The following is a 55353-nucleotide window of genomic DNA, read 5'->3' as shown; positions in this document are numbered from 1 at the left end:
TGTCATCTCGGCCGCCAAGCTCAACGGAGACAGCGAACCGATGCTTCGGATCGGGAACACGGATGTGCAGCTGTCCAAGGTCATGGAAGTCCTCTCGACGGCCCCGGCGACCGGTTCGACCGGTCCGGCGGCCCCGCAGTCGGAAAAGCCAACGACGGTGAAGCCGGCTTCCGGTCCCGCGACCACCTGACACCGTGTTCCCTACCCGCGAAGGAAACAAGTAAATGCTGCGCTCTCTCTACTCCGGCATCAGTGGCCTGCACGCCCACCAGCAGATGATGGACGTCACCGGCAACAACATCGCGAACGTCAACACCGTCGGCTACAAGGCCAGTGTCGTCCAGTTCCAGGACACGCTCAGCCAGATGATCGGCGCGGCCGGCGCCCCGCAGAACGGTCAGGGCGGCACGAACCCGGCGCAGGTCGGCCTCGGTGTGCGCAACGCCGGCATCCTGTCCAACTGGTCGCAGGGCTCCCAGGAGACCACCGGCCGGGCCGGCGACATGATGATCCAGGGGGACGGCTTCTTCATCGCCCGCAGCGGTAACGAGGACCTCTACACCCGGGCCGGCTCCTTCTCGTTCGACGCGAACGGCAAGCTGGTCACCGCGACCGGCGAGGCGGTGCAGGGCTGGACGGCCGCCAACGGCGTGGTCAACGCGGCGGGCAAGCCGGGCGACATCATCATGCCGCTGGGCGCCACTATCTCCCCCAAGGGAACCTCGGCCATCACGCTCAAGGGCAACCTGAGCAGCGACGACGTCCCGGACCCGCTGAACCCGACGAACTCCGGGCCGAGCGCCACCAACACCGGCAACTACGTCACCACCATCCCGGTCAAGGTGTACGACCCGCAGGGCTCCACCCACACGGTCCTGGCGAAGTTCACCCGGACGGCGAACGACAACATCGCCAACACGTCGACCTGGACCGTGGACTTCAGCAAGGACGACCCGGCCAACCCCGGCCAGACGATCGCCGTCGGCACCCAGCAGACGCTGCATTTCGAGAACGGCAAGTCCACCGACGGCGCCGGGACCGCGGTCACCAAGCTCACCGGGATCGGCACCGCGCCGGACGGACCGTACGACGTCGACGTCACCGACATCACGTCGTTCTCCGGTCTCTCCGACGCCCGGGTGTTCGACACCGACGGGCAGACGGCCGGCGCGCTGACCTCGCTGTCGTACACGGTCTCGGACACCGGCCAGATCATCGGCGTCTACAGCAACGGCCTGAAGGAGGTCCTCGGGCAGGTCGCGATGGCCACCTTCAAGAACGTGAACGGCCTCGAGAAGACCGGCGACTCGATGTACCGCTCAACGGTCAACTCGGGTTACGCCCAGGTCGGCCAGCCGGGCAGCGCCGGCATGGGCCAGGTGATCAGCGGCGCCCTGGAGATGTCGAACGTCGACCTCGCCCAGGAGTTCACCAACCTGGTCATCGCGCAGCGCGGCTTCCAGGCCAACTCCCGCGTCATCACCACCTCCGACGAGATCCTCCAGGAGCTCGTCAGCATGAAGCGTTAGTAGTTATTCAGTCCGGCCGCTGCCTTTTGACCGATCGGCTGCACCCGTAAGGCGACCGGGCGGATCTCATCCGCAACTGTCAAGCGGTCGATGGTTTCAGTGACGGGCCAGGGACGGCCCACCAGCCCAGGACCACACCACCACCCAAGGACGGATGTAAGTGATCCTCGTTACCCGCATCAACGGTGCCGTGTTCGCCCTGAACCCGGACCTGGTCGAGCGTGTGGAGTGCACGCCCGACACGGTCGTCACGCTGGTGGACGGCACCAAGTACGTCATCGCCGAATCCGTGCCGGAGTTCATCGACTCGGTGCGCCACTACCGCGCTTCGCTGATCGCCCAGGCGAGCCGCATGGAGGCCGAGCCCACGGCCATCGCCCAGTCTTCCGATGAAGACGACCACGACGCCAAGGTGCTCCCGCTGCACCGGAAGGAACGCTGATGGACATCTCAACCATCGTCGGTGTGGTCGCCTCCCTGGCGATCGTCTTCACCGTCCAGATCCTGGAGGGTGGCTCGCCGGCCTCCATCCTGCTGATCCCGTCGATGCTGCTGGTGTTCGGCGGCGCGTTCATGGCCGGTATGGCCGGCGGCGTGCTCAAGGACGCGACCGGCATCGGCAAGCAGATGCAGAAGGCGTTCCTCGCCAAGGTGACGCCGCCGACCAAGCTCGTCGACAACATCGTCAAGCTGGCCGAGCGGGCCCGCCGCGAGGGCCTGCTGGCCCTCGAGGACGCGGTCAAGACGGTCGAGCACCCGTTCCTCAAGCGCGGCCTGCAGCTGGCGATCGACGGCACCGACCCGGAGGAGCTGCACGACATCCTGCACGCCGAGATCGCGGCCAAGAAGAAGGCCGACAAGGCGGGCTCGAAGCTCTTCGAGAACATGGGCGGTTACGCCCCGACGATCGGCATCATCGGCACCGTCATGGGCCTGGTGCACGTGCTGGCGAACCTGTCCAAGCCGGCCGGCCTCGGCGAGTCCATCTCCGCGGCGTTCGTCGCGACCCTCTGGGGCGTGCTCACCGCCAACCTGATCTGGCTGCCCATCGCGTCCCGCCTGAGCCGCCTGAGTGCGGTCGAGGCGGAGGAGATGGAGCTGGTGGTCGACGGCGTGCTCGCGATCCAGGCCGGCTCCAACCCGCGTCTGGTCGCCCAGAAGCTCCGCAGCCTCCTCCCGCCGGACGAGGCCAAGAAGGCCGAGGCGGCCGCGAACACCAAGAAGGCGGCGTAACCGATGAGCTCAGGCGGTGGGGGCGCCCGGCGCAGGAAAGCCGCCCACGAGGAACACGAGGAGCACGTCAACCACGAGCGCTGGCTCGTGTCGTACGCCGACATGCTCACCCTGCTGTTCGTGCTCTTCGTGGTGCTGTACTCGATGTCCGACGTCAACATGAAGAAGTTCGCCGAGCTCGCGTCCGGTCTGTCCTCGGGGTTCGGCGCGCAGAGCGCGGCGTTCTCCGGGCAGGTCTCGACGCTCGACGGCGCCGGCCAGTCGTCCGAGATCGTGAAGATCGACCCGGGCGCCAACCCGGGTGACGGCAAGACCGGCACCGAAAACATGACCGAGAAGGAGAAGGCGGCGGTCGAGGCCGCCGTCCAGGCCCAGGACCGGTCGAAGGCCTCCAAGAGCGCCCAGGCGGCGGCCAAGGAGGCGGCGAACCTCAAGAAGCTCGAGAACAAGCTGTCCGACGCGCTGGCCAAGGCGAAGCTGCTCAACGCGGTGCAGTTCACCATCGACCGGCGCGGCCTGGTGGTCACCATCGTCACCAACGAGGTGGTGTTCGACGGCAACCGGGCCGACCTGCAGCCGGGCGGCAAGAAGATCCTCGACGCGCTGGCGCCGACGCTGGCGAAGCTCAAGAACAACATCGAGGTCGACGGCAACACCAACCAGCTCAAGGCCGTGACCACCTACTACCCGAGCGGCTGGGAGCTGTCCGCGGCCCGGGCCTCGACCACGGTCCGGTACCTGACCGGGCACGGCATCGCCAAGAACCGGCTCAGCGCGGTCGGCTTCTCCGACACCAAGCCGCTGATCGACCCGGCCGACCCGCGGTCGATCACGATGAACCGCCGGGTGGACGTCGTCGTCCTCACCACGCTCCCGGCCGACCAGGCGGCGCTGCTGCCGGCCGCGGCCGGCTCCGACGCCAAGCTGCACACCGGTCAGACCACGGCCCAGGCCGAGGCGATCGAGAAGGCGGCGGCCGCGGCGAACAGCGCCGGCACCACCAGCACGTCCACTTCCACCACCGCTACCACGACCACGACCGACTGACGGGGGCATCCGATGGCTGACGAGAAAGAGGGCGCTGCCGAGGCGCCGAAGAAGTCGAACAAGATGATGCTGATCATCATCGTGGCGGCGGTCGTGCTGCTCGGTGGTGGCGGCGGGGCGTTCTTCATGATGCGGGGCGACTCGGCCTCGGCGGCGAAGACCCCGGACAAGGGTTCGATCACCGCGATCGAGAACGCGCTGACCATCAACCTGGCCGACTCGCACTACCTGAAGCTCCAGTTCTCGCTCCAGCAGACCGCGGACGCCGGCTCGGAGACGCTGGACACCAGCGAGGCGATCGAGCTGGCGATCGACGAGTACACCGGCCGGACCGTCGCCGAGCTGTCCACCGAGAAGGGCCGCGCGGCGATCAAGGAGGACCTCGTCGCCAAGGTCGTGAAGGCGTACACGGAGAACAAGAAGGAGATGGTCATGGACATCTACTACACGGCGTTCGTGACCCAGTAATCCGGACAACACGGATGGGCGGGTTCACTCCGGTGAATCCGCCCATTCGCCGATCTTCGCCGGAAAACGGCCCTCCCGCTCAGCGCCACCGGAAATGAGCCGATGGGGACGTCGTGACCTCCGCAACACGATCCCCGGGCAAGATGTCACGTCGCGGCCAAGGCGGAGGGCCGGCGCCGTACGACTTCCGCCGCCCGATCAAGCTCTCCCGGGAACACGTCCGCACGCTGCAGATCGCGTTCGAGACGTACGCGCGCAGCTGCGGCACCCTGCTGACCACCCGGCTGCGCGTGGTCAGCAGCGTCACGCTCGCCTCGATCGAGCAGCTCAACTACGACGAGTACGTCGCCTCGCTGGCGAACCCCACGGTGATCGGCGTGGTGCATCTCGACCCGCTGCCCGGCACGGCCTTGATGGAGATGTCGTCCTCGGCCGTGATGACCGCTATCGACCACATGCTCGGCGGCCCCGGCGGACCCCAGCCGGAGCGTCCGCTGACCGAGGTCGAGATGCCGCTGCTGCGCGGCCTGATGGAGCGGATGCTGGGCGAACTGCGGTACGGCTTCGAGCAACTGGTGGACATGTCGCCGAAGCTCAAGGAGATCGAGTACAACGCCCAGTTCCTCCGCGCGCACGCGCCCGGCGACGCCTGCGTGGTAGCCACCTTCGACATGAAGATCGGTGCCGAGGAGTGCCTGGCCAGCCTCTGCATGCCGTTCAACATGATCCTTCCGGTGCTGTCCCGCACCGAGACGGTGGTGCTCAGCGACAAGGAGCGGGCCACCCGCGACCTCTCCCTGCGCAACCTCACGGCCGGACTTTTCGCGGCTCCGATCGACGTTGCGGTGCGATTCCAGCCCATTCGCATGCGTACCGATGACATCGTGGACCTGCGTCCCGGTGACGTCGTGCCGCTGGCTCACGCGACCACCCGGCCGCTCGAGGTGACCGTCAACGAGACCGTTTTCGCTCACGCAGTTCCCGGTAATCAGGGCGCCCGGCTCGCCTGCCTCGTGGTGCCGTCGCCCCCGGAGTCGTCCAAGGAGTCAGGCCGCCCATGACCGCGCCCACCATCACCGCACCGCAGCTGGCGCTCGCCCGGAACGCCGCCCAGGCCGCGCTCGCCGTCCTGCCCACCAGCCGGGAGCTCGCCGTCGCCGCGCCGGTCGCCGCGTTCGCGGACGCCCTGCCCGAGGGCCAGGCGGTCACGGCCAGGTTCAGCGGGGCGGCCACCGGCGAGGTCGTCGTGGTGGTCGGCCAGGATCTCGCGGACGCGCTCAAGGAGAGCCCGCTCGGCGAGCTGGACCTGACCGCCGCCGTGCGGCCGGCCCTGGAGGCGGCGGCCCGGGTCTTCGGGCCGGTGGTGCTCGACCCCGGGGTGGTCATGGAGCCCGGCGTCGCGCTGAGCGCGCTCGCCGCCAAGGACGACGCCGTGGTGATCCCGCTGGTCGAGGGCGAGGAGGTACGGGCGGTGCTCGCCCTCGCGCTCAGCCCGTGGCCGAGCGACGAGCCCGGCCAGCTCGACGTGGCCACGCCGAGCGTCGCGCCGGCCGTGCTCCGCGGCGGCCTCGACATGCTGCACGACGTCGAGATGGAAGTCTCCGCCGAGCTCGGCCGCACCCGGATGAGCGTGCGGGAGCTCCTCTCGCTCAACCCCGGCGCAATCGTCGAGCTGGACCGGGCCGCCGGCAGCCCGGCCGACCTGCTGGTCAACGGCCGGCTGATCGCCCGCGGCGAGGTGGTCGTGGTGGACGAGAACTTCGGCATCCGGATCACCGAGATCGTCACGCCGGGCGCCGAAGGGTAACGGCCTTGTTCGAGCTCGTCCTGCGGATCGGCTTCTCGCTGTTCGTCGTCCTGGGCCTGATGTGGGCGCTGGCGCGAGTGGTACGCCGGCCGCTGGGCGGCGGCCGGGCGCACGGCCAGCTCGCGGTGCTGAACCGGCAGCAGCTGACCCGCGGGGCCGCGGTCACCGTGGTGAAGGTCGCCGACCGGGCGATGATCCTCGGGATCACCGAGCAGCAGGTCAGCTTCCTCGGCGAGGCCGAGCTGACCCACTTCGAGCCGCAGCCGGAGCGGCGGGACATCGACCTGCCGAGGGCGCACCCGGAGGCCACGGCCGGCCGGCTCGACAAGACTCTCGATTTTCTTCGCGACCGGACATCGAGGCAATGAAGATGCGACGCGCGATCCTTCTCCTGCTGGCGACCGCCGGGCTGGCGCTCGTTCTGTTACCGGGCGCGGCCTCGGCCGAGCCGCGGCCGGCGCCGGCTGTGGTAGCCGTGGCCTTGCCGGATCGCGTCCCGAAGCCGACGCCGCCGGTGAAGCCGACCCAGCCGAGCATCAACCTCAACGTGAACGGCACCAACCCGGACGGCAGCAAGCCGGCCACCTCGCTGGTCATCATGATGGGCCTGACCGTGCTCTCGGTGGCCCCGGCCCTGCTGCTGCTCTGCACGTCGTTCACCAAGATCTTCATGGTCCTCGGGATCACCCGCAACGCGCTCGGCCTGACCAGCATGCCGCCCAACCAGGTGCTGGCCGGGCTGGCGCTGTTCCTGAGCCTGTTCATCATGGGCCCGACCGTCTCGGCCATGAACCAGCAGGGCGTCCAGCCGTACCTGAAGGGCGACAAGACCCAGTCGGCGGCCTTCCACGACGGCGTCCAGCCGCTGCGCGACTTCATGTGGAAGACCACCCGCGAGGACGAGGTCGGCCTGATGATCAAGCTGTCCGGCCAGCCGAAGCCGAAGAACAAGGACGCGGTCCAGCTGACCACGCTGATCCCGGCGTTCATCCTGTCCGAGCTGCGGGCCGCGTTCATCATCGGCTTCGTCATCTTCATCCCGTTCCTGCTGATCGACATGGTGGTCTCGGCGTCCCTCATGTCGCTGGGCATGATGATGCTGCCCCCGGTGACCGTCTCGCTGCCGTTCAAGCTGCTGCTCTTCGTGCTGGTCAACGGTTGGGGGTTGATCCTCACGGCGCTGGTGGCGTCGTACCGATGAACTGGAACGTGCCCATCGCCGAGCTGATCGCCGTCATGCTCGGCGCGGCCCGGACCGGGGCGTGGATGATGATCGCCCCGCCGTTCAGTTCGCGGAACATCCCGGGCACGGTCAAGGCGCTGCTGTCGGTCGGGCTCACCCTGCCGATGGCGCCGTACCTGCGCGGGACCGTCCCGTCGCTGCGGACCGCGGACATCATCGCCAGTGCGGTGCTGCAGATCTTCGTGGGCGCCGCGCTCGGCTTCATCACCGCGTTGCTGTTCGCGGCGTTGCAGGCGGCCGGCGACCTGCTCGACCTGTTCGGCGGCTTCACCCTGGCGATGGCGTACGACCCGCTGTCGCAGAACCAGAGCTCGGTGTTCGGCCGGTTCTACAACCTGGTCGCGGTCACCATCCTGTTCGCCACCGACGGTCACATGGTGATCCTGCGCGGGTTCCTCCAGTCGTTCCGGACGATGCCGCTGAACGTCACCTTCGACCTGGCCACCTTCAGCCAGTTGCTGCTGCGGGGCATGGGCGAGATGTTCCTGGCCGCGCTGCAGATCGCCGGCCCGCTGGTGGTCGTGCTGTTCCTCACCGACGTGGCGTTCGGCCTGCTCAACCGGGTCGCGCCCGCGCTCAACGCGTTCCAGCTCGGGTTCCCCGCCAAGATCTTCCTGCTGCTGGTCCTCTCCGGGATCGCCATCAGCACCCTGCCGCCGGTGATCGAGTCACTGGTCGACCGGTCGGTCACCGCCGTACTCAAGCTGACCGGCGGCTAGCGGAGGAGGTGGGATGGCCGGCGAGAAGACCGAACAACCGACTCAACAACGGCTGAAGAAGGCCAAGCGGGAAGGCCAGATCGGCCGCAGCCAGGACATCGGCGCCTGGTTCGGGATGCTGGCAGCGAGCATCATGCTGCCCAAGACGATGAGCGCCGCGATCGACCACGCCCGCGAGCTGATGGCGAAGGTCCCCGAGATCATCCAGAACCCCGATCCCACCCTGGCGATGCACCTGCTCAAGGACGCCGGGATGAGCGCGGCCTGGGCGGTGCTGCCGCTGGCCGGGACGCTGATGGCGGTCGGCATCGCGGCGGCCGGTGCGCAGGGCGGCATCCGGGTGGCCACCAAGCTGTTCATCCCGAAGTTCAACCGGCTCAACCCGCTGCCCGGGATCAAGAAGATGTTCGGGCCGCAGGCGCTCTGGGAGGCGACCAAGGCGCTGGTCAAGACCTCGGTGCTGGCCGCCGTCCTGTACAGCACGACCAAGGGCGTCATACCCACCCTGATGACGGCCGGCCAGTTGCCGCTGGCGGCGCTGCTGGCCACGGTCAAGGACGCCGCGATCGGGCTGATCCGGGCGGCCTCGGTGGCCGGCATCGTGATGGCCGCGGCCGACTACTTCGTGGTGCGCCGGCGTACCAACAAGCAGCTGCGGATGACCAAGGAGGAGGTCAAGCAGGAGAACAAGAACGCCGAGGGCGACCCGCTGGTCAAGGCCCAGATCCGGGCCCGGCAGATGGCGATGGCCCGCAACCGGCAGATGGCCGACGTGCCGACCGCCGACGTGGTGCTGGTCAACCCGACGCACGTGGCGGTGGCGCTGCGGTACGAGCCGACCAAGGGCGCGCCCCGGGTGGTGGCCAAGGGGCAGGGCCCGGTGGCCACCAAGATCCGCGAGTTGGCGGCCGAGCACCGGGTGCCGATGGTGCAGGACGTGCCGCTGGCCCGGGCCCTGCACGGCGGCTGCGACGTGGGCGCCGAGATCCCCGCCGAGTTCTATGCGGCGGTGGCAAAGGTGCTGGCGTTCGTGATGAGTCTTAAAGCGCGTGGCTCTGCTGCTGGTCTGCACCGCAACCCACACTCCGCCCCAACAGCCGCATAACCGAAAATTTAGGAGATTTCCTCACATGCGTCCCTCCAACGAGGGAGGATCGGGCTGATGGGTGAGCCACACCCTGCACTCGGGAAGGTGTCGTGAAGAACCGCAACGTCAGCCGGCTTGCCGTCCCCGTCGGGGTCATCGGCATCATCATCATGATGGTCGTACCATTGCCGACCTTCCTGCTGGACCTGCTGCTCGCGCTCAACATCACCGGCGCCCTGCTCATCCTGCTGACCAGCATGTTCGTACAGCGTCCGCTGGATTTTTCGGTCTTTCCCGCGCTGCTGCTGGTGGCCACCCTGTTCCGGCTCGCGCTCAACATCAGCGCCACCCGGCTGGTGCTGCGCGACGGCGACGCCGGCAAGGTGATCCACGCGTTCGGCAGCTTCGTGGTCGGAGGCAACCTGGTCATCGGCCTGGTGATCTTCCTGATCCTGGTGATCGTCCAGATGGTCGTGGTCACCAAGGGTGCCGAGCGGGTCGCCGAGGTCGGCGCCCGGTTCACCCTCGACGCGATGCCCGGCAAGCAGATGGCGATCGACGCCGACCTCAACGCGGGCCTGATCGACGAGGCCGAGGCCAAGAAGCGCCGCGCCGAGGTGGCCGCCGAGGCCGACTTCTACGGCGCCATGGACGGTGGCTCCAAGTTCGTCAAGGGCGACGCGATCGCGGCCGTCATCATCACGCTGATCAACCTGGTCGGCGGCTTCGCGGTCGGCCTCCTGCAGCAGGGCATGTCGGCCACCGACGCGATGAACCAGTACAGCCTGCTCAGCGTCGGCGACGGCCTGGTCTCCCAGGTGCCCGCGCTGCTGCTGTCGGTCGCCACCGGTCTGATCGTGACCCGCTCGGCCACCTCCGGCGACATGGGCTCCACGGTCACCGCCCAGCTCAGCCAGAACAAGCTGGCGCTGCGGATCGGCGGCGGCGCCGCGCTCGCGCTCTGCGTGATCCCGGGCCTGCCCAAGATCCCGTTCCTGCTGGTCGGCGCGACCGTCCTGGTGCTCGCGCAGCGGCTCAAGGACCCGGTGCCGGACGCCGAGACCGCGGTCACCGAGGCGGTCGAGATGCCGGCCCCGGACTCCCCGGAACAGCTCCTCGGCGAGATGCGGGTCGACCCGCTCGAACTCGCCCTCTCCCCGGACCTGGTCGACCTGGTCGACGCCAGCAGCGGGGACCTGCTCGACCGGGTACGCGCCCTGCGCCGCAAGATGGCGATGGAGCTCGGCGTGATCATGCCGCCCGTGCGTACCCGCGACGACCTGGACCTGCCGCTCTCCTCGTACGCGATCCGGATCTCGGGGGTGGACGCCGGCACCGGCGAGGCGCCGCCGGGCACGGTGCTCGCGATCGGCGACGGCCTGCAGGGGCTGCCCGGCCGCGCCGGGATCGAACCGGTCTTCGGCCTGCCCGGCAAGTGGGTGCCGGCCGAACTGCACTACCAGGCCGAGCTCTCCGGGGCGACGGTCGTGGACCGGGCCAGTGTGATCATCACGCACCTGGCCGAGGTGGTCCGCAGCAACGCGAGCCGGCTGCTCGGCCGCGAGGACGTCCGGGCGCTGACCGAGGTGGTCAAGCGCACCCATCCGGTCGTCGTGGAGGAACTGACCCCGTCGCTGCTCAGCCTCGGTCAGATCCAGAAGGTATTGCAGGCCATGCTGGACGAGGGCGTGCCCATTCGCGACCTGGTCCGAATCTTCGAGGCGCTCAGCCTGCGAGCGAAGATCTCCGTCGATCACGACGGCCTGGTCGAGGCGGCCCGTGCCGCGCTCGGCCCGGCCATCGCCGCCCAGTACGCGACCGGCGGCAAGCTCACGGTGATCACCCTCGATCCCATGCTCGAGCAACAACTGCTCGAATCGTTACGGCCGAGCGAGACCGGTGCCTTCATGGCGATCGACGGTTTGCGTGCCGAGGCGATCGTCAGCGAGGCCGCTCGCCTTGCCGAGACGGCGGAGCAACAAGGGCTCTCGCCCGTGCTCGCCTGCTCGCCACAGCTGCGGCTGCCACTGATGCGACTGCTGCGCGCCGGCTCACGCCGGGTGCAGGTGCTGTCGTACGGCGAAATCTCTGGTTCCACAGCACAGATCGAGACGATAGGGGTGGTGAACGGTGCCTACGCGGGTGCTGCTTGAGGGACCGGCCATCGAGCCTTTGCTGGCTCAGGTACGCGATGAGTACGGCTCCGGTGTCCGGATCATCTCCGCCGACAAGGTCCGCAGTGGCGGCGTCGGTGGCTTCTTCGCGAAGCAGCATTACGAGCTCTCCGTGGAGGTTCCGGACCCGAACGAGGACAGGAATGACATGGCGAAACGAACGATGACCGGGGAGAACGGCCATACCCTCGAGCGGCTGCTCGAGCGGGCCGAGACCCAGGATCGGATGGACGAGCCGGCCCGCCCGGCCCGTACGGTCACGCCTGCCACCTTCGGCACGGCGCGGCCCGGCGAAACCACGTTCTCCCGCCCGGCGGCTCCGGCCCGGCCGGCCGCCGCGCCCCGGCCGGCCGAGCCACCGCGCGCGGCCGAGCCCCGGCCGGCGGAGGAGGCGATCCCGGATGTCGACCTCAGCCGGGGCGCCGCGGTCCGCGACACCAGCGCGGCGTTCGCCGAGCTGATGGCGGGCCTGGAGACCAACACCGAGCCCGGCTTCGAACGGAACCCGCCGCGGCCGCCGACCTCGACGCCACTGCGCGGCGAGGACACCCCGACGGTCCGCCCGTTCCGTCCCGCCGCGGCCACCGAAACCCCGGTGAACACGCCGCCGAAGGCGAGCATGCCCAGCCTGGCCGAGCGGATCGGCGGGCTGGCCGGGGACGTCGAGGTCGAGGAGGACGCGCCGATCGCCGTGCCGGAGGCCGAGCGGGCGGCGACCACGCCGGCCCCGGCCGCGCCGGCGGTGAAGCCGATGGCCACCTCGCCGGCGCACGCCGCGCCGGCCCCGGACAACGAGCCGGTGGTCCGCAACCTCATGTCGGTCGGCATGCCGGAGCCGATGGCCCGGCAGATCACCGGCGCGGACACGTACGCGGGCGTGCTCAGCGTGCTCGCGGCCCGCCCGTCGGCGCCCGGCATCCCGGACGGCCCGGGCGAGATCCTGGTGCTGGCCGGGGACCTCAGCCTCGGCGTGACCATCGGCCGGCACCTGCTCGACCAGATCGGCGTGCCGGAGAACCACCTGCTGATCGCGGCCGAGTCGACGGCCGGCACCGGCCTGCACTCGTCCCGGCTGATCTCCACCCGCGAGGGGGCCGAGACCCGGGCGGAGAAGCTGCACAACGCCGACCAGGCGTGGATCGTGGTGATGGACGCGCCGGTCGGCGGCACCGACCCGCTGTGGGTCAACGAGATGTGCGACGCGATCGGGGCCACCGCGGTCTGGGCGATCGTGGACGCCACCCGCAAGACCGCCGACACAGCCCGGCACCTGCGGACCCTCGGCGAGGTCGAGGCGCTCGTGGTGCACAGCGTGGACATCACCGCCGACCCGGCCTCGGTGCTCGGGCTCGACCTGCCGATCTACTCGCTGGACGGCAAGGCGGCCACGCCGCACGTCTGGGCCGCGATGCTCTGCGCCCGGATCGCCACCGACGTGATGCCGGTGTCAGCACCGCCGCGGCGGCCGGCCCGCAGCGTACGACAGTGATCCGGCCGTCGGTCCTGCTCTTCGCGTTCGTGATCAGCGCGCCCGCGCTGTACCGCTACGTGCTCGAACAGCTGGACCTCACCCAGGTGCTGCTCCGGTTCATCATCGCGGTGCCGATCGCGGCGCTGCTGCTGGCCGCGCTGCGGTTCGTGACGGCCGGCTACGGCCGGACCGAGGAGGACGGGCCGGAGGCCACCGCCGTCACGCCCACTCCGGTGGACGTGCACGAGGTGGAGAACCCCGCCTGACAAACGACGGAACGCCGGTGGACATGGGGAAGATGTCCACCGGCGTCCGTGCGTTCGTCAGGCGTGTATGTCCAGCCGGCTGCTGCCCGGCGTGCGGCCGAGCGTGCGGCCGGGCTCGACGGTCGCCGGCGCGGCCGGACCGGTCGGCTCGGCGTCGCGGCGGCCCGAGGAGGCGTACCCGGCCTCGGCGAACTGCTGCCGGGCCCGCTCCTGCTGCGCGCTGCCCTGCCGCAGGTCGAGCGTGCAGTTGGCGAAGCCCGCGTCGGCGAGTTCCTGGCGCAGGTCGCCGAGCGCGTCGCGCAGCGCGTCGGTGCCGGCATCGGTGGTGCCGGTCAGCTGCAGGGTGATGTCCCCGTTGCGCACCTCGGCCACTACCTGCACCGGGCCGAGGTCGACCGGGTGCAGGTGCACGGTCAGCCGGTGCACGCCGTCCGGTTCCAGCCGCAGCGGCGCGATCCGCATCGCCATCTGCGCGGCGGGCGGCGGTGCCGGCGAGGCCATCGTGGCGGCGGGGGCCGGTCCGGCCGCGGGCGTGGCCGGGGCGGTGGGTTGCGGTCCGGTGACTCCGGCCAGACCGGCCTGACCGAGTACGCCGGGGGTCGCCGTCCCGTCGGTCGCGACCCCCGGGGTGGCGGCCGGGGCCGGCGGCAGGCCGGTCGGCGGCGGGGTCGTGGCGTCCGGCGTGGCCGGGTGGGCGGCGGCCGGAGCCGGGGCGGGCTGGTCGGCGGCGCCAGTCGCGGCCGTCGCGGCCGTCGCCACCGGCGCGACCGTCGCCACCGGCGCCTGGCCGGCGTCGGGCGTGGCCGGCTTGGCGTCCGGCGCGGCGGGCGTGGTCTTCGGCTGGGCGGCCGGGTCGGTCGCCGGTGTGGTCTTCGCCGGGCCGGGCGTGGTTGCCGCGGCGGCCGGGGCGGGCTTGGTCACCGGCGTGGTGGCCGGCGGCTGCGCGGGCTTCGCCTCGGTGGCCGGCGCCTCGGTCTTGGCCGCTTCCGCCTTGGCCGCTTCGGCCTTGGTCGCCGCCACCGGCTTGCCGGCAGCGTCGCGGGCGACCGGGCCGGTGGGCGCCGCCGTGGCGGCGACCGCGTTCGCGCCCGGGCCGGCCGGAGTGGCGGTGCTCGGAGCGACCGGCTGGCCCGGCGCTGCCGGCGTACCAGCCGTCCCCGGCGTCGCGGCAGCGGGCGCGGTGACCGCAGGGCCGGCCGCCGGCGCCACTCCGGTGATCGACTTGGCTGCCGCTTTCGGGGTCGCTGTCTTCGACGTCTCCGTCTCCGTCTCCGCCTTCGGCTTCTCGGTCGAGGTCGCAGCCGTGGCGGTGGCAACCGGCAACGCCACCGCGGCGGGCTGCCCGGACTGGCCCGGCGTCGCGGTCTCGCCGCCGGTGATCTTGGTGTCCTTCTTGCCGGCCTTCTTCCCGTCCTTGTCGTCCTTGGTCTTGTCCTTGTCCTTGACCTTGCCCTCGGTCGCGTCGGCCGGGCCGGTGTCGTCCTTGGCCTCGGCCGCCTCGGACCGCTCGCGCGCGGCGTCCTTGGCCCGGTCGGCGCGCACCTCGTCGTCCCCCGCCTGGTCGGCGCCGTCCTGGTCGGCGACCCGGCGGCTGTCGGCGGTCGCGCGGTCGTCGTCCTGGGTCTCGTTGGCTCGCGCCTCATCCGCCCGGGCCTCGTCGGCCCGGTCGTCGGCCGCGGCCCGGTCGGCGTCCCGCTGCATCGCGGTGCGGTCGGCGGCGCGGTGCGCAGCGGCCCGGTCGGCGGCGGCTCGATCCGCCGCGACCTTGCTCGCCACCTTCGCGTCGGCGGCCTTCGCGTCGGTGGCCCGGGCATCCGCGGCCCGGGCGTCGGCGGCCCGGGCGTCGGCGGCCCTGGTCGCGGCGGCCGGGTCGTCGTCGCGTCCGGGACGGCTGAGCTCGGCCGAGAGAGCCGAGCCGAAGTCGTCGCCCCCGTCCCCACGCCGGCCGGTGGTCCGGCGCCCGGTGTCGGTTCCGCTCGCCCGGTCCGGTCCCGTCACGGAACTCGGCATCTTCATGCGGATCTCCTGTCAGTCGTGGAGAACGGAGGTCGGTCGTGTTCAGTCTTGGAGAACGGCGGATCAGCCGCCCAGGGCGGCCAGGGCCCGCTGGACCTTCGGCACATACGCCTGCGTCTCGGCGAACGGCGGGATGCCGCCGTACTTCTTCACGGCGCCGCCGCCCGCGTTGTAGGCGGCCAGCGCCAGCGGCAGCGACTTGAACTCGCGCAGGTTGTGGGCGAGCAGCTTGGCCCCGCCGAGGATCGCCTGCTCGGGGTCGAACGCGTCGTCCACCCCGAGGCCCTTGGCGGTCGACGGCATGAGCTGCATCAGGCCGCGGGCGCCGACGCCGCTGACCGCGTGCGGGTCGTAGCCGGACTCGACCTTGGCGACCGCGGCGAGCAGCTTCGGCGAGACGCCGTACTTGGTGCCGGCCTTCACGAACAGATCGCCGTACGGCACGCCGGCCAGCCCACCGGTGCCCTGAAGCACGGCCGGCCGGACCGCTGCCAGGTTCTGGGCGGCGACCGCGGCGGCGTCGGTCACCACCCGGCGGATCGCGGCCGGCTGCTCGTACACCTTCTGGATCTTGACGTGGTCACCGGTGTGCGGCGCCGCGATCATCTGGTTGTCGCCGAGGTAGATCCCGACGTGGTGGACCGGCGAGCCGAAGGCGAGGATGTCGCCCGGCTTCGCGTCGGCCAGGCTCGCCACCGGCTGACCGGCCTTGGCCTGCTCCCACGAGTTGCGCGGCAGCTGGATGCCGAGGTCGGCGTAGGCGCGCTGGACCAGGGACGAGCAGTCCAGGCCCTTGCCGGGGTCGGTGCTGCCGAAGACGTACGGGATGCCGAGGTACTTCTTGGCGTCCGAGACCACGGCGTCGCCGGTGACGCTGCCGTTCGCACCGGTCGTCGACGACGCGCCGCCGTTCGCGTTGTCGAGCAGCGACGCGAAGTCCGAGTCGCCGCCACCGCCGCCGGACATGGTGACCGTGCCGGGGACGACCGTGCTGCCGTCCGGGTTGATCGCGCCGGGGTTGAACTGGCTCTGGATGTCCTGGATCCGGGAGAGCACTCCGGATACGCCCATCAGAGTCACGCGGGACTCCCTTCGGTGAGGCTGCGGGCCATGTTCCGGGCCTTCGAGGTGATCGTCAGTTCGTCGAGGGCGGCCTGGTCGACCTTGAGGTCATGGGCGCGCACCAGTTCCGCGTGCCGCTCGGCCATCAGCTCGACCGCACGCCGGCGCTTGGCCGCGTCGGCCAGCACGGCGAGCCGCTCGCGCTCGACCTCCTCGGCGTCCGCGACCATGCGCTGCGCGCCGAACAGGCTGGCGGCCAGCGACTGCCGGGCGACCAGCGAGGCGACCATGGCCCGGGCGGTGCCCTCGGTCGGCGCCTCGGCGCCGACCAGGTCCAGGTGGCGGCGCTTGGCCAGGGCCCGGGCCTCGACGACGTCGGCGCGTGCTTGGTTCAGCGTGCCCAGGGCGGCGTCCTCCTGCGCTTTGCGGGCGCGGAGCACGGGGCCGAGTCGGAACAGGCGGTTCAAGGTTTTCTGCCTCCTAGCGCGGGCGGGCGGAGCCTTCCCTCACATGACCGGTTCGGCCCCCGCCCCCGATCGCTGAGTCCGCCGAGACACTGCACCCGACCTGCACCGGAGGAGATGTTCAGGTCGCGTTGGCGATGGCGTGCAGGGCGGCCCAGGCCTGTTCCGGGGTGACCCGCTCGTCGAGGTTCTGGCGGAGGAAGGCGGTGATGTGCGGCCAGATGGCGTTGGCGCGGTCGGCGTCCGGGTTGGTGCCAGGGACGTAGGCGCCGATCTCGACCAGCTCGCGTACCTCGCGATGGGCGGCCATCAGGCGGCGCAGCTCGGTCGCGTCCGCCCGCTGCTGGGGCGTGGTGATCCGGTTGGCCACCCGGGAGATCGAGTCGAGCGCCTGCACGGCCGGGAAGTGGCCGGCGGTGGCCAGCTTCCGGTCCAGCACGATGTGGCCGTCGAGGATCGAGCGGGCCGCGTCGGCGATCGGTTCGTTGTGGTCGTCGCCCTCGACCAGCACGGTGTAGAGGCCGGTGATGCTGCCCCGGGCGCCCGGCCCGGCCCGCTCCAGCAGCGAGGCGAGCATGGCGAAGACCGACGGCGGATACCCGCGGGTGGCCGGCGGCTCGCCGACCGACAGGCCGACCTCACGCTGCGCCATGGCCGCCCGGGTCACGCTGTCCATCAGCAGCAGCACGTCGGCGCCCTCGTCCCGGTAGTACTCGGCGATCCGGGTGGCGACCGCGCCGGCCCGCAGCCGGACCAGCGGCGCCGCGTCCGAGGTGGCGATCACCACCACCGAGCGGGCCAGCCCCTCCGGGCCCAGGTCGTGCTCGATGAACTCGCGCACCTCCCGGCCCCGCTCGCCGACCAGGGCGACCACGTTGACCTCGGCCGAGGTGCCTCGGGTGATCATGCTGAGCAGGCTGGACTTGCCGACGCCGGAGCCGGCGAAGATGCCGATCCGCTGGCCCCGGCCGCACGGCACGAGCGTGTCCAGCACCCGTACGCCCAGCGGCATCGGCGCGTCGACCAGCTGCCGCTCCATCGCCGACGGCGGCGCCGCCTCGATGCCGACCTGCTCGCCGCGCAGCGGCGGCCCGCCGTCCATCGGCCGGCCGAGGCCGTCCAGGATCCGGCCGCGCAGGTCCGGGCCGACCGGCACCCGCAGCGGCCCGCCGGTGCTGGTCACCGGGGTGCCGGCGCCGATGCCGGCGAGCGGGCCGAGCGGCAGGCAGGAGAGCTTCTCCCCGTCGATCGCGGCCACCTCGGCGAACACCGCCTCCGGGCCGTCGCCCATCCGCACCAGCTCGCCGACCCGCGCCTCGAGCCCGCTCACGGTCACCCGCAGGCCCACCGCGCCGGTCACCTTGCCGCGCGCGAGCGGCTGCGCCGCTTTCACCGCCGCTTCCATCCGGTGACGGAACAAATCGGTCATAAGCGTAGTGCCTCCCGGGCGCGGGCCACCGCGGCCGCGATCGTGGCGTCCACCGAGGCCATGCCGCTGTCGACGGTCGCGTCGCCCGGGCGCAGCTCGGCGTTCGGGCGCAGGCTGACGTGGCGTCCCTCGTAGTCGAAGTCGTCGGCGCCGTCCGTGCCGACCAGCGTCTGGTAGTCCTCGAGGCTGAGGCTGACCACCAGCGGGCCGGATTCCGGGGCGGCGGCCATGGCCCGGCGCAACGCGTCCGCGGTACGCCGTTGCGGGTCGTCCAGCGACCGTCCGACGATCGCCTCGGCCAGCTCGAAGGCGTGCGCGAGCAGCACCTCCTGCAGCTCGGTGAAGGTCGGCATGAGCTGGCTCTCGAGCGCGGTGACCGCCCGGCCGAGCGCGTTGACCGCCTGCGCGAGCGCGGCCGCCCGGCGCTGGTCGTGGGCCTGCTCGGCGATCCGGGCCCGGGTGGCGGCCTCCTCGGCGGCCACCGCCGACTCCCGCTGGCCCTGGGCCCAGCCCTCGGCGTACCCGGTCGTGCGGGCCTGCTCCAGGGCCCGCTCGAGGTTCTCCGCGGTCTCCGCCGGCGTCTCCGGACCGAGGTTCTTGGCGAAGTTCGCGGCGGCCGCACTCTCCGCGACCGCGCCCCGGATCACCGGGTTGCGCGGGTCAGGCGATGAGCTCATCGGCCTCGCCGCCGCGCTGGACCTCGATCTGGCCGGAGTCCTCGAGCGAGCGGATCACACTGACGATCTTGGCCTGGGCCTCCTCGACCATCTTGACCTTGACCGGGCCGAGCAGGTCGATCTCCTCGAGCAGGTTCTCCCGGCCGCGCTCGGACAGGTTCCGGGTTACCTTGTCGCGTACCGTCTCCGGCACGCCCTTGAGCGCGGTGGCCAGGTCGGCCGGCTCGACCTGCCGCAGCACCAGCTGCACGGCGCGGTCCTCGAGGTTGACGATGTCCTCGAACATGAACATCCGGCGCCGGATCTCCTCGGCCAGCTCGGGGCTGCGGGCGTCCAGGGCCTCCAGGATGAGCCGCTCGGTGGTCCGGTCGGCGCGGTTGATGATCTCCACGAGCGGTTGCAGGCCGCCGACCGTGGAGAGCTCGTCCGGCTGCAGCACGGTGGAGAGCTTGCGCTGCAGCGCGGCCTCGACCTGGCGGATGATCTCCGGCGAGGTGCGGTCCATCACCGCGATCCGGTGCGCGACCTCGGTCTGCACCTCCAGCGACAGGCCGGCCAGGATCGACGAGGCGAGCGCCGCCGGGATGTGCGCGAGGACCAGCGCGATCGTCTGCGGGTGCTCGTACTGCACGTACGAGAGCAGCTGCCGGGGGTCGGCGTGGCTGAGGAAGTTGAACGGGATGTCGTTCATCGAGGCTTCGAGGCGGTCCAGGATCAGCGCCGCGCGCTCCTTGCCGAGGGAGGCCTCGAGCAGCTCGCGGGCGTAGTCCATGCCGCCCGACCCGGCGTACCGGGTGGTGGCCATCGCGTAGAACTCGTCGAGCACGTCGTCGACGACGATCGGGTCGAGCTTGCCCAGCCGCGCGATCTCGGCCGAGATCATCTCGACCTCTTTCTCGGACATGTTGGCCAGAACCTGCGCGGACTGTTCCTTGCCGAACTGCACCAGCATGATCGCTGCCTTGCGCACGCCCGTCATCGACAGCGTGGTGAGTTGCGGTGTGGTCAACGCGTACTCCCTCAGCCCCGGCCTGAACCCATCTTAATCCGCATAACGCAGCAAAACGGGCGGCCGCCAAAAGCCGGCCGCCCGTCCGGGCTCAGTGCGTGGCGTCGGCGGCCAGCCAGCCGCGCAGCAGCACCGCCATTTCGTCAGGCTGATCCTTGACCATCTGCTCGATCTCGCGGACGCGCTCCTCGCGCGCCTCCCCGTCCGAGTACGTGTCCGGCGCGGCCTCGAGCATCTGGGCCGGGATGGCCTCGTTCAGCTCGATCAGGCGCTGCTGCTCCAGGGCCGCCTGCATGTCCTCGAGGTGCTTGCGCTCCTCCGGGGTCAGCCCCTTGCGCTTCTTCGACCGGCGGCTGGCCCGCCAGGCGAGGAAGATCAGCGCCAGCACCACGGCGCCGAGCGCGCCCGTCTTGATCAGCGACATCTGCTTGGCCGACTGGTCGGCCGCCGCGGCCGCGTTCAGGGCCTGCTGGGCCGCCTTCGCCGCGCTGGTGTCGAACGGCATGGCGCTGACCGCGATGGTGTCGCCGCGGGTGGCGTCGATGCCGGCCGCCGCGCTGACCAGCTGCTGCACCTGGGCCGGGTCGATGGTGCCGGCCGTGGTGCTGTCCAGCAGGACGGCGACGTTCATCTTCTTGATGCTGCCCGGCGCGCTCCTGCGGACCTCCTGGGTCTCGTTGATCGCGTTGTTCTTGGTCGACTGGCTGTTCTCGTACTGACCGGTGCCGGTGGTGCCGGTGGTGCAGCCGGGACCGGAGATGTTGTCCGGGCCGAGCACGCCGCCGGCACAGTTGCCGGCCCCGTTGTACGCCTCCCGGCTGTTGCTCTCAGAGAGCGCCGGCAGCGACGGGTCGGCGTTGTAGGTCTTGGTGGTGGTCTGGGTCTGGTCGTAGTCCATGTCGGCGTTCACGGTGACCACCGCATGTCCCGGGCCGACCACGCTGTCCAGCATGTTCTGCAGGGAGGTGTTCATCCGGTTCTGGAACGCGAGAGTCTGCGCCTCATTGCTGTTGTCCCCGCCGGTGCCGACCGCCTCGCCGCCGCCGGTGGACAGGATCTTGCCGTCCGCGCCGGCCACGGTGACCTCGGTCGGGTCGAGCCCCTCGACGCTCGAGGCGACCAGGTGCACGATGGCCTGCACCTGCTGGCCGCTGAGCGGCTGGGTCTCCTTGGAGGCGACCAGCACCGACGCGGTCGGCTTGTCCTGGTCGTCGGCGAAGACGTCCTTCTGCGGGATGACGAGGTGCACGGTGGCCGCCTCGACGCCGTCGATCGACTTGATGGTGTTGGAGAGCTCGCCTTCCAGAGCCCGCTGGTAATTCGTGTGCTGCATGAAGTCGCTGGTGGTGATGCCCTGCTGGTCGAGCAGCGCGTACCCGGTGCCGGCGTCGCCGGGCAGGCCCTGGCCGCTCAGCGACAGTCGCAGGTTGTTGACCTGATCCTGCGGGACCAGGATGGTCTGCCCGTCGTTGGCCAGCTCGTACTTGGTGCCGGACTTCTGCAGCGAGTCGACGATCGCGCTGGCGTCCTTGGTCGACAGGTTGTTGAACAGGATCGAGTACGTCGGCTGCGACGCCCAGGTGGCGAAGAAGTAGGCGCCGATGACGAGAGCGATCACCGCCGCGAACGTGACGGCCTTCTGGCCCGGCGTGAAGGACCGGAAGGTGTCCGTGATGCGGCGGACCGGAGCGGGAAGGCGGTCGGTCATGTCAGGCCTGCATCCTCATGATCTCCTGGAAGGCTTCCACGGCCTTGTTGCGGATGGCGAGCGTGAGCTCCATGCCCAGGGACGCCTCGGTGGCGGCCATCGTGTACTGCGCCGGGTCCTGCAGGGTCCCGTCGGCGACCTGGACCGCGAGGTTGTCGGCCTTGGACTGGGACGCCTGCACGCTCTCCAGGCCCTTGCTGAGCATGTTGCCGAAATCGGCGTTCGGGCCCTGCGTGGCGTCGGTGCCTTGCGGAGCGTCGACGCCCTGGACCGCGTCGATACCGCCGACGCCCGAGAGCCCGCTGATGGCGCTGATGGGAGAGGTCATCTACTCACTTCCCCAGGTTGATCGCGGCGGTGTACGAGTCCTTGGCGCGGTCGACGACCGCGAGGTTTGCCTGGTAGGCGCGCTGGGCCATCATCATCTGGGACATCTGGCCGCCGAGGTCGATGTCCGGCCGGCGTACGTACCCCTTGCTGTCGGCCAGCGGGTTGTCCGGGTCGTAGGTGAGGATGCCCTGGGCGCTGCCGAAGGCGACCCCGCCGACCTCTGCTCCCTTGCCGTCCGCCGCCTCCTGGGCGACCACGTACCGCGCCTGGAAGGCCTTCTGGTTGGTACGGCTGACGTTGTCGATGTTGGCGATGTTGTCGGACACCGCGTCGAGCCACTTGCGGTAGACGGTGACGCCGGTGCTCGCGACCCCGATCGCGTTGAACGTGCTCATCTATCAGGCTCCCTTGATCGCGTCGCGCAGCAGGCCGTACTTGCTGTCCAGGGCACGCATGGTGAGCTGGTAGCGCATCGTGGTGTCGATGTGCGACAACGTCTCCTCGTCGAGGTTCACGTTGCTGCCGTTGAGCCGGGTGGGCTCGAGGGAGGTCTGCGTGCTCGGCGTGACCGAGTCCGGCGAGTCGCCGTGCGCGATCGCACCGCTCAGGGCCTGCTCGAATTCCACCTTACGGGCCCGGTAGCCGGGGGTTTCGATGTTGGCGATGTTGTTGGCGATGGCGCTCTGCCGGGCGGCTAGACCCGCGGCGGCGACGCGCAGGGAGGAGGACGAAATATCGTCGAACACAGCAGCTCCTTGGGTTCGTCAAGGGGCGCCGATCCGTGGCTTTTCCGCTGAGCAATCCGTGCTCGTACCATGCAGTTCGGCCCGAGCCGCGATCCGCTGAGCGCGTATCGGTTGCCGCGAGGTTGCACACAAAAAGGTCCCGGGGGCCCGGGACCTTCTCGTGAGCTACATGGCGCGGTCGACGTAGACCGGCCGCTTGACCGCCTCCCCGGTCTCGATCCGCGCGGTCACCGCCAGCTGCTTGCGGTTGGCGGTGAGCCGGCGGGCGATCTCCTCGGCGGCCCGCAGCTGGCGGGTGAGGATCTCGTCGGCCCGCGGCCTCAGCTCCAGCGGCAGGGCGCCGAGCTCGGTGGGCGGGCGCCAGAGGTCGGCCGGTGGCGTCTCGGCGTTCCGGTGCTCGTCGGCCAGCATGGCCTCGATCTGGGTGACGTCGAGTTCGAGCTCGTCGAGCGCGGCCGTCCAGGCACCGCGCCAGTCGCCGGTCACCGGCTCAGCCGGCGACCGCCGCGGCGGCCGCCTCTCGCCAGGCGTCGCGCAGTGGCTCCACCAAGGCCCGGCAGGCGGCGACCCGGTCGGCGTCCCGGGCGATGTTCGCGCCGATCAGCTCGGTCAGCATCCAGCCGTACAGGTTGGCCAGGGCCGGCGCGCCCGACCAGGCGTCGACGTCCAGGCTGGTGCGCAGCTCGATGACGATCTCCTGGGCGTGGGTGAGCCGCTCGTGCGACTCCTCCCGCTCGCCGGTGCGCAGCGCCTCCTCCCCCTTCATCAGGTCGAGGACCAGCCGGTCGTAGAGCATCAGCAGGAGCTTGCCGGGCGAGGCGGTGTTGATCGAATCCTGGAGGTAGCGGTCGCGCAGGTGCGGGGCGGTCATCGGACTCCTCGGGTCGTTTGTCCTGGGGCGTCAGGGGCCGGGATGGGCGTACGGGTCAGTGGAGGCCGGCAAGCTGGCCGGAGAGCCAGCTGGACTGGTCCTTGAGCTTGCCGAGCGAGACCTCGAGGTCGGCGTACTGCTTCTGCAGCGCCTCCCGCTTGGCCGCGAGGCGGACGTCCCAGTCACTGATCTGGTCGTTGAGGCCGCTGATCTCGTTGTTGCGTCCGGTGATGATCGAGGTGAGGCTGGTCGCCATCGAGTCACCCATGGACTCGACCTGGTCGCCGAACGCGATGCCGGCCTGCTGGATCGAGGTCGGGTTGCTGGCGTACGCGTCGTTGAACTTGGCCCGGTCGAAGGTCAGCTGCCCGGTGCTGTCCAGCTGGATGCCGATCTGCGACAGCGAGCCGAACTTGATCTTGGGTAGCGGGTTGTCCGTGGTCGAGGCCGGGTCGTCGTAGGACAGACCCATGCTGATCGAGCTCAGGATCTTCTGCGACATCTCGCGTACCGAAAAGTCGCCGGTGAGCGGCTGACCGGTCTTGGTGGAGGGGTCGTACGCGGTCTGCTTGCCGATCTCCTGCAGCGCCGCGTTGGCCGCGTCCACCATCGCCTGGAACTGGTCGGCGATCGAGCTGGTGTCGTTGGCGACGTCGACCGTGACGGCGTCCTCCTGCTTGGAGACGGTCAGGGTCACGCCGGCCATCAGGTTGGAGAAGGTGTTGCTGCTGCTGCTGACCGTGTACGTGTTGCCACCGCCGCCGTTGACCTTCAGCTGCGCGTCCTTGGCGCTGGTGGTGGCCGGCGAGTCCCCGCTCAGGCCGGACCCGTCCAGGCCGCCGATCTGGAAGCCGTTGGCCGCGCCGGTCTTGGCGCTGGTCATCTGCAGGACGCCCGCGTTGGGCCCGGTCGTCAGGACGTACGCGGTGACGCCGCAGTTGGCCGCGTTGATCGCCTTTGCGATGCCGCCCGCCGACTTGTCGGCGCTGATGTCGATGGACTTGGCGTCGGCGGAGCCGGTGAACACGCCGTTCTCGTCATACGAGCCGGTGGTGACCGTGATCGTGTCGGGGACCGACAGCGCGGTCGTGCTGTCGTTCTTGCCGTCCCCGTTGGTGTCGACCGGCGTGGTGTCCACCGCCATCGTCGTGTACTGCTTGCTGGCCAGCGAGGTCACATCGAAGGTGAGGCTGCCGGTGGCGGCGTTGATGTTGGTGGAGGTGCTCACCGAGACCGTCGACGAGCTCGACGTCGCCTTGATCGCCCGCCACGTGCTGAGCTGACTGAGCGTGTCGCCGGCGCTCTTCAGCGAGGCCACCTTCGAGTTGACCGACTGGTAGGAGGTCACGGCGGTCTGCGCCGTGTTCACCTTGTTCTTGAGTGCGTCCTGCGGCTGGGCCTCGATCGACATCAGCTGACTGATCATGGAGGAGGTTTGAAGGCCGCTGACGAGTCCGTCAACTGAGCTGGTCACCTTGGCCTGCCTTTCGTAGCAAAAGAAAGCGGGGTAGCCGGCGCCGTCTGCCAGCTACCCCCACCTATTCGGCCGTGAGCGTTGCGTATTCAGTTCGTACCGGTGGTAGCTCGGTTAGCGGAGCAGCGAGAGCACGTTCTGCGCCGACTGGTTCGCCTGCGACAGCATCGAGGTACCGGCCTGGGTCAGGATCTGCGCCCGGGTGTAGGACACCATCTCCTGCGCCATGTCGGTGTCCCGGATGCGCGACTCCGACGCGGACAGGTTCTCCACCGCCACGTTGAGGTTGTTGATGGTGTGGTCGAACCGGTTCTGGTACGCACCGAGCGCGGCCCGCGAGTCGGAGACCGACGTGATCGCCTTGTCGATGGCCGTGATCGCGCTGTCCGGGTCCGAGGTCAGGTCCAGCGACGCGGTGCCCAGGCTCTCCGAGTTCACCGCCCCGATCTGGATGTTGATCTTCTGGTTGGCGTTCGAGCCGACCTGGAACGAGCCGTTGTTGCCGCCGGTGGACGAGAGGTCGGTGGTGGCAATGGTGCCGGCCGCGCCCACGTTGATGCCCAGGCCGCCGGTGTTCAGGTTGGCGCCTACCGCGACCGCCGACGCGGTGGTCAGGACGCTGTCGGTGTCGGTGATGGCGAAGTCGCCGGCGCCGCTCATCGAGAACGTGGTGTTCTTCTGGCTGTCGACCTTGGCCGACATGGTGACCTCGTTGCCCTGGTAGCCGTTCTGCTTGAGCGTGGTCGAGATCGCCGAGTTGACCGCCTTCGCCAGATCCTGTGGCGATGCGTCGGTGGCCACCGCGCCCACCGTCACGGTGAGACCGCCGGCGGGCATCGCCGTGCCGTCCGGCAGTTTGGTCGAGCCGGCGACCTCGGTCAGCTTGAAGGTCCAGCTGCCGGAGCCGGCGGTGGTCGCCTTGTCCGGGAGCTGAGGGACGGCGCCGGGCGGCGTCGCGGTGGGGTCGGTCGCCGCGATCGCGGTGGCCGCGGTCGTCTTGGTCGAGCCGAAGGTGCCGTCGAGCAGCTTCTGCTTGCCGAAGGCGGTGGTGCTGCCGATCCGGTCGAGTTCCGCGTTGAGCTGCGTCATTTCCTTGTTCGCCGCGGCCGCCGCGTCCGAGTCGGTGGCGCCGGCGTTGGAGGCCTGCACCGACAGGTCGCGCATGCGCTGCAGGATCGAGGTGACCTCGTTGAGCGAACCCTCAGCGGTCTGCGCGACGCTGACGCCGTCCTGGGTGTTGCGCACGGCGACCTTCAGGCCGCCGATCTGCGCACGCAGGCCCTCGGAGATCGAGAGGCCGGCCGCGTCGTCGGCCGCCCGGTTGATGCGGAAACCGCTGGACAGCTTCTCCAGCGACTTCGACATCTGGCTGTCGGTGATCGACAGGTTCCGGTAGGCGTTCTGCGCGGCGATGTTCTGGTTGATGCGGAGACCCATGTGGTTTTCCTCCTTGAGGGGTCATTCCGGCCCATCCGTGAGCCGAGGCGATGCGCCGGCTCCGATCGGCGTTACGCCGCCGGTCATGAGCAGTCTCCGAGATTTCTTCGCCCTTTTCCGGCGAACCGGAAGAAAGCCCGGGAACGTCCGATCGGGGGAAAATCCTCAGCGGAGCGGCGGACGTGCCGACCTGTCCGAATGAGCGGGCATGTCGAGGGGGCACGCCCGAGGGTGTAGCGAGACGGAGGACCAGGGTGAGTCTGACCGACCTGGCCAGCGTCCTGTGGCGATCACGTGAGCTGCTGGAGATGCTGCTGTTCAAGCTTGAGGAGGAGCAGCTGCTCCTCGCGTCCAATCGCTCCCGCTGGCTCAGTCACGCCACCCGCGAGGTCGAGGTGGTCCTCGACCAGATCCGGCAGACCGAGGTCATCCGGGCCGCGTACTCGCAGGACGTCGCCGTCGAGCTCGGGCTCAACCCGGAGGCGTCGCTCGGCGAGCTGGCCGACGCCGCGCCGCCACCCTGGGCCGACCTGCTGCACCAGCACCGCAAGGCGTTCCTGATGCTGACCTCCGAGATCAGCGCGCTCGCCGACGTGAACCGGGATCTGCTCACCGCCGGTCAGCGCGCAGCCCGCGAAACCATGCTCGCGTTCGCCGAAACTGTGGAAACGTACGGACCGCAAGGCCAGACCGTTTCCGGCGGCGTGCGCCGCTCCAGCCTGGTGGATGAGGCGATCTGATGGCGAGCACATTCGGCAGCATCAACACGGCGCTCACCTCGCTCTACGCGCAGCGCCGCGGCCTGGACGTCACCGGGCAGAACATCGCGAACGTGAACACCGAGGGCTACACCCGGCAGCGGGTCCGGATGCAGGCGCAGACCGGCAGCCTGAATCCCGGGGTGTACGCCACCACCGATCAGGTCGGCACCGGGGTCACGGTTGCTGAGGTGGAACGCGGACGAAATGTCTACCTCGAGGAGCGCGGCCGCACCGAGCACGGCAACTCGGCCTATCTGGCCAGCCAGAAAGGTGCGTACGACCAGATCGAGAGCGTCCTGGCCGAACCGAGCGACACGGCGCTGCAGGCGCGGCTGCACGACATGTGGGACTCCTGGAACGACGTGGCGAACAACTGGCAGGACCCGTCCACCCGGACCGCGATGCTCGAGCGCAGCAACACCGTGGCGACCACGCTGAACGACACGCACACCGCGCTGGCCAACCAGTTCGCCTCGCAGAACGCCGAGATGGACGCGTACGTGAAACAGGTCAACGCCCTCGGCAGCTCGATCGCCGACGCGAACCACCAGATCGTCATCGCGCAACAGGCCGGCCTGCCCGCCAACGAGCTGCAGGACGAGCGGGACCGCAAGGTGATGCAGCTGTCCGAGCTGGCCGGGGCGAGCGCGCAGGCCACGCCGGACGGCGCGGTCAACGTCTACATCGGAAACACCGCGCTGGTCGAGGGCTTCAACGCACGGTCGATGACGCTGACCGGCCCGACCACGCTCGACGGCATCACCGCGACCGACAAGGTCGCGCTGCAGTGGAACGACTCCAAGACGAACGCCAGCCCCGGCGGCACGATGGGCGCCATGCTCGACACGATGAACACCATCATCCCGGGCATCGTCGGCGACCTGGACGGGGTGGCGAACGCGATCGCCACCACGGTGAACACGGCTCAGGCCAGCGGGTACACGATCGACGGCACCCCGGGCGCCCCCCTCTTCACCGGAACCACGGCCGGCACGATCAAGGTGACGACCACCGACCCGAAGGACGTCGCGTTCTCCAAGGGCAACCCGACGGATCCGAACACTCCCGCCCTCGACCACAACGTCGCCGACCAGCTCTCCGACATCAGCAACTCGACGGACAGCCCGGACGCGACCTATCAGGCCATGATCGGCCGGCTGGGCGTCTCGGCCCAGGCGGTGAGCCGGCGCAGCGAGATCCAGGACGCGGTACGCGACCAGGTGGACACCTCTCGCAACGCCGAGTCCGGGGTCAACCTCGACGAGGAAATGACCAACATGCTGACCTACCAGCGCGGTTACGAGGCGGCGTCGCGGGTGCTCACCACGATCGACTCGATGCTCGACCAGCTGGTCAACCGGACGGGCCTGGTCGGCCGCTAACGGGGGACTGAACCATGACGATTCCCAGCCGGGTCACCGAGACCAACATGGTCGGCCAGGCGCTCGGCGACCTGCAACGCTCCCTCCAGCGTGGACAGAAGCTGCAGTCGCAGATCTCCAGCGGCAAGCTGCTGAGTCGGCCCTCCGACTCGCCCACCGGGACGGTCACCTCGCTGCAGTTGCGGGGCGAGGTACGCGCCACCCAGCAGCACGGGCGCAACGCCGAGGACGGCCTCGGCTGGCTCGGCACCATTCAGGACACTCTCGGCGACGCGTCCAGTTCGATCATCCGGGTACGCGACCTGACCCTGCAGGCGTTGAGCACGAGCAACACCGACCAGTCCCGGCAGGCCCTGGCCGTGGAGATCGACAACATCCGGGACACGCTGGTGACCCAGGCCAACGTCAAGTACATGAATCGGCCCGTCTTCGGCGGCACCACACCGGGTTCGGTGGCGTACGCCGACGACCCGGCCAACCCGGGGCAGGTGAAATACGTCGGCAACACGGACCCGACGACGCGGACGGTGGGCCCGAACGCCAAGGTGCGGATCGAGACCAACGGCCCGGAGGCGTTCGGCCAGCCGGGCAGCAGCACCGAGTTGTTCACCGTGCTGAAGAACCTGTCCGACAGCATTCGCAGCGGCGACGAAGACGCCGTCAACACCGGTCTGCAAAATCTCGATACCGCCCATGAAACTCTGAAATCCGCCCTTTCGGACGTAGGCGCCCGATATAATCGGGTTGAGCAGATGAAGCAGTCCTCCGACGACCATCTGCTGTCCGTGAAGTCGCAGCTGTCCGACATCGAGGATGTCGACCTGCCGAAGGCGATCATGGACTTGCAGATCCAGCAGACCTCGTACCAGGCCGCCCTGGCCGCCACGGCCAAGGTGATCCAGCCCTCGCTCATCGATTTCCTGAGGTGACCATGAGTACTCGCACCGCGTCCCGACCGATTGAGACCACGATGATCGACCCGTCGCTGGGCCTGCCGACCATCACCATGGCGGTACCCATGCCCGGCTTCCCGGCACACCGGGAGTTCGTCCTGGTGCGGCTCAACGACGACGGACTGCTCTACGCCTTCACGTCCATCCAGGACCCGGAGCTGCGCTTCCTGGTGGCCCCGCCGGAGCCGTTCTTCCCGGACTACGCGCCGGAGATCGAGAACGAGGTGTTCGCGTCCCTGAACACCCGGGACACCGACCGGCTGCTGCTGCTGACGGTGATCACCGCCGGCGTCGACGAGACCACCGCCAACCTGCTGGCTCCGATCGTGGTCGACCGGGATTCCATGCGGGCCATGCAGGTGGTGCTGAGCGGCTCCGGGTACCCGGTCCGCGCGATCATGCATCGGGCGTACTGACGTCCACGCCCGATCCACGGATGGAGGAGGGCACCGGACGATGCTTGTGCTGACCCGGCGGGCGGGGGAGAGCGTGATGATCGGCAACGATGTGATCATCACGGTGCTCGAGGCGCGTGGTGACGTCATCCGGCTGGGTATCCAGGCGCCGCGCGACGTGCAGGTCCATCGCGAGGAGGTGTTCCGCGAGTTGCAGGCGGCCAACCGGGAGGCGGCCTCGCCCACCGAGGATGCGGTCCGGGCGGTGACGGAGATGCTGCAGACGCCGGAGGAGTGACTCGCTTCTCCGGCGTTCCGCGTTCCGGCAGGGAAACCGGACTGCACCGGCGACAGACCGGGCCTGTCAACGAACGACCCGCACTCTTGGTCAGGACGGGAAGAGCCCGTCGCCATGAGTCCGGGGAGCTATCAGTGGTCGCAGAGCGGGAATCGGTGATCGATGCGCTGGACCTGACGATCGACGCGCATGTGCACACCGGCTTCGCCGCCGGCCGGGACAGCGTCGGCGTCGTCGTCTCCGCAGCCGACCAGGCCGGGCTCACCGCGCTCACCTTCGCCGACCAGGTCGGCCCGGAGACAACCTGGCTTTCCGCGTACGCCGATGCGGTCCGCCGCGCCCGGCAGCGCACCGAGCTGACCCTGCGGGTGGCCGCCGAGGTCGAGGTCGTGCAGCCGGACGGCTGGCTGGCCTGGCCGGCCGACCTGAGCCACCTCGAGGCGGTGTCGGTGGCGGTCTCCCGGCTGCCGCTGGCCGGCGGCCTCTACGGTCCTCGAGAAGTGCGCGCCATGCTGGCCACCGGCCAGCTCACCGCCGGGCAGGTCGCCGAGGGTCTGGTCGGCGCCACCGTGCGGGGCCTCGAGCGCGCCTCCCGCTACGCGCCCACCCAGCTCGCCCGCCCGCTCAGCCTGCTCGCCCAGGTCGGCCTGGACGACGCCGTACTCACCGCCGACCTGGTCGGCGCGCTCGCCGCCGCCTGCCGCGAGACCGGCACCCTGGTCGAGGTCAGCGAGGCCTGGCGCTGCCCGTCGGCCCGGCTCGTGACGTTGCTGCGTGCCGCTCGGGTGACGCTGATGCCCGCGAGTGACGCCCGGTACGCCGCCGAGGTCGGTCACTGGCAGTACGTCCGCCGGGTCTGACCGGAAACCGAACACGATCAACAGCGCTCTCCGTACGCTCGGTCATGCCGGACATTCGAGGCATGGGAGATATGCGATGAGTATGGTTCAGCAGGCCATCGAGGTGAGTGCACCGCTGCACACGGTGTACGAGCAACTCGCCGCGTTCGAGAACTACCCGCGGTTCATGACCGGGGTCCGCGAGGTCACCGCGGTCGGCGACCAGACCCACTGGATCATGGACGTCGACGGCAAACGGCGCGAGTTCGACGCGCGGATCACCGAGCGCTCGCTCGACGAGCGGGTCGCGTGGTCGACGACGGCGGGGCCGCTGGTCGCCGAGACGATCACGCTTCGCCCGCTGGGCGAGACGAAGACGCAGGTCGTGGCCCAGTTCGAGGCGGACATCGCGTTTCTCCTCCCGAGCGACCGGCACGGCCAGGCCTCGCTGACCAGGCGGCTCAAGGAGGACCTGACCACGTTCAAGGGCCTGGTGGAGAGCGGCGTGCTGGGCGGGCGGCCGAAACCGGTCGGCAGCCGGCCGTCGCCGAAGCGGCCGACCCCGGGCGCGAGCACCAAGCGGCTGTCCGCCGTGCCGAACACGGCGGCCAGCCCGGTCGCGGTGGCCGCCCGGATCCGCAACCGCAATCCGCACCCCGGCGCTGGCTGGGGCACCGCCGATCCGGGCGCGATGGGTACGAACGTCGACATCTCCAGCGCGCCGGGCATCAAGAGCGAGCACGACCTCGACGATGTGCTGGCGCCCGGCCGCCGGATCGCGAAATCCGGCCCGATCAGCGGTGGCGCGGCCGGCACCGCCCCGATGGGCGGGCGCACCAACCAGAAGGACACCTGGGGCGACGGCATGATCAACGAGGAGGATCGCGGGTCGGCCCACGACATGTGATCAGATCGGGGCCGCCTCCAGCCCGACGATCAGGCGCGCACCCCGCGGCTCGGCCCGCTCGTAGCGGACCGAGCCGCCGTTCGCCTCCACCAGGTGCCGGACGATGAACAGGCCCAGCCCGGCGCCCCGGACGAACCGGTCGAACAGGCTCGGCACCAGCTCCTCGGGGATGCCCGGGCCGCGGTCCTGCACCACGATCTCGACCAGGTCGGCCCGGCGGCGGCCGGACAGCAGCACCGGCGGGGCGCCGTAGGCGACCGCGTTCCGCACCAGGTTCCGCAGCACCACGGTCAGGTGCCCGCGGTCGGCCAGCACGGCCAGTTCCTCGGCGATGTCGAGCTCGAGATCCAGCTCGACCTCCTCCTGCACCACCGTGGCCACCTCGAGCAGCGGCACCGGCGCCTGCCGCGCGGTGACCGAGCCGGTGTCCAGCCGGAACAGCAGGTGCAGGTCGTTCATCATCTTGATCAGCCGCTGCGTGTTCTTGTCGATCTTCGTGGCCAGTTCCAGCCGGATGTCCTCGGGCAGGTCGGCCCAGTCCGCCCGGAGCAGCTCGGCCAGGCTCGCGATCGAGCTGAGCGGCTGGGCCACGTCGTGGGTGAGCATCGAGGTCAGGTCGTTCTTGAAGGCCAGCGCCGCCGCCAGCCGGGCGTTGGCCTCGCGCAGTTCGGTGTTCTGCTCGCCGAGCGACACCTCGGCCCGCTTCCGGTCGGCGATGTCGACGTAGGTGGCCACGTACGCCCGGGGCGCCCCCGCCGCGTCCGGGATGGTCGCCATCGTCGCCAGCACCGGCACGGTCGTGCCGTCCACCCGCGGCAGCAGCCAGTCGCCGCCCTCGGCCGGTGGCAGCGGCGGCGGGTCGAGGCGGATCGGCTCGTCCGGCCCGTGCCCGGTAAGCTCCCGCCAGCGCCGGTTGACGTCGATCACCCGGTAGTTGGCGTCGAGCACCATCACCGCCTCGCTCATCGACTGCAGCAGCGCTTCCGCGAACTCCTGCGGGTCCTGCCCGGCGCCGGTCTCGGCGGTGCGCAGCGGCCCGGTCTCCGGCCGGGCCAGCACGGTGCCGAGCGCCAGGACGAGCAGCGCGCCGGCGACCGCCGGGGCCATCAGGCCGCCCCGGGGCACCAGGGCGACCAGGGCGATGATCGCCGCGCCGGCGACCAGCGGATCGGCGACCCGGAAGCGGGACCGGGCGATCCGCAGGTCCAGCCCGGCCAGGCCGAGTCCGGCCAGCACGGTGGCGGTCGCCGCGGCCGGGCGGGTGTCGAGGGTGAGCGCGCCGGCGCCGGCCGCGACCAGGGCCAGCACCACGGCGAGGGCGCGTGAGATCCGGCCGACCGGCAGCGCCTGGAGCAACAGCGCGATTCCGGCCGGAACGAGCGCGGCCGCCGGGCTGGGGCCCGGCGGCACGCGCGGAGTTGCGGAGAGGGAGCCGACCGCCGCGACCGCGACGCCGGTGCACCCGGCGGCGAGCCGGGAGAGCCTTCCCACATCATGCGCCGCGATATGCACATAATCACCTCGGATAAGAGGAAATGAGCATAACGCGGGTTATTCGGTCAAGTGGTTACTTGCCCGCCCAGTCGAAGCCCTCCTCGAGCACGACCCGCTCGGCGACCCGGACGATGTCCTCACGGAGCCGGTTGGCGTGGTGGCCACAGAAGGACAGCTCGCCGCCGCTGGTCAGGCTAACCACCAGCTTCGCGGCCGCGCTGCAACGGTCGCAGCGGTCGGTCATCGCATCAACGGTGGTGATCTCGGGCGACAGCAGGCTGGTCATATCGCTCTCCTTGCTCGGTGGCGGTGTGCAGCGGTACAGCGGGTAGATCGGCCCTCCGATGCACAGCCTTAGCTCTTTGCCCCCGGCGTTCCGGGTCGTCCGCCCTCGGCAGAAGATTCCCTCGACCGCCCCCGGCATGCGCATCCGCCCCCGGTGAACTGTGGGATGTCGCAAAGGCCGGGCGGTGCAACCCGGTGCCGATAGCGTGACCTGGGTACTCGACGCGCAACCAGGAGGACCCATGTCGCAGGCGCCCGACACGGAGAACCGGCCGACCGTCCTCGTCGTCGACGACGAGGAGGACCTGCGCGACATCATGCGCCGCATGCTGGAGCGCCGGGGTTTCTCGACACTGGTGGCCGGCGACTCGCAGCAGGCCGTCACGGTCTGCCGGGACCACCCCGGCGAGATCGACATCCTGGTCACCGACCTCGGCCTGCCCGGCGTGTCCGGCGGCGAGCTGTCCCTCGAGGCCACCGAGTTGCGGCCGAGCATGCGGGTCGTCTACATCTCCGGCCTGCCCAAGGAGATGGCCGTCGCGGACGGCCTGATCGAGCCGGACGCGCTGCTGGTCAAGAAGCCGTTCAGTACCGAGTTGCTGATCGAGGCGCTGCGCTCGGTGCTCGCCGAGCGGGCCACCCCGTAAAGCCCCGCAAAGCCCCGAAAAGCCAGGTAAAGCCCCGAAAAGGCCCGTAGATCCCGGCACCGCACCCGCACCCCGTCGTCTACCAACCGGGAACCCACCCCGGCCGACGGTGAAGTCGAACGAGCGATTCGACTATTCACGGGGGTCAAGACGTGGGTGCCAGAAAGGCAGCGATCGGGGCTGCGGCGATCGGGGTGGCGGTGAGCGCCGGCTTCCTCGTCGCGGATACGGCAGACGCGGCGAACACGCCGGCCATCCGCACTGTCTTCGCCGGCGACGACGCGTACGTCTCCAGCATGCGGGCCGGCACCAACTTCGGCGCCGCCGAGAAGCTGGTGGTGGGCTTCGCCGACGGCGAGACCAAGACCTCTTTCGTACGGTTCACCACCGGCGGCTTCCCGGCCGGGACGGCCATCGCCAACGCGCGGCTGATCCTGCCGTTCGACGGCAAGCCGACGCTGGACCGGATCACCGCCTACCCGGTGACCGCAGCGTGGAGCGAGAACACGATCACCGCCGCCAACCAGCCGGCGATCGGCGCGGCGGTCGCCTCCGCGGTGCCGAAGGCCGGCGACGGCTCGGTGACCCTGGACCTGTCGAAGGTGGTGACCCAGGCCGGCACGTACTCCTTCGCGCTGCGCTCGGCGTCGACCACCGCCGCGACCCGGATCCTGTCGGCCGAGTCGGGCGACGGCCGGACCGCCGGCCCGCGCCTGGTCATGAACTATGCGGCGGCCGACCCGGCCCCGGCCCCGACGCCGGCCACGCCCGCGCAGCCGGGCACCTGCACCACCGGCGCGCTGCTGGTGCCGAGCTGCGGCGTGCTCTGGGGCGCGGCGGCCGGCGGCTTCACCGACACCCCGCGCGACACGGCGCTCAAGAACTGGGAGGCGCTGACCGGCCGTACCGCGGCGATCTTCCACGCCTATCACCGGGGCGACGAGAAGTTCCCGACCAAGTCCGAGATCGCGATGACCGAGGACCCGGCGCACCCGCGGGTGTTGCTGCTCAACTGGAAGGTCGCGGCCGGCAGCACCTGGGCCGCGGTCGCGGCCGGCGACAAGGATGCCCGGATCGACGCGTGGGCGAGCTACGTCAAGGCCAACTACGGCACCAAGAAGTTCTTCCTCGCCCTGCACCACGAGCCGGAGAACGACGTGCAGCCCGCGGCCGGTTCGGGGATGACCGCCAAGGACTTCGCGGCCATGTACCGCCACGTCGTCCTGCGGCTGCGCGCCGACGGAGTGACCAATGTGGTCAACGTGCTCGCCTACATGGGCAACGAGAAGTGGATGGCGCAGTCCTGGTGGAAGGACCTCTACCCGGGTGACGACGTCGTCGACTGGGTCGGCCTCGACTCGTACGTGAGCGTGGAGCCCGGCTACTACCACTTCGGCGACTTCGGCAGCCTGCTCGACCGCAAGCCCACCGGCGGCGGTCTCGGCTTCTACGACTGGTCGGTCACCAACCACCCGAGCAAGCCGATCATGGTGGCCGAGTGGGGCATGTACCACCGGGTCGCCTACCCGACCAGCAAGGCCGCCGCGTTCGGCACCGTGGTGCCCGAGCTCGCCCGGCACCCGCAGGTCAAGGCGATCGTCTACTTCGACACCGCCAAGGACGACACCGGCGACCGGAACATCGCGGTCGACTCCACTCCGGACAGCCTGACCGCGTTCCGCCAGGTCGCGGCGTCGCCGGTGTTCGACGTCGCCATCGACAACAACTAGAGAACTTTATTCGCCCCCCTGGGGTCGGGCCGGTCCGCTGCGGAGGACCGGCCCGGCCTTGTTCCCGGGCCGTGGCACAAAAGACCAGGCCACGGCACGGTCAGCTCGCCGCGTCCCCAGCGGGCCGGCCCGTCCAGCAGCGGGTGCCCCTCGTCCCGCAGCCGGCGGCAGGTGGCCAGCCAGCGCTGCCGCGGGCCGAACGGGGTCGCCTCGGTCTCCCAGGCCCGGCCGACCGCGCGCAGCAACTCGTGCACCGGTTCGCCGTCGACGTTGTGGTGGATCAGTGACTTGGGCAGCCGCTCGGCGAAGGTGGCCGGATGGTCCAGATCGGACAATCGGGCGGAAAGGGTCAGCGTCCGCGGCTCGCCGTCCTCGACCACCGCCCAGGTGGCCACCCGGCCCAGCTCGTCGCAGGTGCCCTCGACCAGCAGCGCGCCGGTCGCGGTCATCTGCCGCCAGGCCGCGGCGACCTCCTCCTCGGCGTACTGGCGCAGCACGTTGAACGCGCGCACCACGACCGGGCGCAAGCCGGCCAGCTCGAAACCACCGCGGCGGAAGTCCAGCCGCGGCGGGTCGGCGTGTGGTCGCGCCGCTTCCACCCGTACGGGATCGATCTCCAGACCCACCACCGCGACGTCCGCCCGGACGGCCGTCGCCAGACGGCCCCGCAACTCCACCGCGGTGACTGGCGTGGCGCCGTAACCCAGGTCGACGACCAGCGGCTCGGCGGCCGCCCGCAGCAGGGCACCGCAGCGGTACGCGATGAAGTTGTCCACCCGGCGCAGCCGGTTCGGATTGGTCGTCCCCCGGGTGATCGCGCCGACGGGAGGCTTGGTCACCGGCTATTTCTCCCGAACCACCTTGTGCTGCGCGGCCTGGGCGATCGGCCGGATCACCAGCCGGTCGATGTTGACGTGATGCGCCCGGGTCGCCATGAACGTGACGCAGTCGGCGATGTCCTCCGCGGTCAGCGGCTCCCGGACGCCCTCGTAGACCGCGTCCGCCTTGGACTGGTCGCCGCCCATCCGGTTCAGCGCGAACTCGTCCGTACGCACCATGCCCGGGTCGATCTCCATCACCCGGACCGGCTTGCCGGCCAATTCCAGCCGCAGCGTCCCCATCAGGGCGTTCTGCGCGTGCTTGGCCGCGGTGTACCCGCCGCCGCCCTCGTAGACCACGAACGCCGCGGTCGAGCCGATCGTCACGATCGTGCCGGCGCCACTGGCCTCGAGCATCGGCAGCAGCGCCTTGGTGACCCGGAGCGTGCCGAGCACGTTGACGTCGTACATCCACTGCCAGTCGTCGACCGAGCCGTCCGACACCGGGTCGACGCCGCGCGCACCGCCGGCGTTGTTGACCAGCAGGGTGAGCGGGCCGCCGAGGCCATCGACGGTCGCCGCGAGGGCGGCCACCGCGGCGTCGTCGGTGATGTCGCACTCGACGGCCGTGGCGTTCCCGACCTCCTTGACCAGGGTCTCCAGCCGGTCGACGCGGCGGGCGGCCGCGACCACGTGGAAACCCTCCCGGGCCAGTCGGCGGGCCGTGGCCGCGCCGATACCACTGGATGCTCCGGTTACCACCGCGATGTTCACCATGCCCCTATCTTTCCCGATGACTTGGGTCACCCCCAGGCGCCTGCATGGTGGTTCGAGCGGCATCCGTGGGGAAGATTGACGACACAAGGAATTAACAAGCTTCGGAGGGACACATCGTGGTTGACTGGCCGACCCCGCGGCGCATCGCCACCCTTTCGGTGCATACATCCCCCCTGGAACAGCCCGGCACCGGTGACGCCGGCGGCATGAACGTCTACATCGTCGAGGTGTCGAAGCGGCTCGCCCGGCTCGGCGTCGAGGTCGAGATCTTCACCCGGGCCACCCGGAGCGAACTGCCCGCGGTCGTCGAGATGGCGCCCGGGGTGACCGTCCGGCACGTCTCGGCCGGGCCGTTCGAGGGGCTCGCCAAGGAGGATCTGCCCTCGCAGCTGTGCGCCTTCGCGAACGGCGTGCTGCGCGCGGAGGCGGCGCACCCGCCGGGCCGGTACGACCTGATCCACTCCCACTACTGGCTCTCCGGCCAGGTGGGCTGGCTGGCCCGGGAGCGCTGGGGCGTGCCGCACGTGCACACCGCCCACACTCTTGCCAAGGTCAAGAACAGGCTGATCGCGACCGGCGACCGGCCCGAGCCCAAGGCCCGGGTGATCGGCGAGGAGCAGGTGATCGCCGAGTCCGACCGGCTGGTGGCGAACACCCGCTTCGAGGCCCAGGATCTCGTCGCCTATTACGACGCCCCGCCCGCCCGGACCGTCGTCGTACAGCCGGGTGTAGATCTTGATCGCTTCCGCCCGGCTTCGCACGATCGCTCGCGGCTCGGTTTGCCGCCCGATGGAAGAATCGTCGCTTTTGTCGGAAGAATCCAGCCGCTGAAGGCGCCCGACGTGCTGATCTCGACGCTGCCGTTCCTGCGCGACCGCGAAACGACCTTGGTGATCTGCGGCGGCCCGAGCGGCAGCGGCCTCGACCGCCCGAGCGCGCTGATCGAGCAGGCGGCCTCGCTCGGGGTCGCCGACCGGGTGCTGTTCCTGCCCCCGCAGACCGGGGACGACCTGGCCGAGCTCTACCGCTGCGCGGACGTGGTGGCGGTGCCCTCGTACAACGAGTCGTTCGGGCTGGTCGCGCTCGAGGCGCAGGCCTGCGGGACGCCGGTGGTGGCGGCCGCGGTCGGCGGCCTGGTCACCGCGGTCCGCGACCGGGTGAGCGGCCTGCTGGTCGACGGGCATGACCCGCGCGATTGGGCGCACGCGCTCGACTCGCTGCTCGCCGCGCCCCGCCTTCGTGCCTCGCTCGCGGCCGGAGCAGTCGCGCATGCGGCAGACTTCTCCTGGGACCGGACGGCCAAGGGGCTGCTTGCCGTCTACCGTGAGGCCGTGGTGCAACACCGTGCGATGATCGCCGCCCGGCTGGAGGCGTACGCGTGGTGACCGACCTGATCGAGCGCGTGCTGTCCGACCGCGAGCTGGAGTGGGACAAGACCGGCGACTCCTCGTATGTCGTCACTTTGCCGGGCACGCACAAGCTCAAGACCGCGTGCAACCTGATCGTCGGCGAGCACGCGCTGCGGATCGAGGCGTTCGTGATGCGCCAGCCCGACGAGCGGCGGGAGGAGCTCTGGGCCTGGCTGCTGCGCCGCAACGCCCGGATGTACGGCGTCTCGTTCTCGATCGACGCGGTCGGCGACATCTACCTCACCGGCCGGGTGTCCCTGCGGTCCCTCGACGAGGACGAGATCGACCGGCTGCTGGGCTCGGTGCTCAGCTACGCCGACGAGTCGTTCGACACGATGCTGGAGATCGGCTTCGGCACCTCGATCCGCCGCGAATGGGAGTGGCGGGTCAAGCGGGGCGAGTCGCTGGCGAACCTGCAGGCGTTCAAGCATCTGGCCCCGCCGCCTCGGTAATATGATCTCCACCGAGACGCTCGCGGGGCCCGGATGTCGGACGGGTCGATCCGCCGATCGGCTATTTGTCGTTGACTGTGACGGTCCAGACAGATGGCAGACAGACAACTGGCTTGTGGGGCTTGACCTCGCCAACTAGCGTAATCAATGGACGCCGAACCGTTAGTTCGGGGAACTGGTGATCAGCAATGATCACCGCGGTCGGCGTTTGGGGACGGGTGGCATATGCCGTTGGGGGACGGCGCGACCCGAGACCGGCGGTTAGTGCGGGCGACGCCTATGGGGATGGGCGTCGTCCGCCGCCGCCGGCGCATTCTTTTCAGGCCTGAAGCATTCTGCCGTACGCGTCGGCGTGCCGCCCGCACCAGTCCACAAAGGACCTTGGCGCACGTCCCAGCAATTCCGCCACGGTGTCGCTGCGTACGCCCGTGGTGTCCGCCCGCATCAGCCGCAGCCCCTCGACCAACGCCTCGGCGAGAGCCGGCGGCGCGCCCTGCGGATACCGGAACCGCACCGCCTCCTGCGGCGTCGCCACCGCCCGCACCTCGATCGCCCGGCCGAGCGCCGCGCCGAGGATCGCGACCTGCTCCGCCACCGTGAACGTCTCGCCGCCGGTCAGCAGGTACTCCCGGCCCTGATGCCCGTCCTCGGTCAGCGCGAGCGCGGCGACCGCCGCGATGTCGGCCGGGTCGATCGGCGCCGACCGCCCGGGCCCGGTCGGGTCGAGCACGTAGTTCCCCTCGCGGATCGTCGGCAGCCAGTCGTAGGCGTTGGTCATGAACCCGCACGGCCGCAGGAAGGTCGCCGGGATGCCGGCCGCCCGGATCAGCCGCTCCCGCTCCCGATGCCAGCGGCCCATCGCCGGGACCGGGTCGCCGAGCACGGCATACGACGAGAGGTGCACGATCTGCCGCACGCCGGCCGTCCGGGCCGCGGCGATCGCGTGTTCGGTGTGCTCGAGCCCGATCCCCGGCACCAGCAGGAACAGCCGCTCGACGCCGTCGAGGGCCGGGGCAAGCGTCGCGGGCGCGCCCAGATCGCCGACCACGACCCGGCCGGGCGGCCCGGCCGCACGGGCGGCATCGCGGGTCAGCACGCGAAAGTCGGCGCCGCGCTCGTCGAGTTCGCGGACGAGTTCACGACCGACGTGCCCGGTGGCGCCGGTGACCAGTAGCATGACAACTCCAGTTCGTTAACCGGTTAACGTTTCGTCCCGCCGAACGTTAACCGGTTAACGATCAGTCGTCAACGGCCCACCGGAGGTCCCGTCTTGCCCGAACTCCTCGACCTGCACGGCCGGACGAACAAGGCGATCCGGGCGGCCCTGGACGCCGCGTTGCAGCGGCACGGCCTGCGCCTCGGGCAGGATCACCTGCTCGCGGCGCTGTGGGAGCGGGACGGCCGGACGCCGGGGGAGGTCGCCGCCGTCGCCCGGGTCAGCACCCCGGCGGTGACCAAGCTGGCCGCCCGGATGGCCGACGCCGGTCTGCTCACCCGGCGGCGCGACGATCGGGACAACCGGCTCGTCCGGCTCTGGCTGACCGACGCCGGGCGGGCGTTGCGGGGGCCGGTCGAGGCCGAACGGCGGCGCATCGAGGAGCGGATCACCGCCGATCTGACCCCGGCCGAGCGGGAGATTCTGCTGACGGCGCTCGCGAAGGTCCATCGGTCGGCGGCCGATCTGCCGGGCGGTGACCCGATCGGGGAGCCGTCGTAGCGGCGGTCTCCGCCCGGATCGCCGCCACGTGCCGCTCCCGGCTCGGCCCGGCCACCAGGTGCAGCCCCGCCGCCACCAGGCCGACGTCCCGGGTAGGCCGCCGGCCGTGTCCCGCAGCCAACCGCGCACCCGGGCCCCCTCAGCTGGAAGGAGTCTTTACAGTCCCGGTGGGAACGCTACCCGACGCCGCGGGCGTGGCGAGCAACTGTGCGATCCGTCGTTCCCGGCGCGGGCCGGTGACCAGGTGACCGACCGCCACCAGCGCGCACAGCCCGAAGCAGCCGAGCCAGAGCGCCGCGTCGCCCAGGTGCTGCTGGGTGAAGCCGCCGACGATCGGGGCCAGCGCCGTGCCGGCCGACCAGTTCAGCGAGCTGAGCCCCTGGTAGCGGCCACGCAGCGAGGGCGGGGAGAGGGCCGCCACGGTCGCCGCGTTGGACGGGGACTGCAGCATCTCGCCGAGCGTCCAGATCACCACGGTCAGCGCGAAGAACCAGGCCACGTTCGCGAACGCGACCAGCCCGAAGCCGACCCCCATGATCAGCGCGGCCAGGGCCAGCACCCGGGACCGGTCGTAGTTCTCGATCAGCCGCGGCACGAACAGCTGGCCGAGCACGATCAGCACCCCGTTCACCGCGATCACCCAGCCGTACGTCGGGGCGGAGAGCCCGTCGGCGGCCATCGCGATCGGCAGCGTCGACATGTGCTGCATCATCACGATCACGGTGCCCAGGCTGATCAGCAGGTAGAGCGCGAAGGTGCGGTCCCGCAGCGCCAGCAGCAGGCCGCCGCGCGACTGCCGCCGGGCCCCGCCGGGCGCCGCGCCGGACGGCCTCGTCTCGGCCAGGAAGGCCAGGCTGAGCAGCGCGGTGATCAGGGTGGTGCCCGCGTCGACCACGAACAGCAACAGATAGTCGGCCCGCGCCGCGAGGCCGGCGCCGATCGCGGACAGCGCGAAGCCCAGGTTGATCGCCCAGTAGTTCAGCGAATAGGCCCGCACCCGGTCGTGGTCGGGCACGACGTCGACCATCATCGCCGAGAACGCGGGCCGGACCGCCTCGGTGAACACGCCCAGCGCGAACGTCACGGCGAGGATCTGCCCATAGTCGTACGCGAAGCCCAGGGTGAGTATCAACCCGGCCGCACCGAACTGCGCGGTCAGCATCGTCGGCCGGCGCCCCCAGCGGTCGGCCAGCACGCCGCCGACGGTCGTGCCGATCGCCCCGCCGACGCCGTAGAGGCCGATGACGAGGCCGGCCTGGCTCTGGCTGAAGTGCCGCCCGCCGGTGAGGTAGATGGCCAGGAAGATCACCACGAACGAGCCGAGGCGGTTGATCAGCGTGCCGAGCCAGAGGAACCAGAACTGCCGAGGTAATCCACCCGTGGCCTGCCGAAACCAACCCCGCACGTCATCTCCCGGTAAGTGCCGCCAACCTTGATCCCACTTACAACCTAGGGGCGGCGGCAACCGAGTTTCCACGTGGTGGTCACCACTGCCGGGTCCGCGCTCGGCGCGATCGCGGCTGCAGCAGGATGGAGCCCATGACAGGGACTTTGGTGCTGCTGCGACACGGCAACAGCGAGTGGAACGCCAAGAACCTCTTCACCGGCTGGGTCGACGTGGACCTGGACGCCAAGGGCGAGGACGAGGCCCGCCGCGGCGGCGAGCTGCTGAAGGAGCACGGCGTCCTGCCGGACGTGGTGCACACCAGCGTTCTGCGCCGGGCGATCCGGACCAGCGAGATCGCGCTGCACATCGCCGACCGGCACTGGATTCCGGTGAAGCGCTCGTGGCGGCTCAACGAGCGGCACTACGGCGCGCTGCAGGGCAAGGACAAAAAGCAGACCCTCGAGGCGTACGGCGAGGAGCAGTTCATGCTCTGGCGCCGGTCGTACGACGTGCCCCCGCCGCCGATCGAGGCCGACTCCGAGTTCGCCCAGTTCGGCGACCCGCGCTACGCGACGCTGCCGCCCGAGCTGATGCCGAAGGCGGAATGCCTCAAGGACGTGCTCGAGCGGGCGCTGCCGTACTGGTACGACGCGATCGTGCCCGACCTCGCCGCCGGTCTGACGGTGCTGGTCGCCGCGCACGGCAACTCGCTGCGCGCGATCGTGAAGCACCTGGACGGCGTCTCCGACGAGGCGATCGCGAAGCTGAACATCCCGACCGGCTTCCCGCTGCGCTACGACCTCGACGAGACCTTCCGCCCGACCAACCCCGGCGGCACCTACCTCGACCCCGAGGCGGCCAAGGAGGCGGCCGCCGCGGTCGCCAACCAGGGTCGCTGATCCTTTCCAGCCAACGGAGAAGGCCGGGACGCCCCCGTGGCGTCCCGGCCCTCTCTCTGACCCGGCGAGCGTCGGCTCAGCTCGGGTCGGCGACCTGCTCTCCGGTGATCAGGTAAATCAGGTGCTCGCCGACGTTCACCGCGTGGTCGGCGTACCGCTCGTAGAAGCGGCCCAGCAGGGCGCCGTCGATCGCGGTCTCCGCGCCGTACGGCCAGTCGTCGGCGAGCATCACCGCGAACAGCTTCCGCTCGAGGCCGTCCATCTCGTCGTCGGTGCGCTCCAGCTTCGCCGCCTTCTCCGCGTCGGGGGCGGCCAGCAGGGTGGCGATCTGCTCGGCCATCCGGTCGGCGACTGCGGCCATGCCCTGGAAGACCGGGCGCAGCTCGGCCGGGACGGCCGGCGACGGGTGGCGCCGCCGCGCGGTCTTGGCCACGTGCTCGGCCAGGTCGCCCATCCGCTCGAGGTCGGCGGAGATGTGCAGCGCCGTGATCACCATGCGGAGGTCGCTGGCGACCGGCGCCTGGCGCGCAATGGTGTCGGCCACCTTGGCCTCGACCTGGTTGAGGATCGCGTCGACATCGACGTCCCGCTCGATGACCGACTCGGCGGCCTTGAGGTCGGCGTGCAGCAGTGCGGCTGTCGCCTTGCGCATGGCGGCCCGCACCGCCTCGGCCATGGTCACCAGCAGCCGGCTGATCTCATTGAGATCCGACTGGAACTCCTCGCGCATGTCCTGTCCTGGGGGTCGGGGCCGCCCCGGGGTTTTGGGCAGGGTGCGACCTTGGTTGATGCCTACCGTAGGTCTACACCACGGCCGCGGCGTGAACAGCGATGAACGACGCCGGGCGCAGTGGTGAACATTATTCGACACGCGCCCGATTTGTCCGATTCGACGTAGGAGCCAGGTAAACAATGACCCTACGATCGCTGCGTGGACCCGGCGTACAGCATCCTGCTTGCCCTCGCCGCGCTCGTCGTCGGCGCGGTCGCGGGCCTGCTGTTCGCTCGCTCCCGCAGGTCGCCGGAGCCGGCCGAGTCCGGCTCCCGGCCGAACGAGGGGGGACACACCATCGACACCGACGACGGGCCACACGGCGCGAAGAACGCCGTGAAGGGTCTGGGCCGCAAGAGCCTCGACTCGCTGCGGGTGGGTGTGGTCGTTCTCGACGCCGAGGACCACCCGGTGCTGGTCAACCCGGCCGCACGGGCGATGGGGCTGCTCCGCTCGGGCGGCGCCCCCGGCACCATCGCGGCCCACCCGATCCTGCGTACGCTGGCCGGCCAGGTCCGGCGCACCGGCGTGCGGCGCGAGGTGGAGCTCGACCTGCCCCGAGGGCGCGCGGGCGGCGCGCACGCCCCGCTCGGCCTGCACCTGCGCGCCGTGGCGCTGAACGCTACGCATGTCGCGATCGAGGCCGCCGACGTCACCGAGGCGCACCGGCTGGCCCGGGTGCGGCGCGACTTCGTGGCCAACGTGAGCCACGAGCTGAAGACCCCGATCGGCGCGCTGCAACTGCTCGCCGAGGCGCTGCTCGACGCGACCGAGTCGGCCGCCGGCCTCGAGGCCGAGGACGAGAAGTCCGAAGACCTGATCGCCGCCCGCCGGTTCGCCGAGCGCATCCACCACGAGTCGGCGCGGATGGGCCGGCTGGTCAACGAGTTGCTCGAGCTGACCCGCCTGCAGGGCGCCGAGCCGCTGCCCACGCCCGAGCCGGTCTCGGTCGACTGGGTGATCGCCGAGGTCATCGACCGCACCAGGACGACGGCGTCGGCGAAGAGCATCGAGGTGTCCTACGCCGGTCCCAAGGGCGCGACGGTGTACGGCAGCGACAGCCAGGTGGCCACCGCGGTGACCAACCTCGTGGAGAACGCGATCGCGTACTCGGGGGAGGACACCAAGGTCTCGCTCACCCTGCGTCAGGGCGACGACTGGGTCGAGATCGACGTCGCCGATCAGGGCATCGGTATCGCCCCGCACGACGTCGACCGGATCTTCGAGCGGTTCTACCGGGCCGATCAGGCTCGGTCCCGGTCGACCGGCGGCACCGGCCTGGGCCTGGCCATCGTCAAGCACATCGCCACCAACCACGGCGGTCGCGTCGACGTCACCAGCACGCTTGGTGATGGCTCGACGTTCACCCTGCGCCTACCGGCGCGCCCCCCTGAAGCCCCTTTGCCGTTACCGGCGGCAATTGAGATCGAGTCCGGTGCGGCCGGGCGCTAGTCCCCGGAACCGGAAGATGGAAGGAACCACATTGGCCCGCGTGCTCGTGGTCGAGGATGAGGAGTCGTTCTCCGACGCCCTGTCGTACATGCTGCGTAAGGAGGGTTTCGAGGTCTCGGTCGCGCCGACCGGCACCTCGGCACTCACGCAGTTCGACCGGACCGGTGCCGACATCGTGCTGCTCGACCTCATGCTTCCGGAGATGTCCGGCACTGAGGTCTGCCGCCAGTTGCGGCAGCGGTCCGCCGTCCCGATCATCATGGTCACCGCCCGGGACAGCGAGATCGACAAGGTGGTCGGCCTGGAAATCGGCGCCGACGACTACGTGACCAAGCCGTACTCGCCCCGAGAACTGGTCGCCCGGATCCGCGCCGTCCTGCGCCGCCAGGGCACCGAGGCGGCCGAGGTGTCCACCCCGACGCTGGCCGCCGGCCCGGTCCGGATGGACGTCGAACGCCACGTGGTCACGGTCGACGGCGCCGGCGTACAGCTGCCGCTGAAGGAGTTCGAGCTGCTCGAACTCCTGCTGCGCAACGCCGGCCGGGTGCTCACCCGGGGTCAGCTGATCGACCGCGTCTGGGGCGCCGACTACGTCGGCGACACCAAGACGCTGGACGTCCATGTCAAGCGCCTGCGCTCCAAGGTGGAGCCCGAACCGTCCGCGCCGCGCTACATCGTCACCGTCCGCGGCCTCGGCTACAAGTTCGAGCCCTAGGAAAGCTCGGCGGCCTTCGGTGAGGCGGGTTCTCGGCCGCCTCGCTGGTTCGCGACGACGGCCGCCGCGGTGGCGGGGTGGATGGCGATCAGGCCGGACTTCTCGCGGGCGGCGCAGAGCTCGACGAGCCTGTCGTAGGCGGCCTTGCCGACCAGGGCGGCCAGTTCCGGGCCGTAGGAGACGTACATCGGTTCCGTGCCGACGTGGGCCTCCGGGGACGATGTGCACCACCAGTCGAGGTCGGCGCCGCCCGGGCCCCAGCCGCGGCGGTCGAACTCGGTCAGGGTGGACTGGAGGATTTTGGTGCCGTCCGGGCGCTTGATCCAGTCCTGTTCGCGGCGGACCGGGAGCTGCCAGCAGACGTCCGGCTTGTAGGTCAGCGGGTGTACGCCGTCGCGCAGGGCCTGGGCGTGCAGGGCGCAACCGCCGCCGCCGGGGAAGTCGCCGTCGTTGAGGAAGACGCACGGGCCGTCCTCGGTGCGGATCGCCGTGCGGCGGGCCGGGTTCGAGCCGTCGACCGTGTCCATCTCCGTGTAGTTCTTGAAGCCCTTGCGGTAGTGCTGCCACGTCTGCGGGGTGAGCTTCGCGGCCGCGGCCTTCACCCGGCGCTCGTCGTCCGCGTCGGTGAAGAAGGCGCCGTGGGTGCAGCAGCCCTCGTGCGCGCGGCCGGCCACGATGCCGTGGCAGGCCGAGCCGAACACGCACGTCCAGCGGGACAGCAGCCAGGTGAGGTCGGCGCGGATGAGGTGCTGCTCGTCGGCCGGGTCGAGGAACTCGATCCATTCCCGAGGAAAGTCGAGGCCGACCTCGCTGGGCGGATTCTGGTCACGGCGGGTCACTCGCGACAGCGTACGCGTGCAGGTGACTATTACCGCGTTGCCGCCCGGTATCGCCCCATATACCCGTCCGGGGCGGGAGCCCCCGCGACAAACGGGTCTACCCTTTACCACGTGAAGTCCCGCGTCCCCGTCCTTCTGTCCAGCTCCTCCGTCTTCCCCGAGCCCACCGCCGCCGCCTTCGAGATGGCCGCCACGGTGGGTTATGACGGCCTCGAGGTCATGGTCTGGACGGACCGTGTCAGCCAGGACGCCGGCGCCCTCAAGGGCCTCGCCGAGCACTACGGCGTCCCGGTGCTCTCGGTGCACGCGCCCTGCCTGCTGGTGACCCAGCGGGTGTGGAGCTCCGACCCGTGGGAGCGGCTGGCCAAGGCGGCCGAGCTGGCCGAGACGCTCGAGGCACCGACCGTGGTGGTGCATCCGCCGTTCAGCTGGCAGCGCGACTACGCCAAGAACTTCGCCGAGGGCCTGGCCAAGGTGCAGCAGAAGCATCCGCACCTGAGCTTCGCGATCGAGAACATGTTCCCGGTCAAGATGGCGGGCCGCTGGTTCGTGCCCTACACCCCGGGTTGGGATCCGACGTCGGCCGGCTTCGACGCGTACACGCTCGACGTGTCGCACTGCGCGGCCTCGCGCATCGATGCCCTGGACATGCTCGACAAGATGGGCGGCGGCCTCCGGCACGTGCATCTGGGCGACGGCACCGGCGAAGGCCGCGACGAGCACCTGGTGCCGGGCCGGGGCAACCAGCCCTGCGCCGAGGTGCTGCGGACGCTGGTGACGCGCGGGTTCACCGGTTCGGTGGCGCTCGAGGTCTCCACCCGGCGAGCGGCGTCGCGGGCCGCGCGGGAGGCGGACCTGCGCGAGTCGCTCGAGTTCGCCCGGCGCCACCTGGCGCCGACTGAGTTTCTGGCTCCGCTTCGCTCCGCGGGCGATCGCCCCCGTTAGGCCGAGGAGGAGGCGGGGCGATCGCGTCGAACGGCCCCGGCAGTTACGCGGGCGTGAGGTTGGCGGCTCGCTTGCGGGCCCGGTGGGCGGCCACGTGCGACCGCGTCGCGCACCGCTCCGAGCAGAAGCGGCGGCAGTTGTTGGAGGACGTGTCGAGGTAGACGTTTCCGCAGCGTTCGTCGGCGCAGATGCCGAACCGGGCGCTGCCGTACTCGCACAGCCAGACCGACAGGCCCCAGACGGCGCCGGCCAGGTATTCCGCGCTGACCGAGGCGCCGCGGCTGGTCACGTGCATGTGCCAGTCGCTGGCGTCGTGCCCGGAGATGCGTGGCTGCACCGGGAAGTTTTCCAGCAGCGTGTTCAGCTCGTTGACCGCCTCGGCGTCCCGGCCGGTGGTGCCCAGCTCGAAGACGTCGCGCAGCCGGCGCTGGGCGCGCCGCAGCGCCCCGAGGTCTTTCTCGGTGACGTGCTCGCTCATCCAGCCCTGGTCGTCGCCGAACAGCGCGCGCATCTCCGCGATGTCGCTCAGATCCGCGTTGACGAGGTCGACGGCGGTCCGGGCGTACTCATCGAAGTTCACCCGACAACGGTAGCCGCACCTCGCCGGGACGGACACGGTTGCTGCGACCGGCGCGGTTTCGGGCGATACCCTCGGCGCATGTTCCGTTCCGTCTTCCTGGCCGCCGCGGACTCGTCCCGCCTGGGGCGGCTGGTCTCCGCCGCCTCGATCAGCAAGAACGTGGCCCGTCGCTTCGTGGCCGGCGATGACATCGAGGCCGTGCTGAGCACGGCCCGCGAGCTGGCCGACGACGGGTTGGCGATCACCGTCGACCACCTGGCGGCCGAGACGGCCAACGCCGAGGACGCGCAGGCCACCCGGGAGGAGTACGTCGCACTGCTGGGCCGGCTGCGCTCGGCCGGGCTGACCCCGGCCGCCGAGGTGAGCGTCAAGCTGTCCGCGCTGGGCCAGCGGCTGGACGAGAAGACCGCGCTCGAGCACGCCCAGGCGGTGTGCGCGGCGGCGGCCGAGGCGGGCACGTCGGTGACCCTGGACGCCGAGGACCACACCACCACCGATTCGACCCTGGAGATCCTGGCCGAGTTGCGCAAGGAGTATCCGTCGACCGGGGCGGTGTTGCAGGCGCACCTGCGGCGGACCGAGGGGGATTGCCGCGAACTGGCCACCGCCGGGTCCCGGGTGCGGCTGTGCAAGGGTGCGTACGCCGAGCCCGAGTCGGTCGCGTTCACCGATCCGCTGGATGTCGACAAGTCGTTCGTCCGCTGCCTGAACATCCTGATGTCCGGCGAGGGCTACCCGATGGTGGCGACCCACGACCCGCGGCTGATCGCGATCGCCGAGGACCGGGCGCGCTGGTTCGACCGCTCCGCCGACGAGTTCGAGTTCCAGATGCTGTACGGGATGCGCACCGCCGAGCAGGCCCGGCTGGCGGCCGGCGGCGACGTGGTGCGGGTCTACCTGCCGTACGGCACGCACTGGTACGGCTACCTGCTGCGCCGCCTTGCCGAACGGCCGTCGCTCGGGGTGCGATTCGCCCGTGGAGTCCCCAAAAAGGGCTAAAACCGCACGTATCCGGCGTGTCGGCCTTGACTTTTTGTGGCCATTTCACGGAACGCATCGCGTTGGTCACATTCGTATCGATACCGTTCTGATGACACGCACGTAAGCCGCCGCGTCGCGAAGCCTGTCCGGTCGCGGCGGAGCGTGCCTGCGAAAGGATCGGTGCGAGGGATGACGGGTCCAGCCCAGACCGAGGAACGCCTCTCGGAGGTACGGTTCCTGACCGTGGCCGAGGTGGCCGCCCTGATGCGGGTTTCCAAGATGACCGTCTACCGGCTGGTGCACGGCGGCGACCTGACCGCCGTCCGGGTCGGCCGTTCGTTCCGCGTGCCGGAGCACGCGGTGCACGACTATTTGCGGGGCGCCTTCTCCCAGACCGCGTAACGCTCCGGGGGTCATTTGGGCCTGTCGTGGATCGGCCGGTACGCTGGTGCGGTTGGTTCCCGGTCCGCCACCCGCCGCTGCTTCGCGCGGCGACCAGATCGGGACGCCGTCCAGATCGGAGCCGGTGCGTGCCGAGCGGCACCCCGGGTCCGAGCCACATGGTTTCGAGAGGCAAATTCGTATGGGCTCCGTGGTCAAGAAGCGCCGCAAGCGTATGGCGAAGAAGAAGCACCGTAAGCTGCTGCGCAAGACCCGCGTCCAGCGTCGCCGTCTGGGCAAGTGACGGCCGGCCAGGGGTGATCTCCCCTGGCCCCCGCGCTTGCCGCATTCCGCTGCGTCGGAAGGTGCCTCTGTGGTGACCTCACCGCCTCGCGTCGTCGTGGTGACCGGCGTCAGCCGGCCGCTCGGCGCCCGGGTGGCCGCCCGTCTCGCCGCCGACCCGCGCATCGAACGCGTCGTCGGCCTGGATCCGCACGAGCCCCCGCCGGCCCTCCGGGCCGATCTGGCCGAGGTCGAGCTGATCCGGGCCGATGCCCGCGCGGCCGTCGGCGCCTTCATCGACCTCGGCGCCGAGGCGGTCGTGCACATGGCGGTCAGCAGCGCGCCCGACGCGCAGCACGGCGGCCGCCAGGCGATGAAAGAGCAGAACGTCATCGGCACGATGCAGCTGCTCGCCGCCGCTCAGGCCACGCCCGGCCTGCGCAAGCTGGTCGTGCGCTCGTCCACGGCCGCGTACGGCGCCTCGTTCCGCGATCCGGCCGTCTTCACCGAGGACACCGAGCCCCGGGCGGTCCCGCGCGGCTCGTTCGCCCGGGACATCCTGGACATCGAGGGGTACGTGCGCGGTTTCCGCCGCCGTCGCCCCGACGTGCCCGCGACCGTGCTCCGGTTCGCGCCGTTCATCGGCTCCGCGGCGACCACCACGCTCACCCGCATGTTCGCCCAGCCGTTCGTGCCGACCGTCTTCGGCCGCGACGCCCGGTTGCAGTTCGTGCACGTCGACGACGCCCTCGAGGTCCTGCACCGGTCGGTGATCGAGGACCATCCGGGCACCTTCAACGTGGCCGGCGCCGGGGTGCTCGCGCTCTCCCAGGCCGTGCGCCGGGCCGGCCGGATAGCCGTGCCGCTGCCCGAGGGCACCCTCTCCACCCTGCTCGCGCTGGCCCGCAACGTCGGGATCGGCGAAATCGGCCTCGATCAGATCGACCTGTTCGTGCACGGCCGGGTGGTGGACACCACCAAGCTGGTCCGCGAGTTCGGCTTCACCCCGCGGGACACCGCCACCGCGTTCGACGACTTCATCGCGGCGCACGCGAACGGCTCGTCGCTCACCGCCGACCGGCTCGAAGCGGCCGAGCAGGCGATCCTCGACGGCGTCCGTCGCGCCCGGGCCGCGATCAGCGAGAAGGAGCGGGAAAACGCATCCGCCGGGGGCGAGGCGCCGTGAGCCAGCACGAGTACCGTGACATGCTGCCCGGCCACGCCGATTTCCAGCTGCCCAAGCCGGCCGCGCCGGTCAAGGTGAACGGCCGGCGGCCCATCCCGGAGGTGCCGCAGATGAACGGTCATCCCGAGGAGCCGGCCGAGGCGGTGACGGCCGAGCCCAAGGACGCGGTCGACATCTGGGATCAGCGGGTCGCGAAAGGGCTGGCCTTCCTGCGCCGGCGACTGGCCGGGGCGTACGAGGTCGATGATTTCGGGTTTGATCCGGAGCTGACCGACGCGGTCTTCCATCCGCTGCTGCGCCTGCTGTATCACGACTGGTTCCGCACCGAGGTGTTCGGCGCCGAGCACCTGCCGACCGACGGCGGCGGCCTGGTGGTGGGCAATCACTCCGGGACGGTCGCGCTCGACGCGTTGATGCTGTCGGTGGCGATCCATGACCGTACGCCGGCGGCCCGGCACCTCCGGCTGCTCGGCGCCGACCTGGTGTTCCGCGTGCCGTTCCTGAGCGAGCTGGCCCGCAAGTCGGGCGCCACGGTCGCGTGTAACCCGGACGCGGAGCGGCTGATGAGCGGCGGCCAGTTGGTCGGCGTGTTCCCCGAGGGCTTCAAGGGCATCGGCAAGCGCTACGCCGACCGGTACAAGCTGCAGCGCTTCGGCCGCGGCGGGTTCGTCTCGGCGGCGCTGCGCACCGGCACCCCGATCGTCCCGGTGGCGATCGTCGGCGCCGAGGAGACGTACCCGCTGCTCGCCGACGTGAAGCCGCTGGCGCGGCTGCTCGGCCTGCCGTATTTCCCGATCACCCCGACCTTCCCCTGGCTGGGGCCGCTCGGGATGGTGCCGCTGCCGAGCAAGTGGCTGATCCAGTTCTGCCCGCCGATCCCGACCGCGCATCTCACCGAGCACGCGGACGACCCGATGGTGGTCTACAACCTCGCCGATCAGGTCCGCGAGACGATCCAGGCGACGCTGCTGGAGCTGCTCGAGAAGCGGCCCGATCCGTTCGGGATCTGACGCAAGTCGCCTATAGTGACAGGTGAGGGGCGGGTCCGGTAATTCCCGGCCACCGCCCCTCGCCATGTGCTCTCCGGAACCGGGTCAGTTGCTCCCGAAGATGCCGCCGAGCACCCCGTCGAGCCCGCTCTCACCGGTGCCGGCGTCGGTGGTGGCGTCAACGGCCGGCGTCTCCGAGGTGACCGGCGTGCCGCCGGGCGGCAGGGCCGGCGCGGATGAAGAGGCCGACGCGTCCGGGGTCGCGGTCGGGTTTGCCCGCTCGGTCTTGACCTTCGACCCCAGGGAGTCACGGGCGCCTACCTTGCCGCTGTGCCCGTTGGTCTTGCCGGTGGCCGTGCCGGCCGCGCTGGTGGTGCAGTCGCGCAGCTTCGGGCCGAGCTCGTCGGCGCCGGCCGACAGCACCGTCGAGCAGTTCAGCCCGGCCCGCAGGTCGTCGGCGCGCCGGCCGACCGCGTCCAGCAGCGCCAGCGACGACGCCGCCCGCTCCCGGTTGGCCGGGCTCAGCCTGTTCAGCACCGGCATCAGCGTCTGGCGCTGCCGGTCGACGAACGCGTCGACGGTGGCCAGCGGCTTGACGTCGCGCCGGGCGACCGCCGAGGTGTGCAGCAGCCGTACGCCCTTGCGGGTGTCGTTGTCCATGTCGTCGAGCACCCCGCCGAAGCCGGCCGCGTCGCCGGCCATCGAGGCCGCCTCGGTGAGCCGGGTCCGGGCGAAGTCCAGCGAGAGCTGGCCGCGGCTGACGTCCGAGCCGGCCATCGCCAGCTGGGCGCGCTCGGTGGAGCGCTTGACCCCGTACAGGGCGTCGCCGGGCGACGCGTTCTCGCTGGCCGCGGAGATGCCGGAGACCGCCAGCGCGCCGGCGGCGACGCCGATCACGATCGCGCCGCGCGCCCGGATCCGCCGGCCGCCACGGCCGATGACCAGGCCCCGCACCCCGTGGGACGCGGGCGCGGCGACCGGCGCCGGCTCCTCGGGGAAGTCCCCGATACCGTCCCGCTCGGCGGTGGCGACCAGCATCGCCCGCAGTCCGACACGGAACTCGGAATCGACCGGGATCTCGGGGCGCGCGCCCCGCAGGCTGCGTCCGATGGCGACCAGTTCGGCGAGCCGCTCGTCGGCGGGCTCGTGGCTGTGCGGCCGGGCGCCGATGTTCTGGCTGCCGGTGTTCTGGCTGCCCGTGTTCTGGCCGCTCGGGTTCTGGTCGAGAAGCTCCGCGAAGCGCTCGGCGCTCCGCCGTTCCAGGAAATTCAAGTTCACCGCGGGCACCTCCCCTCGCTCGTGAGTGTCTCGTCGGCAGCGTCGCCGACGGTCGCGACGATGCCGATGGCCGCGAAGGCCGCCCGGGGTCGCACCCGGACAAACGCGTGAGGCTCAGCCCCGGTTACGGGGACGCACGGCCGATATCGGGAAACGTTGATCGACTGTCGGGTCACCACTGGAACCCTTCGGGCAGCAGCCGGGCGAGCGCCCGGACGGCCCGGTACTGAAGGGCCTTGATCGCGCCCTCGTTCTTGCCCATGGTCTGCGCGGTCTCGGCGACCGAGAAGCCTTGCAGGAAGCGGAGCACGATGCACTCCTGCTGCTCCGGGTTGAGCTGCTTGACCGCGGTGAGCAGGGCGACGTTGGTGATGTGGTCGACCACGGCCGATTCCGGGCTGCCCTCCGGCCCGCGGTCCTCCCGGTCCGCGTCCAGCACGTCGCCGGTGGTGACCTCGAGGCGGTAGCGGCCCGACTTGAAGTGGTCGGCGACCAGGTTGCGGGCGATGGTGACCAGCCAGGCGCCCAGGTCGCGGCCCTGCCAGGTGAAGCTGCCGATCCGCTTGAGCGCGCGCAGGAAGGTGTCCGAGGTCAGGTCCTCGGCCAGCTGCCGGTTGCCGACCCGGAAGTAGACGAACCGGAAGACGGTGTCCATGTACCGGTCGTAGATCAGCCCGAACGCCTCGGCCTCGCCGGCCTGGGCCCGCTCGACCAGCGCCCACACCTCGGCCGCGGCGTCGCCCGGGTCGGGGCGGGCACCGTACTTGGGCGGCTCGGCCTTGGGCGTCTCAGTCTCGGTCGGCGGCCCGGTGGTGCTCTGCGCCGGCACGACCACGGTCAGGTCGCCGGCCGGGCTCTCCGGCAGGTTGCTGCGCTGTCCCGCGGTGGGTTGCGCGGGCATCGCCGGCCGCCCGGGCGCGGTGACGCGGCCGCTGCCCGGAATGGGTTTGGCGTTGCCGTTGGGCGGGATACGGACTCCGGGCGACTCGTTGACGTGCCGGCGGTTGCCGGTGCGTTTGGCGCCGTCCCCGCTGATCATCGAGTCGACGGACTGTCGCAGGGCGCTCAGCCCCGCGTTGACGGCCAGGTGGTACGGGTCCCCGGCGTACACATGACTCACTGCGCCTCCTCAACCCGGCGGTTCTGGTCCGACCGCACATCCGTCCCGCCAGGCGTGGACGTGCGACGATTCCGTGCTTTTTGTGGCACAGCGGCCTCCTCGGGATGAGGGGTGATCACTCATAGCAAAACGGGTGGGGCGGCCCACAAAAAGTCGGTCCAACCTCACCCAGGGCTGTGGAGTCCGTTACACAGACGCGAAGTATCACGGACACCGAACACACGGAGTCGCACACCGTGTGCGCTGCGCGAAAATAGTACGAAGTGGCGCACACAAGGCACAAGGAACGTCTGCCACGATGGGGGACGGGGCTCTCCGGGTGCGTTTCTTCCTGAGTGACCTGCTCGATGAGCATCGATGTCGACCCGTTGCAGCACTCGATGGCCGGTTGGTATGGGTTGGTTGACCGGTTTGCG

Annotated in this window: 60 protein-coding genes and 1 pseudogene (1 of these 61 only partly in view); 36 read left to right on the top strand and 25 right to left on the bottom strand. The window is 70.5% G+C overall.

Features of this window, described 5'->3' with window-relative positions; genetic code table 11:
- The 15 genes from IH26_RS0137790 to IH26_RS0137720 all read left to right on the top strand — a co-directional run.
- A protein-coding gene (locus tag IH26_RS0137790) for a flagellar hook assembly protein FlgD (protein ID WP_030441086.1) crosses the window boundary here: on the top strand, nt 1-190 show its 3' portion. Its footprint begins 311 nt before the window's first position; only the last 190 of its 501 coding nucleotides appear in the window; its start codon lies beyond the left edge, outside the window; it ends in the stop codon at nt 188-190.
- A gap of 34 nt (nt 191-224) precedes the next feature.
- Nucleotides 225-1529, top strand: a complete 1305-nt coding sequence (locus tag IH26_RS0137785; RefSeq protein ID WP_030441085.1) for a flagellar hook protein FlgE — start codon at nt 225-227, stop codon at nt 1527-1529.
- A gap of 160 nt (nt 1530-1689) precedes the next feature.
- Nucleotides 1690-1971: a flagellar FlbD family protein gene (locus IH26_RS0137780; protein ID WP_030441084.1), complete on the top strand. Its 282-nt coding sequence runs from the start codon at nt 1690-1692 to the stop codon at nt 1969-1971.
- The gene (locus tag IH26_RS0137775) at nt 1971-2762 is read left to right on the top strand and encodes a motility protein A (protein WP_030441083.1); all 792 of its coding nucleotides are present in this window, start codon (nt 1971-1973) and stop codon (nt 2760-2762) included. The genes IH26_RS0137780 and IH26_RS0137775 overlap by 1 nt, the downstream gene beginning before the upstream one ends.
- Nucleotides 2763-2765: 3 nt before the next feature.
- A complete protein-coding gene (locus tag IH26_RS0137770) occupies nt 2766-3809 on the top strand; it encodes an OmpA/MotB family protein (RefSeq protein ID WP_030441082.1) in 1044 nt (347 codons plus the stop codon).
- A 12-nt stretch (nt 3810-3821) separates the two neighbouring features.
- Nucleotides 3822-4277: a flagellar basal body-associated FliL family protein gene (locus IH26_RS0137765; RefSeq protein WP_030441081.1), complete on the top strand. Its 456-nt coding sequence runs from the start codon at nt 3822-3824 to the stop codon at nt 4275-4277.
- A gap of 143 nt (nt 4278-4420) precedes the next feature.
- The gene (locus IH26_RS0137760) at nt 4421-5338 is read left to right on the top strand and encodes a flagellar motor switch protein FliM (RefSeq protein WP_030441080.1); all 918 of its coding nucleotides are present in this window, start codon (nt 4421-4423) and stop codon (nt 5336-5338) included.
- A complete protein-coding gene (gene fliN, locus IH26_RS0137755) occupies nt 5335-6084 on the top strand; it encodes a flagellar motor switch protein FliN (RefSeq protein WP_030441079.1) in 750 nt (249 codons plus the stop codon). The genes IH26_RS0137760 and fliN overlap by 4 nt, the downstream gene beginning before the upstream one ends.
- 5 nt (nt 6085-6089) lie before the next feature.
- Entirely contained in the window at nt 6090-6452 is a 363-nt protein-coding gene (locus IH26_RS0137750; RefSeq protein ID WP_030441078.1) for a FliO/MopB family protein, read from the top strand.
- Entirely contained in the window at nt 6449-7285 is an 837-nt protein-coding gene (gene fliP / locus IH26_RS0137745) for a flagellar type III secretion system pore protein FliP (RefSeq protein ID WP_030441077.1), read from the top strand. The genes IH26_RS0137750 and fliP overlap by 4 nt, the downstream gene beginning before the upstream one ends.
- Nucleotides 7282-8046, top strand: a complete 765-nt coding sequence (gene fliR / locus IH26_RS0137740; RefSeq protein WP_030441076.1) for a flagellar biosynthetic protein FliR — start codon at nt 7282-7284, stop codon at nt 8044-8046. Before fliP ends, fliR begins: the two co-directional genes overlap by 4 nt.
- A 13-nt stretch (nt 8047-8059) precedes the next feature.
- Nucleotides 8060-9151 (top strand): EscU/YscU/HrcU family type III secretion system export apparatus switch protein, encoded by a 1092-nt coding sequence (locus IH26_RS0137735; protein ID WP_030441075.1) that lies wholly within the window; start codon nt 8060-8062, stop codon nt 9149-9151.
- A gap of 92 nt (nt 9152-9243) precedes the next feature.
- On the top strand, nt 9244-11286 hold the full coding sequence (locus IH26_RS0137730; RefSeq protein WP_030441074.1) for a flagellar biosynthesis protein FlhA: 2043 nt from the start codon (nt 9244-9246) through the stop codon (nt 11284-11286).
- Nucleotides 11276-12796, top strand: a complete 1521-nt coding sequence (locus IH26_RS0137725) for a hypothetical protein (protein WP_245665860.1) — start codon at nt 11276-11278, stop codon at nt 12794-12796. The genes IH26_RS0137730 and IH26_RS0137725 overlap by 11 nt, the downstream gene beginning before the upstream one ends.
- The gene (locus IH26_RS0137720) at nt 12793-13044 is read left to right on the top strand and encodes a hypothetical protein (RefSeq protein WP_030441072.1); all 252 of its coding nucleotides are present in this window, start codon (nt 12793-12795) and stop codon (nt 13042-13044) included. Before IH26_RS0137725 ends, IH26_RS0137720 begins: the two co-directional genes overlap by 4 nt.
- A 57-nt stretch (nt 13045-13101) precedes the next feature.
- On the opposite strand, the gene IH26_RS56480 is transcribed toward IH26_RS0137720, so the two are convergent.
- The 14 genes from IH26_RS56480 to IH26_RS64075 all read right to left on the bottom strand — a co-directional run bounded on the left by IH26_RS56480 (nt 13102) and on the right by IH26_RS64075 (nt 26267).
- Nucleotides 13102-15060 (bottom strand): flagellar hook-length control protein FliK, encoded by a 1959-nt coding sequence (locus IH26_RS56480; protein ID WP_051809241.1) that lies wholly within the window; start codon nt 15058-15060, stop codon nt 13102-13104.
- A gap of 63 nt (nt 15061-15123) precedes the next feature.
- Nucleotides 15124-16131: a transglycosylase SLT domain-containing protein gene (locus tag IH26_RS64080; RefSeq protein ID WP_034216780.1), complete on the bottom strand. Its 1008-nt coding sequence runs from the start codon at nt 16129-16131 to the stop codon at nt 15124-15126.
- Nucleotides 16132-16136: 5 nt separating this feature from the next.
- Nucleotides 16137-16589: a flagellar export protein FliJ gene (locus IH26_RS0137705; protein ID WP_030441069.1), complete on the bottom strand. Its 453-nt coding sequence runs from the start codon at nt 16587-16589 to the stop codon at nt 16137-16139.
- A 118-nt stretch (nt 16590-16707) separates the two neighbouring features.
- Nucleotides 16708-17991, bottom strand: coding sequence for a FliI/YscN family ATPase (locus tag IH26_RS0137700; RefSeq protein WP_245665858.1), 1284 nt, complete (start codon nt 17989-17991; stop codon nt 16708-16710).
- A gap of 20 nt (nt 17992-18011) precedes the next feature.
- Nucleotides 18012-18692 (bottom strand): FliH/SctL family protein, encoded by a 681-nt coding sequence (locus tag IH26_RS0137695; protein ID WP_281179832.1) that lies wholly within the window; start codon nt 18690-18692, stop codon nt 18012-18014.
- The gene (gene fliG, locus IH26_RS0137690) at nt 18676-19701 is read right to left on the bottom strand and encodes a flagellar motor switch protein FliG (protein WP_034216779.1); all 1026 of its coding nucleotides are present in this window, start codon (nt 19699-19701) and stop codon (nt 18676-18678) included. The genes IH26_RS0137695 and fliG overlap by 17 nt, the downstream gene beginning before the upstream one ends.
- 91 nt (nt 19702-19792) lie before the next feature.
- Nucleotides 19793-21409: a flagellar basal-body MS-ring/collar protein FliF gene (gene fliF, locus IH26_RS0137685; protein WP_030441065.1), complete on the bottom strand. Its 1617-nt coding sequence runs from the start codon at nt 21407-21409 to the stop codon at nt 19793-19795.
- A 1-nt stretch (nt 21410) separates the two neighbouring features.
- Nucleotides 21411-21737, bottom strand: coding sequence for a flagellar hook-basal body complex protein FliE (gene fliE, locus IH26_RS0137680; protein ID WP_030441064.1), 327 nt, complete (start codon nt 21735-21737; stop codon nt 21411-21413).
- A gap of 4 nt (nt 21738-21741) precedes the next feature.
- Nucleotides 21742-22134 (bottom strand): flagellar basal body rod protein FlgC, encoded by a 393-nt coding sequence (locus IH26_RS0137675; protein ID WP_030441063.1) that lies wholly within the window; start codon nt 22132-22134, stop codon nt 21742-21744.
- 3 nt (nt 22135-22137) lie between these two features.
- Entirely contained in the window at nt 22138-22485 is a 348-nt protein-coding gene (locus IH26_RS0137670; protein ID WP_030441062.1) for a flagellar basal body rod protein FlgB, read from the bottom strand.
- Nucleotides 22486-22650: 165 nt separating this feature from the next.
- The gene (locus IH26_RS0137665; protein WP_030441061.1) at nt 22651-22971 is read right to left on the bottom strand and encodes a hypothetical protein; all 321 of its coding nucleotides are present in this window, start codon (nt 22969-22971) and stop codon (nt 22651-22653) included.
- Between the two features lie 4 nt (nt 22972-22975).
- Complete coding sequence (gene fliS / locus IH26_RS0137660; RefSeq protein ID WP_030441060.1) at nt 22976-23356, bottom strand: flagellar export chaperone FliS; 381 nt, start codon at nt 23354-23356, stop codon at nt 22976-22978.
- Between the two features lie 55 nt (nt 23357-23411).
- Complete coding sequence (gene fliD, locus IH26_RS0137655) at nt 23412-24830, bottom strand: flagellar filament capping protein FliD (protein ID WP_030441059.1); 1419 nt, start codon at nt 24828-24830, stop codon at nt 23412-23414.
- Between the two features lie 114 nt (nt 24831-24944).
- Entirely contained in the window at nt 24945-26267 is a 1323-nt protein-coding gene (locus tag IH26_RS64075) for a flagellin N-terminal helical domain-containing protein (protein WP_030441058.1), read from the bottom strand.
- Nucleotides 26268-26521: 254 nt separating this feature from the next.
- Here IH26_RS64075 and IH26_RS0137645 point away from each other — a divergent pair, with 254 nt between their 5' ends.
- From IH26_RS0137645 to IH26_RS0137615, 7 genes are all read left to right on the top strand, one after another.
- Nucleotides 26522-27007, top strand: a complete 486-nt coding sequence (locus IH26_RS0137645) for a flagellar protein FlgN (RefSeq protein WP_030441057.1) — start codon at nt 26522-26524, stop codon at nt 27005-27007.
- Nucleotides 27007-28410 (top strand): flagellar hook-associated protein FlgK, encoded by a 1404-nt coding sequence (gene flgK, locus IH26_RS0137640; RefSeq protein WP_030441056.1) that lies wholly within the window; start codon nt 27007-27009, stop codon nt 28408-28410. Before IH26_RS0137645 ends, flgK begins: the two co-directional genes overlap by 1 nt.
- 14 nt (nt 28411-28424) lie before the next feature.
- Nucleotides 28425-29339, top strand: coding sequence for a flagellin N-terminal helical domain-containing protein (locus IH26_RS0137635; RefSeq protein WP_030441055.1), 915 nt, complete (start codon nt 28425-28427; stop codon nt 29337-29339).
- A 41-nt stretch (nt 29340-29380) separates the two neighbouring features.
- The gene (gene fliW, locus IH26_RS0137630; RefSeq protein ID WP_063763795.1) at nt 29381-29779 is read left to right on the top strand and encodes a flagellar assembly protein FliW; all 399 of its coding nucleotides are present in this window, start codon (nt 29381-29383) and stop codon (nt 29777-29779) included.
- A 40-nt stretch (nt 29780-29819) separates the two neighbouring features.
- Complete coding sequence (gene csrA, locus IH26_RS0137625) at nt 29820-30056, top strand: carbon storage regulator CsrA (protein ID WP_020513012.1); 237 nt, start codon at nt 29820-29822, stop codon at nt 30054-30056.
- Between the two features lie 134 nt (nt 30057-30190).
- Nucleotides 30191-30916: a hydrolase gene (locus IH26_RS0137620; protein WP_030441053.1), complete on the top strand. Its 726-nt coding sequence runs from the start codon at nt 30191-30193 to the stop codon at nt 30914-30916.
- Nucleotides 30917-30992: 76 nt separating this feature from the next.
- Nucleotides 30993-31802, top strand: a complete 810-nt coding sequence (locus IH26_RS0137615) for an SRPBCC family protein (RefSeq protein ID WP_034216776.1) — start codon at nt 30993-30995, stop codon at nt 31800-31802.
- Here the strand turns inward: IH26_RS0137615 and IH26_RS0137610 are convergent, their stop codons facing one another.
- Nucleotides 31803-33314, bottom strand: coding sequence for a sensor histidine kinase (locus IH26_RS0137610; protein ID WP_030441051.1), 1512 nt, complete (start codon nt 33312-33314; stop codon nt 31803-31805). It lies immediately after the preceding gene.
- Nucleotides 33315-33369: 55 nt separating this feature from the next.
- Complete coding sequence (locus tag IH26_RS0137605) at nt 33370-33582, bottom strand: DUF7455 domain-containing protein (RefSeq protein WP_030441050.1); 213 nt, start codon at nt 33580-33582, stop codon at nt 33370-33372.
- Between the two features lie 241 nt (nt 33583-33823).
- Here IH26_RS0137605 and IH26_RS0137600 point away from each other — a divergent pair, with 241 nt between their 5' ends.
- Complete coding sequence (locus IH26_RS0137600; protein ID WP_030441049.1) at nt 33824-34228, top strand: response regulator; 405 nt, start codon at nt 33824-33826, stop codon at nt 34226-34228.
- 152 nt (nt 34229-34380) lie between these two features.
- Nucleotides 34381-35958, top strand: a complete 1578-nt coding sequence (locus IH26_RS0137595; RefSeq protein WP_030441048.1) for a CBM96 family carbohydrate-binding protein — start codon at nt 34381-34383, stop codon at nt 35956-35958.
- On the opposite strand, the gene IH26_RS0137590 is transcribed toward IH26_RS0137595, so the two are convergent.
- Both IH26_RS0137590 and IH26_RS0137585 read right to left on the bottom strand, forming a co-directional pair.
- Nucleotides 35955-36797 (bottom strand): hypothetical protein, encoded by an 843-nt coding sequence (locus IH26_RS0137590; RefSeq protein ID WP_034216774.1) that lies wholly within the window; start codon nt 36795-36797, stop codon nt 35955-35957. The genes IH26_RS0137595 and IH26_RS0137590 overlap by 4 nt on opposite strands.
- A gap of 3 nt (nt 36798-36800) precedes the next feature.
- Nucleotides 36801-37553, bottom strand: coding sequence for an SDR family oxidoreductase (locus IH26_RS0137585; RefSeq protein ID WP_030441046.1), 753 nt, complete (start codon nt 37551-37553; stop codon nt 36801-36803).
- Nucleotides 37554-37666: 113 nt separating this feature from the next.
- On the opposite strand from IH26_RS0137585, the gene mshA reads away from it, so the two are divergent.
- On the top strand, nt 37667-38938 hold the full coding sequence (gene mshA / locus IH26_RS0137580; protein ID WP_051809237.1) for a D-inositol-3-phosphate glycosyltransferase: 1272 nt from the start codon (nt 37667-37669) through the stop codon (nt 38936-38938).
- Nucleotides 38932-39414 carry a type III secretion system chaperone family protein gene (locus IH26_RS0137575; RefSeq protein ID WP_030441044.1) on the top strand — a complete coding sequence of 161 codons (483 nt, stop codon included), beginning with the start codon at nt 38932-38934 and terminating at the stop codon, nt 39412-39414. Before mshA ends, IH26_RS0137575 begins: the two co-directional genes overlap by 7 nt.
- 319 nt (nt 39415-39733) lie before the next feature.
- Here the strand turns inward: IH26_RS0137575 and IH26_RS0137570 are convergent, their stop codons facing one another.
- A complete protein-coding gene (locus IH26_RS0137570) occupies nt 39734-40591 on the bottom strand; it encodes an NAD(P)H-binding protein (protein ID WP_030441043.1) in 858 nt (285 codons plus the stop codon).
- A 93-nt stretch (nt 40592-40684) separates the two neighbouring features.
- Between IH26_RS0137570 and IH26_RS0137565 the strand changes: the two genes are divergently transcribed.
- Complete coding sequence (locus tag IH26_RS0137565) at nt 40685-41131, top strand: MarR family winged helix-turn-helix transcriptional regulator (protein ID WP_030441042.1); 447 nt, start codon at nt 40685-40687, stop codon at nt 41129-41131.
- Between the two features lie 139 nt (nt 41132-41270).
- Here the strand turns inward: IH26_RS0137565 and IH26_RS0137560 are convergent, their stop codons facing one another.
- The gene (locus IH26_RS0137560; RefSeq protein WP_051809236.1) at nt 41271-42536 is read right to left on the bottom strand and encodes an MDR family MFS transporter; all 1266 of its coding nucleotides are present in this window, start codon (nt 42534-42536) and stop codon (nt 41271-41273) included.
- Between the two features lie 125 nt (nt 42537-42661).
- Here IH26_RS0137560 and IH26_RS0137555 point away from each other — a divergent pair, with 125 nt between their 5' ends.
- Nucleotides 42662-43417 (top strand): phosphoglyceromutase, encoded by a 756-nt coding sequence (locus IH26_RS0137555; RefSeq protein WP_034216771.1) that lies wholly within the window; start codon nt 42662-42664, stop codon nt 43415-43417.
- 76 nt (nt 43418-43493) lie between these two features.
- Here the strand turns inward: IH26_RS0137555 and phoU are convergent, their stop codons facing one another.
- Nucleotides 43494-44147 (bottom strand): phosphate signaling complex protein PhoU, encoded by a 654-nt coding sequence (gene phoU, locus IH26_RS0137550; RefSeq protein ID WP_030441039.1) that lies wholly within the window; start codon nt 44145-44147, stop codon nt 43494-43496.
- Nucleotides 44148-44348: 201 nt separating this feature from the next.
- Between phoU and IH26_RS0137545 the strand changes: the two genes are divergently transcribed.
- Both IH26_RS0137545 and IH26_RS0137540 read left to right on the top strand, forming a co-directional pair.
- A complete protein-coding gene (locus tag IH26_RS0137545; RefSeq protein WP_030441038.1) occupies nt 44349-45641 on the top strand; it encodes a sensor histidine kinase in 1293 nt (430 codons plus the stop codon).
- 31 nt (nt 45642-45672) lie between these two features.
- The gene (locus IH26_RS0137540) at nt 45673-46356 is read left to right on the top strand and encodes a response regulator transcription factor (RefSeq protein ID WP_020512993.1); all 684 of its coding nucleotides are present in this window, start codon (nt 45673-45675) and stop codon (nt 46354-46356) included.
- Here IH26_RS0137540 and IH26_RS0137535 read toward each other — a convergent pair.
- Nucleotides 46353-47195 (bottom strand): DUF3109 family protein, encoded by an 843-nt coding sequence (locus IH26_RS0137535; RefSeq protein WP_034216768.1) that lies wholly within the window; start codon nt 47193-47195, stop codon nt 46353-46355. The two genes, IH26_RS0137540 and IH26_RS0137535, sit on opposite strands and share 4 nt — an antisense overlap.
- Nucleotides 47196-47306: 111 nt before the next feature.
- Between IH26_RS0137535 and IH26_RS0137530 the strand changes: the two genes are divergently transcribed.
- Nucleotides 47307-48140, top strand: coding sequence for a sugar phosphate isomerase/epimerase family protein (locus IH26_RS0137530; protein WP_030441036.1), 834 nt, complete (start codon nt 47307-47309; stop codon nt 48138-48140).
- Nucleotides 48141-48183: 43 nt separating this feature from the next.
- On the opposite strand, the gene IH26_RS0137525 is transcribed toward IH26_RS0137530, so the two are convergent.
- Entirely contained in the window at nt 48184-48720 is a 537-nt protein-coding gene (locus tag IH26_RS0137525) for a CGNR zinc finger domain-containing protein (protein WP_030441035.1), read from the bottom strand.
- 78 nt (nt 48721-48798) lie between these two features.
- On the opposite strand from IH26_RS0137525, the gene IH26_RS0137520 reads away from it, so the two are divergent.
- From IH26_RS0137520 to IH26_RS0137500, 5 genes are all read left to right on the top strand, one after another.
- On the top strand, nt 48799-49719 hold the full coding sequence (locus IH26_RS0137520) for a proline dehydrogenase family protein (protein ID WP_030441034.1): 921 nt from the start codon (nt 48799-48801) through the stop codon (nt 49717-49719).
- A 171-nt stretch (nt 49720-49890) separates the two neighbouring features.
- Nucleotides 49891-50103 carry a helix-turn-helix domain-containing protein gene (locus tag IH26_RS0137515; protein WP_020512985.1) on the top strand — a complete coding sequence of 71 codons (213 nt, stop codon included), beginning with the start codon at nt 49891-49893 and terminating at the stop codon, nt 50101-50103.
- Nucleotides 50104-50284: 181 nt separating this feature from the next.
- Nucleotides 50285-50386, top strand: coding sequence for a 30S ribosomal protein bS22 (locus IH26_RS58740; RefSeq protein ID WP_007465623.1), 102 nt, complete (start codon nt 50285-50287; stop codon nt 50384-50386).
- 69 nt (nt 50387-50455) lie between these two features.
- Nucleotides 50456-51550 carry an NAD-dependent epimerase/dehydratase family protein gene (locus tag IH26_RS0137505; protein WP_030441033.1) on the top strand — a complete coding sequence of 365 codons (1095 nt, stop codon included), beginning with the start codon at nt 50456-50458 and terminating at the stop codon, nt 51548-51550.
- Entirely contained in the window at nt 51547-52560 is a 1014-nt protein-coding gene (locus tag IH26_RS0137500; RefSeq protein WP_084599419.1) for a lysophospholipid acyltransferase family protein, read from the top strand. The genes IH26_RS0137505 and IH26_RS0137500 overlap by 4 nt, the downstream gene beginning before the upstream one ends.
- A 354-nt stretch (nt 52561-52914) precedes the next feature.
- On the opposite strand, the pseudogene IH26_RS0137495 reads toward IH26_RS0137500, so the two are convergent.
- Both IH26_RS0137495 and IH26_RS0137490 read right to left on the bottom strand, forming a co-directional pair.
- A pseudogene (locus IH26_RS0137495) lies at nt 52915-53817 on the bottom strand (DUF5667 domain-containing protein); the annotation flags it as partial.
- A 172-nt stretch (nt 53818-53989) separates the two neighbouring features.
- The gene (locus IH26_RS0137490) at nt 53990-54856 is read right to left on the bottom strand and encodes an ECF subfamily RNA polymerase sigma factor, BldN family (protein ID WP_425394431.1); all 867 of its coding nucleotides are present in this window, start codon (nt 54854-54856) and stop codon (nt 53990-53992) included.
- Nucleotides 54857-55353 lie beyond the last annotated feature (497 nt).

Source organism: Actinoplanes subtropicus (assembly GCF_000721705.1).
In the GTDB taxonomy this organism is placed as follows: domain Bacteria; phylum Actinomycetota; class Actinomycetes; order Mycobacteriales; family Micromonosporaceae; genus Actinoplanes; species Actinoplanes subtropicus.
Note: the sequence above shows the minus strand (reverse complement) of the source record. Positions and strands in the feature narration are given on the sequence as shown.

What these genes read in the sequence shown, in the direction of transcription:
- IH26_RS0137600 (WP_030441049.1), top strand. Translation starts at nt 33,824, where the DNA reads ATGTCGCAGGCGCCCGACACGGAGAACCGGCCGACCGTCCTCGTCGTC.
- fliP (WP_030441077.1), top strand. Translation starts at nt 6,449, where the DNA reads ATGAAGATGCGACGCGCGATCCTTCTCCTGCTGGCGACCGCCGGGCTG.
- IH26_RS0137570 (WP_030441043.1), bottom strand. Translation starts at nt 40,591, where the DNA reads ATGCTACTGGTCACCGGCGCCACCGGGCACGTCGGTCGTGAACTCGTC.
- IH26_RS0137615 (WP_034216776.1), top strand. Translation starts at nt 30,993, where the DNA reads ATGAGTATGGTTCAGCAGGCCATCGAGGTGAGTGCACCGCTGCACACG.
- csrA (WP_020513012.1), top strand. Translation starts at nt 29,820, where the DNA reads ATGCTTGTGCTGACCCGGCGGGCGGGGGAGAGCGTGATGATCGGCAAC.
- fliF (WP_030441065.1), bottom strand. Translation starts at nt 21,409, where the DNA reads ATGACCGACCGCCTTCCCGCTCCGGTCCGCCGCATCACGGACACCTTC.
- IH26_RS0137490 (WP_425394431.1), bottom strand. Translation starts at nt 54,856, where the DNA reads ATGATCAGCGGGGACGGCGCCAAACGCACCGGCAACCGCCGGCACGTC.
- IH26_RS64080 (WP_034216780.1), bottom strand. Translation starts at nt 16,131, where the DNA reads ATGGGCGTATCCGGAGTGCTCTCCCGGATCCAGGACATCCAGAGCCAG.
- IH26_RS0137520 (WP_030441034.1), top strand. Translation starts at nt 48,799, where the DNA reads ATGTTCCGTTCCGTCTTCCTGGCCGCCGCGGACTCGTCCCGCCTGGGG.
- IH26_RS0137605 (WP_030441050.1), bottom strand. Translation starts at nt 33,582, where the DNA reads ATGACCAGCCTGCTGTCGCCCGAGATCACCACCGTTGATGCGATGACC.
- fliE (WP_030441064.1), bottom strand. Translation starts at nt 21,737, where the DNA reads ATGACCTCTCCCATCAGCGCCATCAGCGGGCTCTCGGGCGTCGGCGGT.
- IH26_RS0137765 (WP_030441081.1), top strand. Translation starts at nt 3,822, where the DNA reads ATGGCTGACGAGAAAGAGGGCGCTGCCGAGGCGCCGAAGAAGTCGAAC.
- fliW (WP_063763795.1), top strand. Translation starts at nt 29,381, where the DNA reads ATGATCGACCCGTCGCTGGGCCTGCCGACCATCACCATGGCGGTACCC.
- IH26_RS0137775 (WP_030441083.1), top strand. Translation starts at nt 1,971, where the DNA reads ATGGACATCTCAACCATCGTCGGTGTGGTCGCCTCCCTGGCGATCGTC.
- IH26_RS0137515 (WP_020512985.1), top strand. Translation starts at nt 49,891, where the DNA reads ATGACGGGTCCAGCCCAGACCGAGGAACGCCTCTCGGAGGTACGGTTC.
- IH26_RS58740 (WP_007465623.1), top strand. Translation starts at nt 50,285, where the DNA reads ATGGGCTCCGTGGTCAAGAAGCGCCGCAAGCGTATGGCGAAGAAGAAG.
- fliR (WP_030441076.1), top strand. Translation starts at nt 7,282, where the DNA reads ATGAACTGGAACGTGCCCATCGCCGAGCTGATCGCCGTCATGCTCGGC.
- IH26_RS0137695 (WP_281179832.1), bottom strand. Translation starts at nt 18,692, where the DNA reads ATGAGCTCATCGCCTGACCCGCGCAACCCGGTGATCCGGGGCGCGGTC.
- fliS (WP_030441060.1), bottom strand. Translation starts at nt 23,356, where the DNA reads ATGACCGCCCCGCACCTGCGCGACCGCTACCTCCAGGATTCGATCAAC.
- IH26_RS0137585 (WP_030441046.1), bottom strand. Translation starts at nt 37,553, where the DNA reads ATGGTGAACATCGCGGTGGTAACCGGAGCATCCAGTGGTATCGGCGCG.
- IH26_RS0137700 (WP_245665858.1), bottom strand. Translation starts at nt 17,991, where the DNA reads ATGGAAGCGGCGGTGAAAGCGGCGCAGCCGCTCGCGCGCGGCAAGGTG.
- IH26_RS0137635 (WP_030441055.1), top strand. Translation starts at nt 28,425, where the DNA reads ATGACGATTCCCAGCCGGGTCACCGAGACCAACATGGTCGGCCAGGCG.
- IH26_RS56480 (WP_051809241.1), bottom strand. Translation starts at nt 15,060, where the DNA reads ATGAAGATGCCGAGTTCCGTGACGGGACCGGACCGGGCGAGCGGAACC.
- IH26_RS0137735 (WP_030441075.1), top strand. Translation starts at nt 8,060, where the DNA reads ATGGCCGGCGAGAAGACCGAACAACCGACTCAACAACGGCTGAAGAAG.
- IH26_RS0137675 (WP_030441063.1), bottom strand. Translation starts at nt 22,134, where the DNA reads ATGAGCACGTTCAACGCGATCGGGGTCGCGAGCACCGGCGTCACCGTC.
- IH26_RS0137785 (WP_030441085.1), top strand. Translation starts at nt 225, where the DNA reads ATGCTGCGCTCTCTCTACTCCGGCATCAGTGGCCTGCACGCCCACCAG.
- phoU (WP_030441039.1), bottom strand. Translation starts at nt 44,147, where the DNA reads ATGCGCGAGGAGTTCCAGTCGGATCTCAATGAGATCAGCCGGCTGCTG.
- IH26_RS0137760 (WP_030441080.1), top strand. Translation starts at nt 4,421, where the DNA reads ATGTCACGTCGCGGCCAAGGCGGAGGGCCGGCGCCGTACGACTTCCGC.
- fliN (WP_030441079.1), top strand. Translation starts at nt 5,335, where the DNA reads ATGACCGCGCCCACCATCACCGCACCGCAGCTGGCGCTCGCCCGGAAC.
- flgK (WP_030441056.1), top strand. Translation starts at nt 27,007, where the DNA reads ATGGCGAGCACATTCGGCAGCATCAACACGGCGCTCACCTCGCTCTAC.
- IH26_RS64075 (WP_030441058.1), bottom strand. Translation starts at nt 26,267, where the DNA reads ATGGGTCTCCGCATCAACCAGAACATCGCCGCGCAGAACGCCTACCGG.
- IH26_RS0137555 (WP_034216771.1), top strand. Translation starts at nt 42,662, where the DNA reads ATGGAGCCCATGACAGGGACTTTGGTGCTGCTGCGACACGGCAACAGC.
- IH26_RS0137770 (WP_030441082.1), top strand. Translation starts at nt 2,766, where the DNA reads ATGAGCTCAGGCGGTGGGGGCGCCCGGCGCAGGAAAGCCGCCCACGAG.